The following is a 57671-nucleotide window of genomic DNA, read 5'->3' on the forward strand; positions in this document are numbered from 1 at the left end:
TTTTGACTAACTCATGACTCCCCTTCGCCAAAACCCCTTTTTCGAGATAGATGTTATCCTCGAGTCCCACTCGGACATTTCCACCTAATTTAATTGCCAGTTCCGCCATCGGAAATTCATTGCGGCCAATACCAGCGACCGTCCAGCTTGACCCTGCCGGCAAACGAGAAACAAAGAGGCGCAGATTTTCCTCCGTCGCCGCAATTCCACCTTTAACCCCCATCACCAACTGAAATTGGGCCGGTTTCTTAATGAACCCTTTCTCAATGAGTTGGATAGCGGTCTCAATGTGTGAGAGATCGTAGACCTCGATCTCTGGCTTGATCCCTTTCTCCAATTCCCGCTTCGCGAGGAATTCAATAAACGGAAGCGGGTTGGAAAAAACCTCATCCCCGAAGTTCACCGATCCGGCATTGAGTGAGGCGATCTCAGGACCGGCCTCGAGAGGTTCCGCGCGACTCTGAAACGAATCTCCAACCGCCCCACCGGTCGAAACCATCAAAAGCGGACACGGGCGGCATTTCTCACGAATCTCCCGCAAGACTTCTTGAAACCGACCCGCACTGTTCGTGGGTCTCCCCTGATCATCCCTAACATGGATATGAAGGACAGCCGCACCCGCCTCTGCAGAAAGTCTCGCCGCCTCGGCGATTTCGTCGGGGGTCAGTGGCAAATAAGGGGTTTGTTCGCGTGTGAGCTCGGCCCCAACCAACGCTGCTGTGATAATAACCTTTTCCACCGCCTCCCCATAACACTCTTAACGAAAGGGGCACAACTATTTCTCGATCAATTCGATAGCCTTTGCAGATGGTATTTGATCCGATCTCGAGTGTCAGTCGAGCCCTTCTTATCCCTGCACTCTCCCATTTTCTTGGCAACAAAAGCGCCCTCTCTCTTAAAAAAGAACGCGAGATCGAGGAGATTCTCTTCCGATTCTCTCCAAAAAGATATGGATTCTATAAACTCTGCACCGCAACCCCTTTTCTGAAAGGTATCTTTGGATTGACATTCGGTGGACTCGCCGCCTGGGGAATTGCCCAGATAAAAAAAGAAGAGGATGCCGTTTGGAAAGGAATTTCCGGAGGTCTGGCGACCCTCACCGGAGCCCTCATCCTTCACCATTCGAAGGCGCTACCTGCTGGACGGTATCTCGGTTTTGTCTTGTCCTTTATTTCCAGCACCGCTGTTGATCTTGCCAGCTCGGCGACCGTCACCCACTTCAAAAATAAGATGACGGAACTCGATCTCTTCGTTGTCATTCAGCAAATCATAGATGACCCTACAAGAAAACAGGTTCCACTTCGGAAAAAAACTTATTCAATCGATGAAGAAGACTTAAGCAGCCTTATCAATAACAGGGTCGCAAAGGTCGGCTCACCACACCGGATTCTGATTATTCATGGGCTTGATGGGCAGAAGGGGCTTCTCAGTGGTGAATTGATTGAAGAAAGGGAGGTCTTGATTGGTCAAAGACCCCATCGCTTCCTCTTCCTGAAAACCCCTCATTCACTGATCAATGCATCCAAGGAATTGGTTTACAGAGATCCGTTCCGGACGGTTGTTGTCACCCTTGACAATATTACAGAGGCGCTTCAAAAGCTGGGTGAACCTCCATCGAGCGCAGAAATTTTCGCGGAGCTTTTACTCACTCGAGAGATCGGCCGCGCAAGGCTCGCGGAGAAATTCGGTTTTGAATATCGCGCCCTCGAGGCGGCGTTGTATTCCAAGGGGGATCCAACGTTGGCCCATCTCGAAGAGATCTATCTCAATCTGTATCTCCTTCAGCAAATCGCCGGATGGTCACGAAGCGATCCCAAGCGTGCCGAGACCGCCTTTCGAATCTGGGCGAAGTATCGTCCTGCGACCGCCATGCGTGATCCTGAGACCGTACGCTCTCTCCAACAAACGCTTGATCAAATTTTTTGGGAGATTCAACATCATCTGATGGCCAATTTTCTCGGTATCGATCCCTCGACATCCCCTGGCGAATTAGAATTCGCCTATCATTTCGAAAAAATGAAGGTCGAGGCTGCTCTTCAAGCAGAATCACCGAAACTCGACGAAATCCAGTTGAGAGAAAAAGCAGCCCTCCAGATGGTCCAAAAGATTCTTTCGGAAAAAACGATTTTAGATGAGCCGCCTTTGACCCTCTACGCAAAGGAGATGGCCCGCTATCGATCCCAGATCGAAAAATTATTTCCGCTGGCCGATTAGTTCTTCAAAGACGGGATCACGACAGTCCCCACCGCCTTCGTCACCCATTGTCTGCGAGGTCTCAACTTTTTGGCAACAAACCGCATCGTGCGGGAGGTATTCCCTACCTTAATGATCTTCGCAGTGACCTCGACCGTGTCTCCGGCATAGACCGGCTTCAGGAATTCAACTGAGGAATAGGCACAAAAAAGCCCCTCGTCTTTTCCCCGGGTCTCACGGAGACAGAGTTCTGTCGCCGCATCACCGAACAGTTCAAGTATTGTCGCCCCCGCCACCAAGCCACCCGAGTAGTGAGCGTCCTTTTGAGCTAGTTTCTTGCGAATTGTTGCTTTCCAACCGATTCGTGATTTGGGCATAAACTCTCCCTATCGGAAAAAGTCTCTGGCTCCAAGACTAAAAAATCTACCTGGGACTGTACCTTTCAAGGGTACGAAAAGTGATGGAATGGGGTGATAACTTGGAAACTTTATTTGGTCCCGAACGATAAACAATCCGTCACTTAAAACAAAAAGGAGTTTGTTATGAATATGGCAACAAAAATAACTCTCACTGGAATTGCAGCACTAGGGGCAATTGCTCTTCTGTTACGTCTAGACAAAAACCAGATGAGAGAAAAGCTCCCGGAGAAACACCCCCACCACCCGAGTAATGGGCGTCCTTTAAGAGTCGATCTTTAGACCCCGGAACTCGCACACCCTTTCCATAACTTTCCGATCGCGGGTGTTGACTCTTTCAAAGCGGACCCATTTCTTGAGAAGCTCCTGATCCCATCCCTCCAAGGCGAGCTTCGCAATTCCTTCGTCAAAAAATGAAGTGCTGGCAATCACCACACCCTCAAAGTCAAGACAAACAGATTCCTTATTTTGAACCGATTCGACAATGAGATGACGCAATCTCTCACCAGCAACTCTGGACACGTAATCATCGTGAAATGCCTGTTTGATGCTGATTTTTTTCATAAAGGAAACCTCGTAAAGCACCAGGTTCCGTTCAGCCTGTGTTTGAGCCTGCCTCTCACAATGTGTCGTCTCTTAAAATAACGCCTCATCTGGGCGTCGCGACTTACCATGATAAGTCTCCCTTGGTGCCCTTTCAGCAAATCCAAGGTATGACTGAGCCCTAATCCCCCGAGTCTTTGCCGTCTCGTACTGATACCAACCTCAGGGCAAAGCATCAGATACTCAACGTCATTAGCACAGGAGTATTTTTGTTCCAGTTTCGCGGGAATCGTAATCCCCATGTCGAGAACTCCGATATGAAACTCGGTCTTCCAAGAACCGGCATAGGCATAATAACGCTCCGCTGTGGAGTGGTCGACGCTGTTTTGCATCAGTTCATTAAAAATAAGCCGGCAAGAGAAGGCCAAATCCTCGGAAAGAAGATTCCCAAATTTCGCTTCGACCTGATCCATGAAATTCATATTTAGAGAGGTCTCTCCTCCACTCAAAATGAAATCATCCACTCGAGAGTCATGAATACCAGGCCGAGGAAGACTCTTGAATTGTGAAATATTCATCAAGTTCTGGATCAGGGGGATTTTGTGAAATCTTTTTTTCAAAAAAACATTCTCCAACCGACAGCTGTGCTCTACAGCGGCATCAAAGAGACAAGCGAGAATGGCATAACCAGCAGGCAAAATCTCCGTGACACGGGTCCAGTCAAGATCGATCCTCTTTGTTGTTGAAACCCTGATCTCTGAAAATACCCGCAGCAGTGTGTCCAGCCGACCGTCTCCAATAGCGCTTGGGAGGAGAATCCGAGTCATGTTAATGAATATATAAGCGCAAATGGCCTATTTATCAATATAATCAATAAAAAATACAGGTTTATAACTTGTAACTTATTGTAATTAATTGTCTAATTTATGCGCTTCTATATCCTAAGAACCTTCGCCCCCGCCACCAAGCCACCCGAGTAGTGAGCGTCCTTTTTTCTTAGGTGGAGCCTTATCCTGGCCTTCCACCCTTTCCTTGCCTTCATGGTTCATCCTTTTCACAAGTTCATGGACAATATAACTTGCCACCTCTGATGGTTTTGTCCCCCCACCAAATCCGGCATCGTAGCCAACCTGACGGGCGATCTTATGATCCATGCGCGGCCCGCCAACAATCTTCAGGAGGTACACCGGCAGACGGGTTTCCTCTCTGAGCAAGTCCAATAATTCTTTCAGATCTTTTAAATGCTGATCCTGCTGGGTCACCAGTTTCGAAACCAAAATCGCGTCGGCCTTCGCCGCGACCGCCTTTTCAATCAGAACTGAATTTGAAACCTGGGCCCGAAGGTTGATCACTTTGAAACAGGGATAATACTCCAATCCCTTGTCTCCATGAATCCCCTTCATCGACAAGATCGCATCGATCCCAACGGTATGCGCATCAGAGCCTGTGGTCCCCCCCACCACCACAATCTGGCGTCCGATCTTTTCCCTTGCCAGAGTCAGGAGCTCGTCTCGTGAAAGAAGCGGAAATTCCGGTTTCGGCACCTTGATCGCGGTGAAATCAACCGTCGGTTCGGCGTAACCATAACCGACAAAAAACGAGAACCCCTCCCCCATCGGTTCCATGCAAGCGATCAAGGAATATCGAAGCCCGAGTTTTTCGAGATAACAACGCGCCGCCTCTTTGGCCTCATCCGAGGGAGGGATCGGCAGAGTAAAGGAGATCTGAACCTTCCCATCATCCAGATGATCCCCATAGGGGCGCAACTTTTTAAGATCCTTCTCCATGAGAATCACCTCCTCCCCCGTGTGATTCACGACGGGGCTCACGACCTCCACGACGGCTGGGTCCACGAGGACGACGCCTCCTCTCCGGATGGTGCCCCTCACGTCTATGGGGAGGGCCCCTTCTCCGGCCAGGAATCCTGCCCCTCCTCTCTCCCCCTTCCTGACGACCTCCAAGACGTTCCGTTTCTTCTGGCCTCTCTTCCTCAAGCGCCTCCTGAAGCGGATTCCAGTAGTGAGATCCCTTACGAAGCATCCCATCCAAACCTCGTCCTCCATCGATCTCCCGCTGCATGTTCGCAAAAAGCCCTTCTTGAATCGCCTTGAAGAGCCCCATTCTTTCCACCTTATGAAGCAGTATTTGCGCATCTTCCAGAACACCCCGTGCACGACGCACCAACTTCCCATTCGGAGACCAATCGATCTCATCCGCAAGATTTCGGGCGGCATTGAAGATGTAATTCGCCGACTTGAGACTCATAAATCGATCCTGAAGCAGGGGGTTGTGAATCGCCTCGGTCGCCATGCCGAGGAGCTGGATATCCTGATGCGTCATGACACCGACGAGATTAAACATTGCATCGAGGACATGTCCGAAAAAGATATCTCCGGTCTTGTGTCGGGTCGGTGGCATATACTTGATAGGGGACTTGGGGAATACCTCTCGAACGAGCTCGGCCTGGGCAACTTCATAGAGAAAGCTGTCTGGGATTGAAGGATCCATCTCAAACGCATGTCCGAGTCCCATCTGTTCCGGTATGAGGTGGGCCTGAAGCGCCAATTGTTCGTTGATAAACTGGGAAGCCAGGACCTGAGGGAAGGCGCGGTACGATTCGGCCGTCGTGAGATAATTATCTTCGCCGGTGTTAATTACGATCCCCGCATGCGCAATAATCAGACGGGAAAAATACTGATCGGTCAGCGTCCTCTTCATGTTAATGTCACGAAAGAGGATCCCGTACATGCTGTCGTTCAAGAGATAATCAAGCCGCTCCACCGCCGCCATCGCAGCGATCTCAGCCATACAAAGACCGGAGGAATAATTAACAACGCGTATATAGCGACCCACCTCGTCAGAGACCTCATCCATCGCCTTTCGCATCAATCGGAAATTTTCCTGCGTCGCATAGGTCCCGCCGAACCCTTCTGTCGTCGCCCCCCCCGGCACATAATCAAGCAAGCTCTGAGCGGTACTCCGAATCACGGCGATACAATCAGCCCCTCCCTTGGCAGCCGCCTTCGCCTGATCGATATCTTCATAGATATTCCCGGTCGCCACAATCAGGTACTTCAAGGGACGTGGCGAGGGAGGGAAGGAGGCGAGCCTCTTCTCGCGGTGCTGGCGGGCCTGATCGATCTTACGCAAGGCCGACTGCACCAACGGTGCCAGCGCCTCTTTCGCCTCTTCAGGGGCGACTTCAGGGGAATCCTGAAGACGCAGATGCCCTTCAGCCACCCGAAGACAAAGACTGATCGGGGTGGTTCTCTGAGAAACGAGCGCCCTCCCGAGCCAGTGACAAATCCCCAGTGACAATTCCTCCGGTGTCAGCGTCTCAATCACACGATTCACGAGAGGCTTGTCCTTGTATGCCTCCTCAATACCGAAAAGCCGAAGCACCGTCCGCTCGATAGAAACCGACGTATGACTCTGGATAAAATCCTGGATATTTTTGGCGATCTTTGAGGCAGAGGCACGACACCCCTCGACCTTGTCACGGTCCAGATTAAGCTTTGACACTATACGTCCTTTTTCTGGCGGGGTGGGGATTAAAAATCGTTTAAAAAATCTTCCTCGTCCGTACCCCGTCTCTTTAAGGAGTCACGTCCCTTCCGATTGGTAGCCCGTAACTCCTTCATCTTACTTAATAAAACCTCAGCGACTATCTCATTTTCCCCAATGAGCCGTCAAGGGTTTCCAAACCGTCTTTCAAACCACACTTTAAGTTCTGGGATTTCTCGCACGAGATTCAATGCCAAATCGGCATGCCCCGGATAATAACCATTTCCCATGATGAGTCGCGTCTCGTGACCGATCCCCTCGGCCCCCAACACCGCCGCCTGAAAATTAGTCGCCATATTGAAGAAGAGAACCGTCCCCGATCGCTTCGCAGACAAGATCGAAGAGACCTCCGTCCCACGAACATTCGCACAATTAATCACGAGATCCGCCATTCGCGATCCGGTCCTCTCACTGACCACCTCACGGACAGACTTCGGATCGGTCGCATCGACCACAATCGCATCATTAATAAAAGAAAGCCCTTTCGCCGCCTCGACCGCCTCCGGACTTCGATCGAAAAGAAAAATCTGACCGGCATGACCGATTTTCTTCCGAACAGCCGCGGCAGCCAGGAGCCCAGCCTTCCCCGTTCCGAAGATAACAACCGTCTCTCCGACATGCGTGAGATGCATCGTGAGCGCCGGGGCCCCACAAACATCAAAAACCGCGAGGGCGATCTTTTCAGGAAGATCGGGCGGGATTTTGTGGGCAATCCCACTTTCAAAGAGGATCGCATCCCCTTTCACAGCAATCTGGTCTCCTTCCAGATCAATCTCCTGAATTTCTTCCAACGCGAGAGGGGTCAGGGTCAGAGAAACCAACGTCGCGATCCGATCTCCCACGGAAAACCCCTTGTGTGAAACTTTAGGCCCGATCTCCTTCACAGTCCCAAGCAGCATCCCGCCGGAATTCGTGACCGGATTGTGCATCTTCCCCCGTTTCTGGACGATCTCTAAAATCTGCCGACGGATTTTATCTTCGCTGTCGTGCGCCGCGGTCCGAATCTGATGGAAGCTGGCGGCGTCGATATTGAGGCGTTCGACACTGATCAGAATTTCGTTCTGGTAAATTGGAAGAGAAGAGTCGAGCTTCTCTGCCGCCTGAGGAAAGCCTCCCGCCGGAATCAGGGAACGATGACAACCGTAATGATCACCAGGTCCACGCAAGGTTAATTCCCATTTTTCCGAACCAGCTTAGTTACACTCTCAATATGATACGTCTGCGGGAACATGTCGAGCGGACGTACCATCTCTACTTCGTAATGTCGATTCACAAGAAATTTCAGATCGCGCGCCAGTGTCGAGGGATCACAAGAGACATAAACGATCACGCGTGGTTTGATTACCAGGAGCAGATCGAGGATCTCCTTCGCCCCACGCCGCGGCGGATCGAGGACAAGGATATCGACAGGCATCCCGCGTCGAAGAACCGTCTTGAGCCCCCACTCGGCGGCACTTGCGATAAATTCCAGATGGGTCATCCTCCTCTTCTTCGCCTCCTCCTCCGCCTCCTTAAGCGCCTCTCTGGATTCATCGACGGCGATAACCCTTCCACCCGCCTGAGCAAGCGCAAATGTCAAATTCCCCTTTCCGCAATAAAGCTCGACGATATTCCATTTTTGGGTAAAGGCAGCCTCCGCCCCCCCAAAGGCAAATTGAAAGACTGTCTTGACGAGCTCTTCATTCACGGAAGGGTTTGTCTGTGAAAAGGCCCGATCGTCTTCCGATTTCAAACCGGAAAGAGTGACCTTCGAATCATGGGTCATCGCCAATTCAAAAAGGCGATGTTCCGTGGGCGCCTCTCTGCGCAACCTCTGAACCGCTTCATTCAATTTTGGATCGGCAATAAAACACTCCTCAAACTCCACCACTTCATGCGCCTCACGCGCCAGAAATCCGATCCGGCCTTTCGAGTCCCGATGGAGCTGAAGCCGGTTTCGGTAATTCCAGGGATGCGCAGATGAAATGATCGGAAGAATAGAAATCCCTTTGAGTCCCCCGATTCTTTCCAGCGTCTCACGAAGGATCAGTTCCTTCGAAGAGAGTTGAGAGGGATAATCGATCTGCTGCCACTGGCACCCGCCACAACGACCAAAAACGGGACATGGGGGCTGAACGCGAAGTGGAGACGGTTCGATAATCTCCAGAATCTCACCCCGATTAAACCGCTCCTTGCTCTCGACAATCCTGACTTTAAGCCGATCTCCGGGGACAGAGAAGGGAACAAAAACCACCTTCCCCTCGATCTTGCCGATCCCATCCCCACCGAAGGAGAGTCTTTCGATCGAGATGAATTGATCTTCCGCCATATCTATAACGGCAGCGCAAAGAAAAACCGGGCCCCCGCCCCTTCTTCGCTCTCACACCAGATCCTCCCCTTGTGAAGCTGGATAATATCCTTACAAATAACGAGGCCGAGTCCTGTCCCCTTGTAACCAGTCCCTCCAGAAGGACGGCCTACCTGAACAAACTTTTGGAAAAGATCCCCGATCCGTTCCTTGGGAATTCCCGGACCGTCATCGACTACCGCAACCAAAACCTCATGGGATGAGGGGAGGAGTTTCGCGGATATTTCAACCCGGCTCCTCGCATACCGGAGCGCATTCCCGACAAGATTCACGAAGAGCTGAAGGAGGAGATCCCGATCTCCCCTCACAGGTTTTAAACCGGACTCGAATTCCGAAATGATTTTGATCTCCCTCTCTCGAGCCTCCGCCCCAAAGATGTCGATTAATTCCTGAACAAGATCTTTTAGATCAACCGATCCCGGTGACATCTGAATTTTCCCGGACTCAAGGCGTGCCAGATCAAGCACATCATGGATAATCCTTCCCAATCGGTCCAGATTTCGAAGCCCAAGCCGTAACATCTGCCCCTGCTTTTCAGAGAGAGTCCCGCCAACCCCTTGAAGAAGGTTGTCGATCGTCCCTCTGACCACTGTCAGAGGGGTCCGCACCTCGTGACTGACGGTATGGATAAACTCTTCTTTCAGCTGATCCAGTTTTTTCCTCTCGATGGCGTAACGGATCGCTCGCATCAAGAGAAATCCACTCATTGTATTTTTTGAAAGATAATCCTGGGCCCCTTTCTTGAGAGCTTCAAGGGCAACCTCGTCATCCTCAATCGTCCCTGTCAGGACAATGATCGGGATATGAGGCGTCTTCGCATGAATTTTTTCAAAGGTGACCAACCCAAAGGAATCCGGCAGGGCAAGATCGGTCAAGATAAGGTCATAAGAGCTGTGATCCAGTTTCGAAAGAGTCTCCTTCAGCGAGGAGGCCCACTCCAGTTCGACAGATCCTTTCCCTTCTTCCTGAATCATCTCCTGGACGAGACGTGCCTGGGCCGCTTCGTCCTCTATCAAAAGGATCTTAAGGATCTTTTCTGTCACATTATCCTTTCATTGTGGGAGGGAGGCTCACCACAGTAAACCAGAAATTCTCGATCCTCTTCACCACATCGGTAAATTTTTCAAAATCGGTCGGCTTCGCAATGTAACAATTGGCGTGGCTCATATAGGACTTCACGATATCCTCTTCGGCACGGGATGAAGTCAGGATGATCACAGGGATCATCTTCATTTTTTCATCATTCTTAACCTCTCGAAGGACTTCCCTTCCATCCTTCTTAGGCAGATTCAGATCGAGAATGACGAGATCCGGAAGGACTCGACCGACATGAGAACCACGACCAAAAATATAATCAACCGCCTCTTCACCATCGTTCACAATCTGCATCTTGTTAATAATCTTCTCCTCCCGGAAGGCCTCCTGGATGAGCCTGATATCGCCGGGGTTGTCTTCCACCAAGAGGATCTCGATCGGTTTCGCATTAAATTCCTGCCATTCAGACATCTTGTTCTCCTTCCGAAAGTGGAATCACTGGCAAACTAAAAAAGAATGTCGCTCCGCTTCCTTTTTGGGATTCGACCCAAATTTTACCTCCATGATTTTCAACAATTCTCTTACAAACCGCAAGACCAATTCCTGTCCCCGGATACTTGTCCCTGGGATGGAGACGCTGAAAGATCTGGAAGATTCTCTCAAAATATGCCGGTTCGATCCCGATCCCGTTATCCTTCACAGAAAAGACCCACTGGTCCTCTTTCTTTTCTGAAGAAATATGGATTCGAGCCGGTTCTTTCCCCCTAAATTTCAGGGCATTCCGAATCAGGTTTTGAAGAAGACGGGCCATCTGCATCTCATCTCCCGAAACAGTTGGAAGAGGATCGAATGTCATCTCGGCATTGATCTCCTGAATCGCCATTTTAAGATTGTCGAGAACCAAACGAACAACCTTTCCCATCTCCACAGGTTGAAATGGCTTAGCGTCAGCACTGACCCGAGAATACTCAAGAAGATCATGAATCAGAAGTTGCATCCTCTTCGCCCCATCCACCGCATAACCGATGAAGTCATCGGCATCTTTGTCCAGCTTGAGTTGATATCTCTTGGCCAGAAGCTGGGTGTAACTTGAAACCATCCGAAGCGGCTCCTGAAGGTCATGGGAGGCGACATAGGCAAACTGCTCGAGATCCTGATTTGACCGTGCCAGTTCCTCTGTTTTTCTCTTCTCCGATTCTTCGAGGCGTCTTTTCTCGCTGATATCACGAAGAAAGGCATTGAAGTAGACATGCTCTCCTGCCTTGACGGGCCAAATGGTAATTTCTACCGGAAACTCATGGCCATCACGGTGCAAGGCGGCAAGTTCAATCCTCCTGTTCAGGACCGGTCCTTCACCCGTCTCCAGAAAATGCTTTAACCCTTTCTGATGCGCCTCATGATACTGAGGGGGGATAATCGTTTCTACCAACGTCCGGCCGATCGCCTCTTTAAGAGACCACCCAAAAATGAGCTCCGCCTGCCGGTTCCATTCCGTAATCCTTCCTTCACGATTAATCGCGATAAAGGCATCATAAGCGGTCTGAAGGATGAGTCGGATTTTTTCTTCGCTCTGGCGAAGCACTGCTACCGCCCTCTCCCTCTCAGAAAGGATCCGAATGATAATGAAAGAAAGAAGAAGGCTGAGTACAAAAACAAAAAGATAGACGATAAGAACAAATCGCAACCCCTTATTCCTGTGCAGAAAGGCAAACTTTGTCGGTTCCTGCGCGATAACCCCCCAACCATACCCTTCAACAGGCCTGTAGGCGGATACCCTCTCCTCATTTTCCACCGGATTGAAAAAGACCCCGACTCCACGTTCTCCACGCAAGACCTTTTGAACCACAGGAACCTCTGAATAATCGACCAGATCTTCTTGAGGCGGGTATTGCGGGCTTGCCGCAATTTTCCCCTCTCGGTCGACGAAGTAAATAAAGCCCTTCGGCCCGACCGTCACCGCTTGACTCCACTCCAGCAGTGTTTCAAGCCTGATCTGTATGACCAAAATGCCAACCACTTCCAAATCATCAGTCTTGATAGGAATGGCAACGGCGATGACATTGCGCTGAGGGGCAGCGGTCCGTCGGTACGCATTGGAAAGATACGGTTCCCAGTTCCGACTGACCCCCTGATACCAGTCTCGATGAGAAAAATTTATTCCTCGCACCTCCGGTACGGGCGGTACGTCAGCCATTAAAACCCCTTTGGGATCGGCAAGAAGAATTCGATCGATGTAAGGGAAATTTTTGGGGACCGCCTCCATAATCTTGACCGCCTCTTCCCAATTCCCCTGATTTACCAAGTTTATAAATCGCACACGCGTTGCGAGTGAGAGCCCCAAGGCCTTCAGAGAATCGAAATGCCGCTGCAAGGAGTTTGCTGACAATTGAGCGATCGAATCAAAACGGCCTAACGTCAGATCGGTCAGATCCTCACGAATTTTAATATAGCTAAAAGAGGCGACTAACACCAAAGGGACCAGAGTCAGAATAAGGATCACCTGATGGGCATGCCTCTTCATTACCGGTTACCCCCCGTTGGTTTTATTGACTTTAGCGCAAGAGAGCTGTAAAATTCAAGTAAGTTCGCTAATTTAGAACACTATGGTCCCAAAACTTACTGAAAAAGAGCTCCGGGTCTCCGTCAACGAAAAACTCCTCGAAGAGGCGACCAAGATCCAGGAGGAAAAGAAGGTCCTCCAGGACCGGGCACAAAAACTTGAGACCTCAAGGCAGGGGGTCAGTGAGGCGGTCTACAACAGAGTCAAGAATGACTACTTCAAGAAGTTGGAGGATCTCAAAAACCGGATGGAGGGGCTGAAGAAGGATCTGGATCAGGAGCTTGTCACGATCACGGAGAAAAAGATCCAGGTCGAGGCGAATCTCAAGCTTCATGTGGAAGAGGTGGAAGAGGCAAAACTCCGACATTCGCTCGGAGAGTTTCCAACAGAAGATTATGAAAAGGTCGCTCAAGGCGAGACGGAAGAGATCAAACGGCTCGAAGAGGCGTTAAAAGAGGTCCGTCACCATCTGGAACGTTTTGAAGGATTGCTGGAAACCCCATCGCAAAAGCCTGCTCCGGTACCGATGAAACCACCACCACCCCCTCCGCCAACGCCACCGAAGATCGAACCGAAGACCTCTCCGACGATTACAGAAAAGAAGGCCGCTATTTCTGAATCAACCGCCAAGGTACCGCTCGAGGAAAAGAAGGCGGCCCCCTCTCTCGTCGTTATGGAGAACGGAAAGGTTTCAGAAAAGATTGAGGTCGATCATAACATCGGCATCGGTCGCTCCCCTGCCAATGATGTCGTCCTCAAGGAACCGAAGGTTTCCCGCCAACATGCGCAGATCCAGATCGACGGGGACAACTATTTGCTTGTCGATCTCAATTCCTCAAACGGAACTTATGTCGGTGGCAACAAGATCACAGAACATCTCCTCAAACCGAACGATGAGATCCGGATCGGGAAGACGACGATGGTGTTTAAGGTTTAATCCGCTGTTGCCTCAGATATATAAAAATTCATCATTTTTGTAATATAATCGTTGATATTTTATAGATAATGATATACAAAAGCTACATGGCAAGGGTGATGATATCGATCCCGGATAGGTTACTGAAGGAGGTTGACGCTGCAGCCGAGGCGACCCATCGCAAGCGGAGCGAATTCTTCAAAGAATTGGCTTTGCGTTACCTTGAGAGATTTCGGGGCAAGGACAGATTCCCGGATCTGGAACAGGCAGCGATGACGAGTCTTGATTTTTGGGACAACCCGATTGACGACGAGACCTGGAATCATGTCTAAGCAAGGAGAGATCTACCTTGTTCCGATCCCATTCTCCGATCTAAGCGCTACAAAGAGGAGACCGGTCCTGATTCTCTCCAACGACGAGTACAATCGATCCCATCCCGACTGTCTTGTGATGGCAATTACTTCTCAAATCGACCCTAAAAATCCTTATGGTGTCATCTTTTCCAAAGGGGATGTTTCGGGGAACTTACCTAAAGAAAGCCAACTCCGTGCCGACAAGGTTTATTCCATTCATCAGCGGATCCTGATCAAACGGTTTGGTTCTCTCTCACCCGAAAAACACCAGGCGGCGGTCTCTCTGCTGCAAGGCCTTCTGGAGGGTGTTTAGTCCAAATTTTGATTTCTTTAAAATCTGCCCAAAGTGGGTTTGATGCTGTTTTTTTACGGAGCGCGTAGCATCTCATCCACGACACGGTCGTATTGAGAAATCAAATTGGCGTGTTGGCGGAAGAAATGATCGAGGGAAGCAACGCCTCTGTCGAAACGAGGAAGCGGTGCTGCGGTTATAGGGACTTGGAGATCCCCTTCCTGAACGGATGAACCTGCGACATGATACCCTCCTGTCAACCCCCATCCTGCAAGTGACACAACCGCTCTTTCCAGGCAGCGATCAACAAATCCTCCCGAAAAGGTAAGACGTTTTCCGTCAAGCTTTGTGGCCAAGATCGGCCTATTGTAGCCCACGAGGTCTCCTGAACCAAATTGAGCCGATTCCACAAAATAGAAATTCTGATATCCTCCTAGGACATCCTTCAATAAATGAGTATACCGCTTCATATAGCGATCTCTGTTTAATTCACCACTATCGTAATAGCCGAGGACAAAAAGGATCGGCTTCCCTTCCTTCACCAAGCTGTCAATCCTCTGAAGCTCCTGATACAGGTCCAGCGCTTTAAAAAAATCGCCCTCTGCAGCCAGCTTTTCTATGACTTGCAGCAGCTCACTGCGCGAACGTGGCTTGTAAGTTTCAATGATCGAGAAAAAAGGATGGACATGAATAGAAACTTCATCTGCCTCATCGGGGAGATGATCCACAAAATGTTCGCGACCAAGATCCTGAACGTAACCGGCTTTTTCCACATAATGGTGTTGCGATCGGAGCCGATGCATAAGTTCTGGGTCACGCCGCTCCAACTGAAGAATGTCGGTCTCACTTCCGCGGATCATGATATGATGAAATATCATTTCTTGCTGATTTCGGGAGAGGGGGCTGTCAAGGAGGACCACCGCATTCGCCGGGTGGGAGAATGGCAAGGCATAATCAAATAGCAGATTTTTCCGATCTTCACTCATCTGAGGAAATTGAGTCATCAAGGCCATGAATAGATCTTGTTGATATCCCTCGATGGAGAGCCACGATAAAACCCAGTCGACCCGCTGGTTGCTTTCTTCCTCCGAAAGCTGCGATCGGTCGGCTGGTGAGGGAAGACCATGATTCACAAGAAGATCGTTGAGGCGCTGCTCGGTCTCGGCCAAGTCAACGGCAGAGATCAATCTTGCAATCTCTTCATCCGACGGTTTGCTCGGAATTGGCAGAGGATTTCGTGTCACTGCGGGAGTTGCGAAGTATCTGGCCCCAACCATCCAGGCGTTACCCCCGGCCTCCCGCCGCGCTTCTGCAAATACATCATCCTCTGAAACAATGAGGGTCAGGGGGCGAAGATACCGTTCCACTGTCTCAAAATTTTTTATCAGCAACCCCGTCAGAGGGGCAAGGGCGGAAAAAAGCTCCTTGCCGGAAATCCGGCCATCCTGATCCTGATCAAAGAGGTCGAGCGCCTCCTCATGAGTCAGCGTTCCATCATTATCGATTTTGGTGGGATGTTGATCGGCCAATTCTTGAAAGATGCGAACAGCGGATGGATCGAGGTGGTATTTCACTTCTTCCGGGAAACTCATAAGTTTATTATCGGTTAAAAGGCGGCGTTAAGTTGCCTTTGATGCCTTAGAAAATACAAGGTTATCTATCTGAAATTATTTATTTTTATCAATCGGAAGAGAGGAAGATTCCGGAGATTCGCGTGGCGGCAAGACGGTTGCCCTGATTTTTAACCGACACATTCCTAGTGAACAACGTCCCCTAAATTCCATATCATTCAAATCTTGAAAGATCTCTACCGTGTAATTGAATGATAAAAAAATGTTCATATAGAACAATTATTTGACTTAATTAATAATAAATGTACAATTTCATGGTATTATGAACTATATTCTTAATAAAAAAGTCCTCCAGGAGAGGCTGTTGAAGCTCGGCTTCAGGAGTCTTTCGGAGTTTGCCTCTAAAAACAAAATCCATCGAAATACGCTCCAGAACCTCCTTTCTGGGAAAAGCGTCTTTTGCGCCTCTTTCCAGAAGATCGTCTCAAGCCTTGAACTTGACCCCCTCGAATTGATCGTCCCCTCTTCGACAACTTCACATGCGCCTCTTAAAAAAATGGATGAGTTAAAGACAATCATTGCCCACCTCGTTCAGGCTAACGAAAAGATGGCGATCGTCCTGATCGGCTCCAGGGCGAAGGGAAAAGAAAAAAAATATTCGGATTGGGATCTCGGAATTTTCGGCTATCCAGAACCGATCTTGGACAGGGCTTATTTGAAATTAAAAGGGCTTGTGGATGAGATGAGCGAAAATCTTGTCTGGATCGTTGACCTCGTCAATCTCAATCGTGCCCCCATTTGGTTTTTGGAAAACCTGGACAACAAGGTCATCTTCCTGGATGGAAACCAGGAGGCGTTTGCTTACTTGAAAGGAATACTCGATGGAATCGAAAAAGAAAAAGCTGCTTAAGTCGGCCCAAAATCTTGAAGAGGCGTTAAAGCAGTACCGATCCCATGAAACGGAACTCAATTTTCTGACGCTCACAAAGGCATTTGAAATTCTCATCGAATATCTCTGGCGAGAGCTCAGGATGATGGTCGAAGATCAGGGGCTTGAGGCAGCTTCGCCGAAAATGGCGATTAAACAGGCGGCGAAACTGAATCTTATTTCGAACCCGGAGCTCTGGATGGAATCTCTTGAGGCGCGCAATAACAGCGTCCATGATTATTTTGGCATTTCCGAAGAGAACTACTCCAGTCTTGCAGAGGAACTTCTGAAACTTGTGAAAAAATCGGGAAACTTAATCAGTTAATGCGCCTCGGCCCAGTTTGCGCCTACCCCAACATCAACCTTGAGCGGGACAGAAAGTTGAACGACCCCTTCCATCACCTTTTTAACAAGCTCTGAAAACCGCTTGATCTCTTTATCAGGCACCTCAAAGACCAGTTCATCGTGGACCTGAAGGATCATCTTCACGTTGGGGAAGTCATTCTCGATCTTTTTTTGAATTTCAATCATCGCCTTTTTGATGATGTCGGCCGCCGTCCCCTGAAAGATCGTATTGAAGGCGGTCCGTTCCGCCATCGCCCGGATGTTTTGATTCGGACTGTCGATCTCCGGACAGTGACGGAGTCGACCGAAGAGGGTCCGAACCTTTTTATCGCGTCGCGCCTGAGCGAGCGCCTTCTCCTTAAAGGCAGCGACCGCCTGATACTTTATAAAATAATTATCAATATAATTGTGCGCCTCCGCGAGCTCGATCCCCAACTGCTGTGAAAGCCCGTAAGCGCTCTGCCCATAAAGGACAGCGAAATTGACCGTCTTCCCGACATTCCGCATCTCGTCGGTCACCTCTTTTTCTGGAATACCGAAAATCTCGGCGGCGGTTCGTCGGTGAACATCATCCTCTTTTTCGAAGGCCTGCAGCAGCAGCGGATCCTGAGAGAGATGGGCCAGAATCCGGAGTTCAATCTGGGAGTAATCGGCAGAAAGGAGTTGAAACCCTTTTTCGGCAATGAACGCCTCACGGATCCTCCTCCCCTCTTCCGTCCGGATCGGGATGTTTTGAAGATTCGGATCGGACGATGAGAGTCGACCAGTCGCCGCAACCGCCTGATTAAACGAGGTATGGATCCGACCGGTCTCAGGATTCACAAGCTCTGGAAGGGCATCAAGATAGGTTGATTTTAATTTGTTCATCCCCCGATATTCCAGAAGGAGGCGCGGCACCTCATGCTGTTTGGCGAGTTCCTCCAACACATCGACATCGGTCGAAAAACCGGTCTTCGTCTTCCGAACAACCGGGAGCTTCAGTTTTTGGAAGAGAACTTCCTGAAGTTGCTTTGTGGAATTTAGATTGAAATCCATCCCAGCTTTTTTATGAATCTGCTCTTCGAGTCCCTGCATCCGTTTTTCATAATCTTTCGAGATTTTCTTTAAGAAATCGACATCGACCTTCACCCCATTCATCTCCATGCCGGCAAGCACCTTCAAGAGTGGCATCTCGATCTCGTGAAAAAGAGCCTCAAGTTTCTCCTCTTCTAGTTTTGGGAGCAGAATCTCAACGAGCCGATAACAGACATCAGAATCTTCGCAAGAGTACTCACAGGCGGTCGAGAGATCAGTCTCGGCAAAGCTTTTCTGTTTCTTCCCGGTCCCGACGACCTCTTTAAATGTGGTAATCTTGTGTCCCAAATAGGTCTGGGAAAGCAGGTCGAGGTTGTGATTTCCGTCCGGTGTCAGGAGGTAGGCAGCGAGCATCGTGTCGGCCTGAAGTCCTTGAAGCTCGACCCCATGCTGCCTCAGGATTTCATAGTCGTACTTGGCATTTTGGGCATACTTTGGAATCTTCGGATCCTCGAGGATCGGTTTGAGAACCTTCTTCACCCGTTCCCACTCAAGCTGATGCGTCGCCTGAGTATGGCCTACAGGGATATAATACGCCTCCCCTCTTTTATAAGAGAAAGAGAGACCGACGAGCGACGCCTTCATCGGATCAAGATCGGATGTCTCGGTATCGAGCGCAAAGCCCCCGCTATTTTTCAGTCCCTTGGCCAATTTTTCAATTTCGGAGTCGATGATGACGAGGTGATAACTTTTTGTCGAAAGTGTTTTTTCAGGAGCGAGCTCCGAGAGGAGTCGGTGAAATTCAAGTTCTGTAAAAAGCTCCTTCAACGCGGGCCCGTCAGGTTCCTGAAGTTTGAAATTCTTGAAATCAAAATGAATCGGGGCATCGGTGACGATCGTCGCAAGTTCTCTGAAAAGGAGCGCTTCCTTTTCGTATTGGCGCAGTTTCTCTCCTAATTTTCCAGGGACCTTTTCGGATTGCTTGAGCAGATTCTCGAGCGTCCCATACTCCTGCAGGAGCTTGATCGCTGTTTTTTCCCCGATCCCGGAAACCCCGGGAATATTGTCAGAAGAATCACCGGCAAGCGCCAGAACATCCGGCACCCTCTCCGGATCCACCCCGAATCTCTCTCTGACTTCGGGGATACCGATCCGCTTTTCCTTCATGCTGTCAAAAATAGTGATCTTCTGATTCACAAGCTGCATCATATCCTTGTCGCCAGTGACGATGATGGTCTCCAGATTTTTGTCTTCCATCTTCTTCGCAATCGTTCCGATCACGTCATCCGCTTCAAAGTTCTCGAGCTCGAGAACCGGCAGATTCAAGGCACGCGCAATCTTCCGAAAATAAGGGAACTGCGGAATCAAGTCGGCCGGGGCTTCGGCGCGGTTTGCTTTATAGTCTGGGAATTTATCATTCCGCCAGGTCTTGCGGGAGACATCGAAAACGCAGGCGATATGGTCCGGTTTCTCTTCACGGATCAATTTGAGGAGCATCGACGTAAAACCATACAGCGCATTGGTCGGCAAGCCTTTCGAGGTCGAAAGCGGCCGAATCGCGTAATAGGCGCGGAAGATATAACCCGAGGCATCGATCAAGTAGAGACGGTCCATCGAAGGGGCACTATTGTCAATTTTCGGTCAAAAGTCGACTGTCACTTTTTCTTCCGAACTGAAAAGCCGAAAAGGAGAAGGGCGATTAAAAAAATGCCTACACTGAACCACGCTGGGGAACCGGATTCATCCCAAACAGAAATCGGGAGATTCATCCCGAAGAAGATCATCGCGGCAACAATAATCCCCATCAGTGACTCACCGGCGATCAATCCCGAGGCGATCAGGACCCCACGACTCCCTTCCCCTTCTGAAGAGTTGTTTCTCACAAGAAGTTTACGAAGAAGACCTCCCAGAAAGATCGTCGCTGAAATCTGAAACGGCAGATAAAGCCCCATCGCAACCGCCATGACGTAAAATCTAAAAGAAGAATTCCTCTTCTTCAGATAGTTATCCAAAAGGATAAAAAGGATGGCGAGACCCATACCGATATAGATAAAGGTCATTGGAAGTGTTCCCTCGCCAAGGAAAAGCGCCTCGGAGAGCTTCGCAAAGAGGGTTGCCTGGGGGGCCACAAGAGGCTTCACCCCCGCTCGTACCGCCGTTCCAATTCCATAAGAAGAATGGAGGACCGTCAAAACCGGTGCAATCACAAACGCCGGCACAATCGAACCGATCACCTCACCAATCTGCAATTTCCAGGGTGTCGAGCCGACAATCTGTCCTGTCTTCAGGTCTTGACTAATATCTGCCGCCGACGAACAGGCACCGCAGGCAACACCCGCGATACCCAAAACGGCCAAAACCCCCAATGACCCCTTGATGCCAGCCAAATGAAGCAGGGCCGCAGAAAAAAGCAGGGCACAGATCGTCATTCCAGAAATAGGCAGGTTCGAACTGCCGACCAGTCCCACGAGATAGCTCGCCACCGCGACAAAGAAAAAAGTGGCGATCACAATGAGAACGGTTGCATAAAGACCAACGCCAATGCTCCCCGTGAGATGTCGATAAAGACCAAAAACAAGCGTCATCGTTATCAAAAGGAGTGGAAGCAAATAACGTCGGCTCAGATCCTGATCCGTACGTGCGACAACTTCTTCCAACACCCTTTTGCCAAAAATTCTCTTGATCCCCTTTCTAAGTCCCGCCCGTACAGACCAGATCGTCCAGAGTCCTCCGACCGCCATCGCGCCGACCCCCATGTAACGAATCTGATTCTTCCAGAGGCTCCACGAGGCATCCACCAAATCTCCCGGCGGAATCCCGACCACCGATGAATAGATCGGGATCGCGATAATCCAGGTGATGATCCCTCCCAAAAACTGGAGGATCGCGACATTAGGACCAACGATATAACCGACTGAAATAAGAGCCAGAGAGGATTCGGTCCCGAAATAAAAGAGAGACTGCCCGACACGAAAGGCTGTTTCAATGCCACCTTGTAGAAGGGCGATACCGGAGGCGAAAAATTTGTAGGCAGCAGCAATCAGAATCGCGATGGTGATCGTTTTCCCCCCACTCCCTCCTTCACCCGCCTTTAATACTTCCGCGCAAGCGGTCCCCTCCGGAAAGGTCAACTCCTCTTCTTCGACGATAATCGCACGTCGCAGCGGGATCATAAAAAGAATTCCCAGAAGCCCTCCACACATCGCAATCAATGTGGTTGGCCAGAAATGAAACTGATGCCAGGACTGAGTCAGGACCAACGCCGGTACCGTGAAGATGACGCCGGCCGCAAGCGTCTCCCCGCTCGCCGCAATCGTCTGAACAAGATTGTTTTCGAGCGCCGTACCGGTCTTCAAAAGTCCTCGGAGGATCGCCATTGAAATCACTGCGGCCGGTATCGAGGCAGAGACGGTCAGGCCGGCGTAGAGACCGAGGTAGGCATTCGCAGCGGCAAGGATAATTCCCAAGACAGAACCCAACAGAATCGCGCGAAAGGTCATCTCGCGCGGTGATGGACCGTTAGACATAAAAGATTTCCCCCTTGGGGGATTAACTAATCTATTAACTCAAATTGTCAAAAAAGTTTTCTTTACTTGGCTCTCATTTTTGTCGATGATTCTCTCTAAAAAAAGGGGGGATCTATGAAACCAGTCGCTTATTTCTTTGGCCTTTTTGTTGTCACATTAACACCTGTTCTTTTCGCTCAAGTCGTCGAGGCACCGGTCGAATACAGCGCCGATGTTTTCCAGGTGCAGAAGGGGAAACCGTACGGAGAGGGAAAGATCTGGGTCGGTAAAAAAGGGGCCAAGATCGACCTCGTCACAAAAGGGGTTCAATCGGTCCAGCTGCATCAATTCGATAAAAAGATCTTTTGGATTGAGGTCGGGATGCCGGAGGGGAGTCTGCCACTGTACATGGAGAAGAAGGCGAAGTTTTTTCCATTGATCCACCAGAACTGGTGGGGATTTACCGAGAATTGTGTCGATGATGGGGAATTTGATGGCCATCCCGTCAAAAAATGTCAGACAAAGGGAGAATATCTCGGCAAGAAGGAAGAGGCGACGATCTGGCGGGCCCAAGATCTCAACGGGACTGTGATCCGTTACCTGGATAAAAAGGGAAAGAACGAGATGCATGTCAAAAATATCCAGGTCGCTGCTCAACCTCCAGAATTATTCGCAACCCCCGAGGGGGCGAGTGAAAACCCGGAGGGTGAGACCGGTGAGGTCAAGAAGTCACTGGGTGGGTTAAAAGATCTCTTTAAATAGGAATCAGAGAAGATTTTTCTTCACAAGTTCCTGGGCGGCATAGGTAATAATCAGATCGGCACCGGCGCGGCGAATACCAAGGAGTGATTCCATCAGAACTTTTTCACCATCGATCCATCCCTTCTGGGCCGCCGCCTTGATCATCGCATACTCGCCACTCACTTGATAGGCAGCGATCGGGAGATTCACGGCACAGCGGACCGCAGAGATCACATCGAGATACGGTCCCGCCGGTTTCACCATAATAATGTCGGCCCCCTCCTCCTGATCGGCCCTCGCCTCGCGGATCGCCTCGCGGCTATTGGCCGGATCGATCTGATAACTTTTGCGATCCCCAAACTTCGGCGTAGACTCTGCCGCCTCACGAAACGGACCGTAAAAGGCGCTCGCATACTTCACCGCATAACTCATGAGGATCGTGTTCTGAAAACCGGATTGGTCGAGCCCCTCACGGATCGCCTTCACGCGACCGTCCATCATGTCTGACGGAGCAACAATATCAGCACCCGCCTCGGCGTGGGATAAAGCAGTCCTGGCAAGCAGCTCCAACGACGCATCATTATTGATAACAAAGTGGGTCGGGTCCTGCCTCGGGTTCCGCCCACCCGTGCTCACCCGTTGCGCGCGGGCGGGCACCCGACCCGAGTCACCCGACCCGACAATTACCCCACAATGCCCATGCGACATATACTCACACAAACAGACATCCGTGATGACAATAAGGTCTGGAACTTTTGCTTTCAATGCCTTCACAGCCCTCTGCACAACCCCGTCCGGATCGTACGCCTCTGAGGCCTCTTCGTCTTTCTTCTTCGGGATTCCGAAAAGAATCACCGCCGGTATTCCTAATTTGTAGACCTCCCTCGCCTCTTTGACCAATTGATCGATCGAGAGCTGAAAAATTCCTGGCATCGATCGGATCGGTTTCCTCTGATTTTTCCCATGGACCACAAAAAATGGCTGGATCAGTTGATCGACCGAAAGTCTCGTTTCACGAACCATACGACGCAATACAGGGGTTGATCGAAGCCGTCGCGGACGCATGAGGGGAAATGGCATAACATAGCGATATTGTTTGAAATTAAACTGGCTGTCAATTAGGAAACAACTCCGGTCTGTTTTGAACCGATAACAATCACGTGAGCAATAGCCCATCAACATCTCTTGCCGCTCTCTTTGTCGTCGCTGCCGTTGCCGCCTTCCGGCGTTATTTCCTGGACCATCTTCAAGGCGACCGATCAGGAACTGGCCCAACCCCCCTCACCGATGACCAGGCATCTAGGCTGAGAGATCAATTTACCCAAACGAGTCGACCAACCGGCGAACCGACCCAGCTTAAAATGACCGACCGATTCGAAGACGATTTTGCAGAATTTGTTCGCAGCAGGGGGAGGGACATTAGAGGCCTGACCCCTACGGACCATCTTCAACTGCTTGTCGACTATGACGAAACGCATCCCCTTGGCGAAAGACTACTCGCAGAGGTAACCCCCCTCCTCGGCACCGGGATTTGTTTCAATCTGAGTGAGTTTCATTTCACCATAAAAGACGAACGTCATACCGCTTACACTCGATATGGGAGAGATATCGGCAAAAAATATGTCGAGATCATAAAAAGTTCACTCCCTAACTGCTGGACAGAAACTCAAATCCTGCAGGTCATGGACGACCTGCACCATATCGGCGGAAGTGAGGCAAAAGAGACGTTCAAGGAGGTTGTCGCCAATCACTGGAGCGATTCACCGCAGTTTGCCGAAAAATTCCTGCGACTCGAATCAACCTTTACACATGATCCAGCGTTGAATAATGAGATGCGCGGCGCGATCCTGAATCTGATCCCGGAAGGTCAGGAACCACCCGAAGATCCCTACCGAGACCCGATCCACAGTCTTGTTCTCTCTGCGATCTCACGTGTCTTCATGTACCCGACGACGGATCCAAACCTGAAATCCCCTGAGCAGTTCCTCGACATCCTGGTCCGGGAGAGGCCGAAATACCACCCCCTTTTCTGTCGGTTTAACGGGACCTGTCATTAGGGTTTGATGAAAGTAACCGTTGTTTTACCCCGCCAATTTTTGGGTACGCGGTCATAATAATGCGTGCGCAAAATTACAGATAGCCCGTTTTCGGTCTTCCCTGAAACCGTTTGATACTGAGATGGAGTCGGACCTTTGACATCCTTTTTCTCCGTTGCCATAAAATGAACTCCCTTGCTCATCAAAAGCCGTTTGACCGTTTCAAAACTGGAAGTTGTCGTACAAACACTTGCCTCAGACAGTGAGGATTTTTTAGAAGAAAAAGATTCTCGCTTCCCGATTAAATGAAACCCTTCCATCGTCTCACGACTCAGATTTGCATCATATCTCGCCCCCGAGCCAAAATACTGTCTGCAACGTGCGGCTCCACCCTCTTCCTTTGCAGAGAGTCTCAAGTGTCCAAGAATGGATGCAAATAAAAAAATAGTTATGAAAATCCCCCTCATTTTTCCCCCTAACGTCCGGTGCAATTATCGTCTATATAATTGTCGAACCCTTCATTTCCCTGACCATAAAAGGAAATACACCCAAAACTACAAACCGCCGGAACCAACCATTCCTGATAGGCGAACCTATCGGAACCCAGGTATTGTATCTGAAAATAGCCGGGGATCTCCAAGTCGGGTAATCGGCAACAATCCCAAACTTCTGAACCATCCATAGGCCACCCACAGTATCCACGGAATCCACCGTCCTCACATGCCCGATTGAGTCCAACAGGATTGCAATTGGAATTGGATACCGACCCACAACATTCAGCCGGACCTACAAAGGGATAGCATCCGTCCCACTCGTACCCCAGAAGCAATTCGTCGTAAGGAGTTTCTCCACCCGGACATCCAGCGCTTCCGCCCCCACCCCCTGATGCGGTTTCAACTTCCTCCTCTTCCGGTTCCGGCCTCTCCGACCGTTCCCAACCACATCCTCCCCTCCTCTCACACAGGTCATGACACCAGTCAGGCAAGACAGAGCCTCTATCACGCCATCGTTGACAGGATTCAGAGCAGTAAACGGCATCAACGTCAGAGCTTGTACAACGCTCAGTACAGAAACCCTGTTCGCCATGATCCCGCACACAAATTTCACCGCAGTATGAATGACCAGGGCGATCAAAACATAAGTCGGTACAGTAACTCTCCGAAGGATAGTAGGTCTCGCACGTTCCCCCACAATACTCCCGACCCCTATCCCCCCGGCAGCGTGTGTTGCAGATCGACATCGAAGGGAAATCGTTGCAATAAGCGGCACAATAACCCTGACCGCCCGTAGACTCACAGATCGGTCGACAAAATTCTGGAATCACCCCTGCCCCAGACGCCGATTCCTCCTGACAAAGACCATCACAAAAACTGGCACCTGGGTTTGTGGCACATTCGGTCAATCGTCTCTCTCTTAACGCCGCCTCACAATTCAGATCGAGGTTTGAGAGGGAGCAGTTGTTGTCCAGATCATTGACCCGAAGTGGCTCGCAGAGCTCGAAGCTACGGTTCCAGCAGTATTGGTAGCATTCGGCAGGGATCACCGTCTCACCGGCCGTTCCTGTATGGATCTGATTGTAATAAAAATCGGTGATACAGGCACGTAGTTGTTCCTCATCACCGGACCAGGCGTCGGAGTTTGCCTCGCCCCCGATATTGTCGGGATCGTCCCAATTATAATCCTCCGGAGGCGCCTCTGCCGCGTCACCGGTCGTCCCGACCGGGCCACCGGTATCGGGACTCACCGCGAAGTTATGCGCGACGTGGGGGTGGACCGTCGCAGCCCTCGCGCTTAGCCCATTGTCGCCCGCCGCATAGGGGGACACCCCAGATAATCCAAAAGGACCTCCCATCATATAGAGATCATCTTCGAGGGTCTGGAGTGTGATACCAAGCCTGCTCAGTGACTGTGTAAACGTTTGTGCTACGCAATCCACACAGGTATCACCAGTTGGGCTAGAACTACAGACAGGGCATTCAGCATAAAACTCCTCCTGTTGGACAATTGAAAGACTATCAAAAAAGAACTGAAAGAGATAATTCTCATACATACTTAAGCGCGCCAGCGAGGCGCTTCCATTTTGGAGATATTGAAAAATTAATTCGCCTCGACTATGAGTTCTTCCAAATTGGCCACTCCTTTCTATGAATAGAAGCAAATCGGATTGTTGACGATCGGTTAAGAAGTGTTGAGCAATGGCCCCAATCAATTGTGCTGTTGCCTCGTTTTCATAGTTGATCACCGGATATCTTGAAAGCCTATTGTATCTAATAGGAATGGCATCGAAAAAAACAGGATTGTTGTACATCCCATTAACCCAATGATAGAGGATATGTCCCATCTCATGAGCACCATCAATCATCACGAAACCTCGTGAGAGTGTCTCACGGTCTGTGATCCTTAAATCCTGATTGAATTCGATCATATTAAGTGAATTAACCTGAGCGCCAGTGCAAAGAACACCTGCGGGAAGACCACGACAGGATGGAACAGACCACCTTGGAAAGAAGTGATTTCCAGGATTGACCGTCGGGGGAGAGAGGAGATCGCAAAGCGGACCCCAACCACCGGGGCAAGTGGTCGTCTCGGTCGGATCGACGATAAAGGCGAAAAAAGAAACGGCATCGAGTGTGTCTTCCACGTACATCCGAAATTCAGAACCTGGCTCCCCCACCTGCCGTACATCCCCCACCTCGATCGCCTCACTGATCCGATTCGCGAGCTCCTGGAAATAGGCACTAAAATCGGATCGTCGTGCCTCATCCCACTGGTCTGCCGTCGGTGAATCATCCGTAACAGCGAATGCGGATGGGATCAGAAACTCGATCGGATCGGGCAGATCCAATTGACCGTACGTCCCATCCCCCTCTTCATCAAACATCTGTCTCCAATTTCCACACCCCCCCGTCGGACCACCGGTCTGTATCTTTACCTCGTTCCATACCTCAGGTGAATAAACCTCCTTCGGATGCCTCATATGACAGCGCTTGTAGGTTATTTCCCCATCGACAACAGGCTCCTCTTCACAACAGAGATCGAGTGCCGACTTTCCCCAAAAGTTCGGCCCGCAGATGACACGGTGACACTCCCCACTCAGGACCGGATCGCTTATGTTCCGTGATCGTACCTCTTCGGTGTGGCAGCGTTCATTGGATTCTGAGACCAACCCGAGGCCTTCAGCAACCCGGCTCACCGCATCGCGCATATCGCCCATCGACGGGAGTGAATAGGCAGGAGCTGAAAGACCCAGCATCAACAGAACAAAAATGAGAGAAGCCTTCCTCATCTTATCTCCTCATCCCTCCTCGCCCCGCTGGATCTTGCGGCATTCTCTGCGGGACTGCCGGATTAACAATCGGTGCAGAACGGCCGGGGGTCATCGCCGGTGGTACGGGCTCTATCTCTCGCATCCTCTGCATGAGGTCAGACGGCGTTGTGTCGAGAGACCGGCTATCTCGGGAGGACTCCTGTGGCGTCACAAAGCCTCCACCAGAACCAGCAAGCGGGAGCGCAAACTCCCTCTCGACACCATTCAGTGTCATCAGTCTTGGATGACCCAGTGTCGGCCCCAACGCATGCCATCCGGCGAGCATTCTCGCATAGGTCGGATTTTGCTCCACAGAGAGCGTGCGTGAGATATTGAACATATTCGCACAAAATGAGCCGAGATAGGTCTCGTTATAACCACGACAAACATTGGGATACGAAAACCTCATCCCGGCCGTCATTGCCGTCACCTCACCACCTGTCTCTGTGACCGAACGGATAAACTCCTTCTTCTGCATCGCGAATTCATTGGGGCAATAACCAAGTTCGCAAAGTTGGTCATAAACAAGTGCCTGCGTGATCACAGCGATCTCCTCTTCATCGATAGACTCCGGTGATAGCGGCCAGTCATGCAGTCTGTTTCTGTCGAATTTCTCCAGATAATAGGCATGCACGAGCTGATGCGCGAGCAGTGAAACGATGACCGGGCTGTATCCATTGGAGGGGACCCTACCCCCGGTCCGAGACCTCAAATGCTCCTCAATGATCGGGAAATCCCTTGGACGTTCAATCAGATAACCTGATTTGCCGCCGCCCGATGAACCGGACGTCGGTTCGACGACCTCAGTACTCTCTTCAACTATGATCTCATAACCGCGGTCAGTGCCATAAAGGGATTCGAAGAGACCACCGTCTGTTGAGGCGCCCATGATCCCATAAGAAGGACGACACGCATCGCCCGTTTCCTTGGGCCCAATGTTATAGAAAGGATGGGAGCCCATTGCCCTCTTGCTCTGACAGTCTCCACAAATCTCATGACTGAGACAGATCCTCTCCTCTTCCGGCTGAAATTCAATGAGAGACCCCTCGGCCGTCTGACAACATTTCATCTGAACAACATTCCCTTGAAACGCCTCCGCCCAAAAGCGGAGCTGGCTGCACCCCTGACCCGCTGCGCAATCCCCCGGGATCCGATCGAGCATCGTTCCCAGGATATTCCAGATCGTCACGACGATCTCCCTTGTCTCCTTTTGGTTTGTATCCAGTGAGGCGTTATGAAGATCACCCAAGGCGCCACTCGCAATCTTTTCGGCTAATCCATTTCGCGCGAGGGCGAGCAAGGTCTTGTAGTGATCCTTACGCTCATCCTCCATCGTGTAGGGAGTTGGTGCGGAAGGGAGTCCTTGATGAAAGAGGGGGCTCTTGTAGCCGTTTTGCCCCGCAATCACGCCACAGGTAAAACCCCATTTGAGGTGCTGTTTGCTGTGGGGAATATCGAGGGAGGGATGGCCCGGATTGCGGGCCCCATATTCATGGTTTCTATCGGCAGACTCAACCCTCATGCCGAAACCTATGCCTGGAGATGCAGAGGCACTAGGGCTGTCATAGTCATGTAGCCATGAGGAGCAAGTGATCGGCTGCATCAGATAACGACTGAAGAGAAAGCCATGGTTATCATCGATAAAGTTTCTTCCTTGCCACCCCTCATGCCCCGATTCTCTCGGAGGAGTCGGATCTGAGGTAGAGACGACCGGGTTCTCCTGGTAAATGGTGTCATCCCATACCTTCTTCGCCCCCCACTGATGGCAGTTCGTCGCATGCGTCGGAACACCAACAACATAACAGGTATCGCTCGCGAGGATTTCACCACAGACCCCCTCCGACTGACAGCGATCGTTGATCAGGTAAAATTGATAGGTCCCCTCGTTCGAACCATTGCGATTATTCGGGTTTGCATCACCCAGAGGAAGTCCGGTCAATTGTTTGTACGCAATCGCCTCATCAGTCCCGCTACAAAAATAGGCGTCTGACGTACCGTTACCGATCCCATAGTTCAACGCCGGTCCGTTCGGGGGACCGATCGGCTTGATCTCAAATTGAAGACCCGGACGCTGGTTGTATCTCGTCGATGCCGGGCTTGGCGAATCGACGGTTGTCTCCCGCATTCTCTGCTGCATCCCTCGTGACGGGTTTGAAATGACAGGTGGTGGGGCAGAGGCATCACGCTCCGGGATCAAGAAACCAGAGAAGAGGACCAACAGAAGGATTGGAAGTCGTCTCAACATCAGTGCCTTCTTTTATTTGTGCAATAGCGATGCCAGGCTCACATTAACATATTCGTATAACTATTTGAAATACTTTGCATTAATAAATCCTGTTCGTTGAACCAATTATCAATATGATAATTTTTATCGTATTGAGAAAAGGTGAAATTTTGGAGCAACCTTTTATCAAGCAGGTCGACGCCCCCGATAGAAGGGGGCAAGAATGGGGGTCTGGCTCCGAACCGTTCCTTTTTTGGCACTCGTCGGTTGTGCTGCACACACCTTCTCGCGAACGAGAGATCAAAAGCCTGTTCCTCCTAATCCACCAAGAACACCTGACCCGAAAGAAACAATTAACCACTTAAAACAGCTCCTCCAGACCGATACGACGGCGGGACTCAATCTCCTCCTCTCTGAAGTTCAAAAATTCCCCCGCCCAACACTCCCAGGCGATCTGATGACATTGATTGATGAACATCAGGGAGACCTCGTTTTGTTCAGTATCACACAGGACCCTGATCATCTCCAAAACGTGAAGCCCCGGCTCCGACTCATTCTACTGACACGAAAGGCGATGATTGATTACATGACCACGGCTGAAGCGGAAGCGCTCGAAATTGTGCCGCCGGAGGTCCGTAAAGAAATTGAGAGATCGAGGGTTTTCCTCTCCGAATATTTTGTCACAAACGATCCTCAACTCCTCGAGCGGATGTCCCCATCGGTCAAAGAGGCGATTATCTATGGCGATCTGATCATGAATTATGCCGTGATGGACAATTCTCCCCCTTATGACACGCTCCCTCCTGCCTTGAGGCAGGTGATCGAAGAAAATCGTCAGTCTCTCCTCACCTACATCATGCTGGCCGACAAGATCCCCTTTCCGCCAGACTTTCTGCTCAATCTTTCGCTCCGCATCATGCATCTTTACTCACCTCAGCAACGAAATGATCTCCTCGAATCGTCGGCAAGACATTACCGACATCAACATCAATGTTTCCGCATGGACGATCATCCCGTTCTCCAAACAAGATCTCTTCTCCCTTTTCTCCCTGTTTTTCTGATTGCAGGACTCCAAGGGGGCGGCTGTTCCAGCGAGAATATTGAATCGATACTGACGGACTACACCTTTCGCCGGAGTCGGATCGATGGTCACTTGGTCAATGAAATTGCAAAAAGCAGGGACCGGTGGCCCAACACGCCGGAGTTTGCCACTAAATTCATGAAGGCGGTAAAACTCTCAAAAGACCACACACGGGAGGTCGAGGAGACTGTTCGTTACCTGTTTGAATCAATACCCGATCAGGTCGTCGCCGAAAGGTCTGCGATCCCGATTGGATTTTATGCCTCGGCCCATGCCTTTGTTTGGCTCCTCAACTTGGTCCCTCTGGAAGAGAAGCGGGCGTTCATCGAAAAAAGTCTCGAGGCGAAACCAAACTTCGCACTGGCACTGTATGAATCGGCAAGGCGAACGATCGAAAATCTCCCTGATGCGGATCGTAAGGCACTCGAACAGGTGCGCGAGAGGCTCCTCGAACATGACCGCACCACAGAACCAAAAGGCTCACGCACCAAGCATGCCGAGATGATTCGGGAACTGGATGATGCGGTCCAGAGGGCTCTGGAACCACTTGAACCGCTTATGTATCCTCCAAGAAAACAATGAGTTAAGCCGCAACCTTTCTTCATTCTCATCGATAACCTTAATATGAATATAAACTGGATTCGTGCAGCATTACCGCTCCTGTTGGCATCGACCGGTTGTGCCCTCAATCAATGGGCACAAAAATCTGACGAAAAAAGGCCAACCCCGCCTCCAAAAGGAAAAGATCTCATTAATCAGGAGACGATTCTCCAAGAAGTTGCACCACGTCTCTCCGAACCGCAAAAAGCCCTCGTTGCTGCAACGATGCATGAGCTCTCCCAGACAGCCTGTCAATCTGGGAATAGGCCTGATTGCCTGACAAGCGAGGAAGGTCTCCAGAATTGGAATCGACTGATCCGTGAGGTCCCGGAGGCCGGCATTCCACTCTTTTTAGCGAGACTTGCAAGACCGCAAAATGGCGAAAAAGAATCTCTTCAGGCAGTTCTCTTGCATAACCACGAAGAGATCTACCAATATGCGATCCTCTACGACAGGATCCCCCTCTCCGCACATGCTTTTTTTGACAGCGCCATGGCGATCTCTAATTTCTATAAGGATAGTGAAAAGGACAAATCCCTCTTTATCTCTGCCGCAAGACATTGGGGCCAGAGAAAGGAATGCTTCACAACATATGACATGGGTGAAGTCGCCATGATGATTGGCAGTCGTCGATACATCGCCTATTTTGTCAGTCAGGGGCTTGAAGGGGGTGGTTGCTCGCCCACAGAGACGATCGCTATCCTTTCAAATTATGACTTTAGTGGCAAACCCCATGAATACAATCTTCTCACTGCAGCAATTAAAAACCGTGATCAGTGGCCCGATTCAGCGACGTTCCGGGTAAATATCATGAGGGGCGTTCTTTATGCGGGTATTTATACTTCGGAGGCCCGTGCCGGCGTCACTAAAATCCTGGATGATTCGGGAGAGAATCTCGACTCCCTGGACCCCCAACAAGTCGGATTCGAGGTCTCAACTGGCCTCTTTGCCTTTGCCTGGCTCTTTGGGAGCCTTCCCGAGGAGGAGAAAAAAACATTCCTTGAATCAATGATCACACAAAAGCCGCTCTTCGGTCTCGCCTTTCTGGAAATGGCCAAACCATTTTTGGGAACCTTGTCCGCCCCTGTTCAAGAGAGATTCGAGGCCGATAAAAACAGGCTCGAGACAACGGACACCGATGGCAAACGAGTCGCCATCAGATCCGTGGCTACTCGTTTCGTCAGAGATATGCAAAACCTGCGACAGCTTCTGCAGAGGGGTCCGTAATTTATCCCCTTCCCTTCATGATGAAATAAGTTATAGCGAAACGACATGAGCCCCCTTCTTGGAGCCCACATGAGTATCGCCGGAGGGATCGAGCTCGCCCCGGAGCGGGGGGGGGCGATCGGCTGCGAGATCATCCAGCTCTTTACAAAATCATCGAATCAATGGGCCGCAAAACCTCTGACCGACAAGGAGTGTGAGGCGTTTCGCAAAAATATGGACCGTTACAAGATCCGAACGGCGTTTGCGCATGACTCCTATCTCATTAACCTTGGTTCCCCCGACAAGGCGCTGAACAAGAAATCTTTTGAAGCCTTCCTGCATGAGCATGAAAGGGCGGAGGCGCTCGGACTGATGGCGCTCGTCTTTCATCCCGGATCCCACACCACCAAAGAACATAAGGTCAGTCTTGAGAAGACGGAGGATGATTGTCTCAAGAGGATCGCCGATGCGGTCAACACGATGCACCAAAAAACAAAGGGGTATAAACTGCTCACCTGTTTTGAAAATGCGGCGGGACAAGGAACGAACGTCGGCTATCGATTCGAGCATCTCGCGCGACTGATCGAGTTGACCGAAGATAAAAAACGGGTCGGCATCTGCCTCGACACCCAACATGCGTTTGCCGCCGGTTATGACTTAAGGACCGAAGAGGGGTATAAAAAGGTCTTCGATCAGTTTGACAAGATTGTCGGGATCAGTTGGCTCAAATGCTTTCATTTAAATGATTCGAAAAAAGGTCTCGGCTCCCGTGTCGATCGGCATGAGCATATTGGAAAAGGAGAGATAGGACTGACCGCCTTTCGTTGCCTGATGAACGACCCACGGTTCAAGAATCACCCGATGTCACTGGAGACCCCGAAAGGGCCGAATCTCAAAGAGGACATTGAAAATCTGGCCCTCTTGAGAAAGTTAAGTTGAACTAATACAAATAATGGCTATATTTGTATGCATTTCTCTGACAACTTTTCCAATACAGCTCCGATAATCAGGTTAGAACGTCAGTTCTAAAAGAGGATTTGTTGTTTTCATGAAGTAGAAATACAAGTGAAGGAGTAATGGGAATGAATTTGGCTTTTAGCTATCTTGTTAGAGGTGCAGAATGTCTTCTGAGAGGCAACGCTGTTACTGGAAGTGCAGCGGTCCGCTTGAACGGATTGATTGCCGGCGCCAGGACTGGTTCTATCAGATCTGCAAGGGATTTTGCCGGACAATTAAGCAGATCAGGATATCTTGGAAAACTACCTCCTGGTTCATTGTTGGAGCAAATAGTGGGACCTGTTAGCCAACCCGCTTCGGTTGCCAATGGCGTAAGACGGGCAGAAGCAATCATTGTTGCAAGACGAGCAAGCGACCTGTCGGCTATTCTTGACTCCCAATTTGTCGATGAAAGCGTGGAGACTGTTTTTTTTCGAGGGCTTGTTCGTCATTCAGCTGAACTCCAGGGGTATAGGGGCTCAATTTTTGTAAATGGGGAAAAAGCAGCGCAAAGGCTATTCGAGTTAGAGAATCCTCGAACTTTGCCTCGTCGTCTCCCTTCTATGCGACCTATTTACTCCCATTTTCTCGATCTACGTCGTGAAGAGCAGCAACGCTATCGCGACCGAATTGGTCGATTAGCACTCAAACTAAACGACGCGCTTGAAGAGCGAGGACACACGCGCTTTATTTCTTAATTTTTTTTAGCTAACAGGCTCTTCTTCGCTCAGCTCTTTTCCCTGCCCAACCAATTTTTAATGGAGCTGAAATTTTTCGCGAAACTTATTCTGCCGAACTCACGAATACATAACGTGTCTATTTTCTCGGTCTTCTTGACAGAGCCATTTACCCTCAGCGCATTGGAGCGTGCTACTGAGGATGTCGCCGTGCTTCAGGAGAACATCGGTCCCTTCGCAAGGAAGATGAGGGTAATCGGTGCTGGGATCAACAACGTCACCCTGAGTAGAATCCTTGAAGACTTTAGGGCAAAAGGGGGGCTGGTCACCAAACACCTGGCTAGAGCTGAGGTTTCTGCCTACCTCCCAGACGGGGTTAAGAGACTGTTTTACGAGCTTGATGACTTTATTCTCCAGCAAGGGGGGAATCTCTGGTCCTTCGGCCGTTCGGCAGATCTTATCGAGGCGTCGCTTGGGCAGGCACCAACTGACGAAATCTTGAAAGAGGCCCGATCGCTCTTGAGGGGAGCTGAGGCAGTGGAGAACCGAAGGGTTAATCAATTACTTGAAGGAATCCACGTCGCGATAGCTACTGAAAGAGAAACCCTGGGACGGTCACTCTTCCATGCCAAGCTGGCTGTCGGTGGAATTTGTGCCACACTCCTCGTCGGATTTTCCATCTGCGCCTATTTCCTGAGTCGACCGACCCCTTCTTACAACGATTTTTCCTCGCGATAGATAGCAAAAAAATCTTGCCATTTTTGACCCTTCCATGAAAAGCAATAAGGAAAGGAGATTCTATGATAAAAAAAATTGCCGGTTTTCTTCTGTTTGTCCTTATCCTCCAGACAGGAGGAATGGTCGGATGCGAGAGACTCTTCGACGAGATCAAAAAACTCAAGGATAGAATTCCTCAGAAAGGTACGCTGACCATACGCCCCTACTCAGAAAAATAATTGCGCCTGTAGATAATAAAAATTAGGAATAGCTCCGAACTCCCCAGCGGTGCGTCCGACAGGCAAGAGCGCACCGCCGGTCAGATTAAGCCATGAGAAAAGCTCATAGACCGTCTCGGGATTGATAAAAAGAGAACTCCCACTGAGATCCCAGATATTCATGAGCTGGACAATCCACAGTGGCGTCAGGTCATACTTTGCCTGGGTATTAAAGAAATGTTGGTACTGCGTCTTGATCGGCTGTGCGGAACGCGTTGTCAGGAACAGATTCGGGTTTCTTTGATTCAACGCTTGTCCATTAAAGAAATATTCCCCCAGCAGATAAAGCGAATTTTCAAACCCATGATCGAGCCCCAGCGACGCCTGCAAAAAATTATCGGCCTGATTCGCAAAGTTGTAGTTGAGCTCCCCTCTTAACCCGGACTGCCCCACATCCCCCGAGTAATCGATGCCAAAAATTCCGTCCCTCTGGAATCGTCCACCATAAAGGGAGATATCGAAATGTTCGACCGTCGATGTCCATCGAAGACCGGTCCGAGAGCGATCAAGATCACGATCGGCTGTGTAGATCAGGTTTGCCCGATTCTTCTCTCCCAGCGGCACGACGAGATTCACCGCATCGCTGCCGGTCTTTTCCTCCTTCTCGACATCAAAAATTGAAATCGGGGTGAAGAGATCGGCCGGAGACAAGAGCCTCGCGCTCCCCCAGTCAATCTTTTGCCGACCGACGGTCAGAACGAATGGGCCGGCATCATATTTAAGATGGGCGCGATAAAATGCCTGCCCATAAAAGAAATTTTCCCGCCTCGAAATCTCATAGTCCATATCGAGGTAGGGGCTATTTCGAACAGTCTGACGGGAATTGAACTCCTCCGTTTGAACATAGTCACCCAGGATCAGTTCATTGTCCCAAGCGACCTTTGCAGAGAGTTTTTCGAAAAAGGTCGCCTCCCCTTCGAGGCGAAGTCGATTCAGATCGGCGATATAGGCATTATTTGTCACCATCCGCTTGGAGTTGAAAACGAGATTTTTGAAATAGCCGCTGAGTTTAAGTGAAACATTGTTTTTTTCATAAAGTGAAAAGCCTTGGCTCGTAGATGGAACGAAAAAAAACAGGGCAAGTAGAATTCTTCTGTATTTCATAGCTCCCCTCAAGTTACCCTACTTGTCGCATCGCCTCGACCGGCTGTAGCCGAGATGCCCGCCAAGCCGGATAAAAGGCAATCAGAATATTCGAAACCAACACCACCATCAAAAAAAGCCCGATGTAAGTCCAATCAACGCGAGGAAAAACATGCGACCCGACGAGGAGATTCGAGAAGGTCGAGACAAACCGCGAGAGATCGATACCAACATGCCCAAAATAGAGGATCGCGAGAATTCCCAACGAAATCCCTCCCGATATTCCAGCAAGACTTAAAAGAATCGTTTCAAACACCAGAAGCGAAATGACTTGAAGCGGCTTCGTGCCCAATGCGAGCATGAGACCGAATTCCCTCGTCCTCTCGACAATCGACATCAGGAGGGTATTCAGGATCCCGGCGGTCACCACCGACAGGACAATCAGGAGGACGACAAAAATCATCCCATCCTGAAACCGCATCATCTGAGCCATCATCGGAATCAGTTCATCCCATGTCATCACCATCAGATCAGTACCAGAAAGTTTTCCCCTTAAATCTTTCACGACTCCAGGGATGTGATCCCGATGTGTGGTCTTCACCGCAAATTTCGAGAGCCGATCCCCCATTCCCAGGAGCCTCTTTCCTGCCCCTAAAGAGACAACGACCGTTCCGCTGTCGAGCTGATCATTACCGATCTCCAGGGTTCCTATTAGCGTAAAAGACTCCCCTGTCAGACCCCCACTCTGATCCTGAACTGTCACAACAACTTTTTCACCCAACTCAATCCCGAGGATCTTCCGCATCTTTTCACCCACGATAACACTATGATCATCGTCCGGGGCATAAAGTCGCCCTGAAACGATCGGAAAACGGCTCCCGATCGCGATCTCCTGCTGGGGGTCAATTCCGGAGACAAAGGTCATGATCGAGGCTTGAGGGGACGAAACGATACCGGAGCCAAAGACCTCTTCGGCAAAACCGGCAACTCGTGGATCCCCACGAAGGAGACGGCGGACCGTTTCAGGATCTTCAATAGTTCCGTTCGTATTATAAATATTCTCCATCGATTTATGAACGATCGAGATCTCGCTCGTAATCACCGAGACAATGTTATCCACCATCTGGCGCTGCGCCCCCGACGCAAAACCTCGCAGGAAAACGATCGCCCCAAGACCGATCGTGATCGCAAGAATAATGATGAATGACCTCTTTTTATTCCGCAGAAGATTTCTATAGGCAATGGCAACAATCGCCTTCATATTTGCCTCATCGATTCCAGAGGCGCCAGCCTCCCCGCCTTCCATGCGGGATAAAAAGAGACAACGAGATTGCTTACGAGCACAACCACCAAAAAAATCATGGAATAATAAAGATCAAAACTTGGGAAGACATGCGAACCGATCATCAGGTTGGATAAGGCAGAAACAAACCGCGTCAGATTAATCCCGACATGACCGAAGTAGAAGGCGAGGCCAAAACCCAGAAGGAGCCCACCGAGGGCACCCAAAATACTCAGCAAAAAAGACTCGAAGACAATCATTTGAATGATCTGTGACGGTTTTGTCCCTAACGCCATCATGAGTCCGAATTCCCGGATCCTCTCCACAATCGACATCATCAAGGTATTCAGAATCCCGACTGCAACGACTGAAAGGACAATCGCCATAATGATAAAACTCATCCCGTTCTGAAATTGAATCATCTGGGCGATCATCGGGATCAGGCTTTTCCAGGTCACTACCTTGAGACCGGAATTTCCGATCTTTTCTCGTAAATCCTGAACAACATCCTCGGTGGAATAACGAGGATCAATCTTCAAGGCAAACTTGGAAACACGATGCTCAAAAGACAACAGCCTCTGGGCGGTCGTCTTCAGCAGGATTCCCATGCTGTTGTCGAGCTGATCATTCCCGGTTTGAAACGTCCCGATAAGGGTAAACACCTCTCCCGTCAGGGAACCATAAAAATCCTGAGCGGTCAGGATGATCGGCTCTCCAATCTCGGCCTCCAAAGTCTGGCGCATCTTTTCACCCAGGATAACACCCTGTTCATCGGCTCCCGTCAAAGCGCGACCGAGAATAACTTCACGGCGGGTATCAATTTTTTCCTCCTGCTCCGGATCAAAACCGATGATGAAGGTCGCCATCGATTTCTTCTCCGAGGCGACCATTCCTCCTCCGATAATTCTCTCGGAAAAGGCAACAACGCGCGGATCGGATCGCAAGATCTGGCGGATCGGTTCCGGATCCTCAATCGCACCGTTTGTATTGTAAAAATTCTCCAACGCCTCGGGAACAATCTGGGCATCGCTCGTGAGCGTTCGCGTCACATTCTGAACCATCTGGAGATGGGCCCCATGCATGAAACTGCGCATAAAAATCAGGGCCCCCAAGCCCACAGCGATCGCTGCTATCGTAATGAAAGAGCGCTTCTTGTGACGGAGGATATTGCGGAACGCCAATTTAAGAAGAAGCTTCATGAGACGACTCTGGTCAGGGGGAGATACCACTCTCCCCCTGAAACCCCCATCTGATATGCCGGGATTAGATCGCTCGCTCCGTTTGGCTGGTCGGAACAAGTCCGTTCCAGCCAATACTCGCTCTCTATCAGCAAGTCCCTACGACTCGACACATCCATCCTTTAATCGCACGACACGCCGCGCACGCTCAATCACCATCGGGTCATGCGAGGCGAAGAGAAACGTGACCTTGAATTCTTCGTTCAGTTTTAGGAAGAGGTCGATCAGTTGAGCCCCTGTCTTGGAATCAAGATTGGCGGTCGGTTCGTCGGCGAGCACGATTTCCGGCTGCGAGGCCAATGCCCGTGCGACAGCAACCCTCTGCTGCTGTCCCCCACTCATCTCTGTCGGTCTCTTATCCTTCTGGTCCAGGAGACCAACCTTCTCCAGAAGATTGAGGGCACGATCGGTTCTCTCCTTCTCCTTCACCCCCTGAAGCAGCAACGTAAATTCCACATTTTCAAACCCGGTCAGCACCGGAATCAGATTATACGCCTGAAAAACAAAACCGATCTTCCGAAGCCGAAAACCGGCGAGTTCCTTGGCAGACATCATGGAGAGATCGTTCCCTCCCACGCGCACCGTCCCGGCTGACGGCCTGTCGAGCGCCCCGATCAAATGGAGCAGCGTCGATTTGCCTGATCCCGAAGGGCCGGCCAGAACAGAAAACTCGCCAGAAGAGAAACTCAAAGAAACATTGGTTAGTGCCTTTACCGGCAAACCATTGGTGTTATAAACCTTCTCAACACCCTCAAGTTCAATCTGGTTTTTCATCGAAAATTCCCTTTTGTAATTTTTTTGTTTTGGTAGCATACCCCCCACATTATGTCACGAGAAGCCTTGGCGGCTCTGGAATCCTCGACCCCGAATGACCAAGCTTTAGATTGGGCCAAGGGGCATATTGAACAGAATGTTTTTTCCGGTCTCCAGCGTGATCTTCTCGCCTCCCTGATCGATCACTTCCCGAGAGGAGAAAAATCCCCTTATCTCGAAATCCCTTCTCTTATTCTTAAGGGGTGCGGAGGAGAAACAGAACTTGCCGTTCCCCTCACCGCCTTGGGATCCTTTCTGTTCCTCGGTTTCGACATCATCGATGATATTGCCGACGGCGATGCAAGAGACCACTGGCCAGACCACACCCTCTCAGAACTTCAACTTGGTTCTTCTCTCTTATTATCAGCGCTCCCCTCGATTTTGATTGCCGAGCTTAACGCACCTGAAGCAGTTCGCGTCGAAATACAGAAGAGATTTGCCAACGGACTCTTGGAGACCGCTGCCGGGCAACAGATGGAGCTTGCCATGACAGGAAAAACAGAAATCGACCCACAGAAGGTTGAAGATTCAGTCAAAAAGAAGAGCAGTGGAATCGCGACCCTCGCCTCTATTGCGGTACTGCTTGCCAAAGCAACGGAGAATCAGCGTGTCGCTTACGAAGAAATGGGACGCAATTTGGGATGTGCCATACAGCTCGCTACCGACTTCCATGACCTGTTCCAGGCGCCAGTGAGTCGGGACTTGAGAAACGGCACGAGAACGCTGCCGATCGCACTCTGCCTTGAAAAATGTTCAAAAATGGAGAGGAGAATTTTTCTCAAGCTTCTCGATGATGTTCAATCGAACCCTTCAAAAAAAGAAGAGATTCGATCTTTTCTTTATTCAAAAGGGATCGCCCGGATGACCGCCTTTATTGTCGAGCTCTACTGTGAACGAGCGAGAAAGAGCTTGAATTTGGCTTGTCTCGAAGCTACCTATCAGAAGGAAATTGACACGTTTATCAATCTTGTCTCTTTCTTTAAAGAAAAAGGGGGAAACCATGAGCTACGAATCTATCGGCAAACTGATCGATAAATGGATGAATGACCAGAAATTCAGGGCGGACTTTCGAAAAGATCCGGAAGAGGCGATTCGATTAACGGGGATCAAGCTGAATAGTGAGGAGCTTTCGGCCCTCAAGAAAATAGATTGGAAGAGGTCCGATGAAGAGCTTAAGTCACAAATCTCAAAAGGGATGTGACGAGCCCGCATTTGTTTTCGAGTTTCTCCAACGAGCGACTCCCTTTCAAACCCTCGATCCTGAACATTTAAAAGAGCTTGCCCGTCGGCTCCAAAGGAGAACGGTCCCAAAGGGAGAGGCGATCGTTCGCCAGGGAGAGGTTGGAGACCGCTGTTTTTTTGTCCAGGAAGGGGCTGTTGAAGTCATTCAAAACGATGGACACCAGGAAAGGGCAGTCGCCGTCCTGGAGTCCGGTGCCCTTTTTGGTGAAACCTCTCTGCTGACAGAATCACCCCGCAATGCAACGGTCCGTGCCATAAAACCGACTCAACTCTTGGCCTTGAGTCGATCTGATTTTCTGGAAGCGCTCTCCTGGAATCGGCTGGTTGCCCCTGCCCTCTTTGAACTCCTGAGACTTCGAGATCGGCCAATCCGCTGCGAAGAGATTACCGTGCAAAGCTATACCTCCCAGGACGGCGAAAAAATCACGACCCTGAAAAACTTGTCTCAAGGAACTTATTATAAACTTTCGGATGTCGGCTGTTTTGTCTGGGAAAGACTGGATGGCCATCACAACCTGAAAGACCTGGCGATCGAGTATCTGAAGAGATCCGGCTCCTTTGCACCGCACACGATTGCTGAGGTCGCTGGAGGACTTGTTTCCTCAGGGTTTGCCAAAAGTCAGACCGTAAAGGCCCGAAAATATCTCCCCTCCCTCTCGTTCGGGGAAAAAGTTGTGGCAAAGATCAAAGGGATCATGGAATGGCGTGCCGTTCTCCGCCATGTCGATCCGTTCTTTACACGACTCTATCGAGTCCTGAGACTTCGGCTTCTCTACACAAAAGTGGCGCTGTCCCTGATCGCACTTGTCAGTCTCGCTGGATTGATCGTCTTTATTTTCAGAATTCCTGCGCTCTTGACGATTTCTGTCTCCATCCCTTTTGTTATTTTTTCACTTCTGTTCATTGCCCTTAGCCACGATCTGGGCCATGCCATCACAACAAAATTTTTTGGGCGTGAAATTCTCGGTATCGGGATCGGTTGGAACTGGTTTAGTCCGATCGTTTTTGTCGACACCTCTGACATGTGGCCGACCCCTCCACCACACAGGATCGCCGTTCATCTGGCAGGACTCTACACAAATCTTTTTTTTGCCGGACTTGCATCTCTTTTTGTTTGGCCGTTTGGTCTCGAAAAAAATCTGATTTTCTCTCTACTCTCCTACCTCGTTGTGATCCTGAATGCCCTTCCCTTTTTCAATTCCGATGGTCAGTATGCCTTGAGCGATTTTTTGGAATGGAAGCGCTCTAGGACCTCAAGTTCCTCTCGGTAAACACAGACTCAGGCGTTGGAGGGGCCGGATCAAAATCAATCTTCAGAAGTCGAATGGTCGTCTTCTGCCCCTCCTTCTGTTGGTTTGTCATTTCCCAAACGACCGGATGAAGAACCCCATCCATCACCTTGAAATCTTTAAAAACCAATTTTTTGATCAATCGTCCCCTCTCATCGATAAAATTTTGCTCGATCGGAAGATCGTCTTTTCCCCTGACCCAATAAATCACCTTCCCCCAAACAACCGGGGCATACGGTTTCGGAATCAGTTCAATCTGCACAATCTTCTCCCCCGCACGAACCTCGTGCCCGATGATCTTGTGATCATAGTCATCGATGTAACTCGATTCCTTCACGAGATCGTCATTCGAAAAATCGCTCCCCATCCAGGGTTGAAGCATCATGGAAGGGGGGATCTTCATCACCTTCTCGACCTTCGGCAGATAGTTCCAGAGATTGTAATCGATACGCAAAAATGAAATGCCGGCATCCTTCGGAGGTTCGAGGATCCGTACAAAGGCACGGCTACGGGCGCGATCATCCCAAACCTTGATCCGGATCGTGCGCGTCCACGCAGGACGTGCGATCGTCATCTCGTACTCGGCAATATTGGCATGCCCACGGATTTTTTGGATCATTCGTTCAATGACCGGTTTGCCATCGATTCGCTCGCGCTCCTCCTTGGGAACGGAGGGTTCGCTCGCCCCTAAAACCCCCATCTGAATTAATACGATAAAAAAGATTAATCCCCTTCGCTTAAACATCTCTTCACCTCCCCTACCAGATAAAACGACCCAGTGACTAAAAGAACCTCATTTTTTTGAAGGTTGTTCCTCACGAATTTCCAGGCCTCTTTAACTCCTCGGACAGCATGACATTTGATTCCAAAAGCTCTTCCGATGGGAAGCAATGACTCGGGATCGGCGGCCCTTTTCAGAGCCGGCGCTGTAAAGATAAACCGATCGGTGATCCTAGAAATCTCTAAGAGAACCCCTTTAATATCCTTATCCGCCATCGCACCAAACAGGACTTTTAACCTGCGCCCCGCAAGCCTTGTCTCCAAAAAACGCCGCGCAGCAGCCATCGCCTGCGGGTTGTGCGCCCCATCCAGAATAATCCAGGGTTCTTTCTGCACCGTCTCGAGACGACCGGGGAGTTGGGCCTTCGAGAGACCCGTCTGAATCGCCTCATCGGAGATTGACCAGCCTTGTTTCTTGAGTTCCTCTACAGCACCAACCGCGACAGTGACGTTTTGGAGTTGGTGGGCAGAATTCAAAATCCCCTCACCGTGATCACCACTGGTTCCGATACCCCCCTTTGTCAAAGGGGGGTCACTCGATAAAGTGGTTATATCAGAGAGGGGATTTTTCACCAGTGAGCCGCTCACAGCGGCCATCCTTTCCACCACCCCCATCGCCTCTTCCGACAATTCGCCAACAACGACCGGCACCCCCGGCTTAATAATCCCCGCCTTCTCGAAGGCGATCTTTTCAATTGTGTCCCCTAAAAATTGCGTATGATCCAAGCCGATCGAGGTGATCACCGATACAAGCGGCGTGATCAGATTCGTTGCATCGAGACGACCTCCCATTCCAACCTCCACAACGGCAATGTCGACTTTTTGTTCAGCGAAATACAGAAAGGCGATCGTGGTGGCCAATTCAAAAAAAGTGAGGGGGTCAGAGGGGTTTTCGACTTCGTGAATGATGTGAGCGAAGTGGAGGAGATTGTCAGGAGAAATGAGAGATCCCCCGACCTGTATCCTTTCACAAAAATCAACCAAATGCGGCGAGGTGTAGAGCCCAACGCGATGCCCGGCCTCCCGTAAGACAGAGGCGATCATCGCCGCCGTAGATCCCTTGCCATTGGTCCCGGCAATATGAATCGATGGGAATTTTCGTTCGGGATTTCCTAACCGCTGAAGAACTTGTTCAATTCGCTCAAGCCCCGGTTTCTGATCGAAAAACTCCCGATCACTCAGATCGTGAATGAATGATTCGTAGGTCAAGGCACTTTTATTCCAAACCGCTTAACTTTTCTGTACATCGTCGCCTGACCAATCCCCAATTTCTTCGCCGCCGCCACAACATCTCCACGACACCTCTCCAGAGCCCCTTCAATAGCGTACTGCTCGACCAGACGAAGCGGCAGGACCTTCTGATAACCATCGGCATCCCATGCAGAAGCCCTCTCCTCACCCTTCGCACCAACGTTCAGAATAAATCGCGGGAGATGATTCGGTTTGACACGGGCCTCATTTTGAAGAACGACGATGCGTTCGATGTTATTTTCCAATTCACGAACATTCCCCGGCCAGTCATAGTTCACGAATGAGGTCATCGCCTCCGGAGCGAATCCCTTAAAATTCTTCCGATTCTCCTTTGAATATTTTTCCAGAAAATGTTGGGCCAAGACAGGAATATCGTCTCGTCGCCGACGAAGAGGTGGGAGTGTGATCGGAACGACATTCAAGCGATAATAAAGATCCTCGCGAAAACCCCCTTTTTCTACCTCCTGGCGAAGATCCTTGTTTGTGGCAGCAATAATACGGATATCCACTTCGACCAATTCGGAACCACCAATGCGGCAAAACTTCCTCTCTTGCAGAACCCGCAGCAGCTTGACCTGGAGCGACGCATCCATCTCGCTCACTTCATCGAGGAACAAGGTCCCCCCATGGGCCCGCTCACAACTTCCGATATATTGTTTGTCCGCCCCTGTATAAGACCCCCGCTCATGCCCAAAAAGCTCATTCTCCAGAAGTTCTTTAGGGATAGCGCCGCAATTCAGATCGATGAATTTATTTTTAAACCGTTCCGAATGACGATGGATCGCTCGAGCCACTAATTCCTTTCCGGTACCACTCTCTCCCATGATCAGGACAGTCGCATTGCTCTTTGCCACGGTCTGAACCATCTGAAAAATCTCCTGCATCTGAGAGGAAACACCGACGATATCGTCAAACTTCCCCTCCCACCCCACCTGACTTTCCAAAACCCTCAGTTTTCTTTTGAGTTGGGCATTTTGAGAGGCATGATTAAGCGAAACCAAAAGCTTCTCAAAATCAGGAGGGGACTGAAAATAGTCGAACGCCCCATTCTTCATCGTCTCGACGACCTGATCCACGCTCATCTGGCGGCTCAGACAAATCACCGGCATTTCAAGACCACTGCTCTGAAATTTCTTAAGCAGCTGAAGCGCCCCTTCATATCCCTCACGCCCAAAAAAGAAGAGCGTCAGGTCAACAAGAGGAAGAGGTCGGGCAAGCGTCATATCGGAGGGAGAGAGTTGATGAACCTCCCACCCCTCTTTGGCAAGAAATCCTAAAACTTTTTTATCCGGCTGCTCCCGAAATCCAACGGCAAGGATTTTCCCCATTTAGCGCCCCTTTCGTTTCTTGAATTCCTTCACATTAATGCTGCATCTTTTGATAATCTTTTTAAAATTGCTTCGATCCATCCCCGCCTTCGTGGAGGCGACGGAAACATTCCCCTCGGCAACTTGCAAAAGGTGACTCACATAAGACCGGTTGAAAAGCTGCAGCGTCCTGTCCTTCGCATCCTGATAGGTCAGCCGTGTCAGATCCCCTTCAGGGACCTCGCCTGGACGGTAAAAAACCTCCCCCAGAATTTTTGGGGGCAAATCCCGCGCTGTAATCCGATCCGCTTGAGAAAGCACGAGGGCCCGCTCAATCACATTCTCCAACTCACGCACATTTCCAGGCCAGGCATACTCCTGAAGAGATTGAAGGGTATCGAGAGAAATTTCATTTATCTTCTTTCCGGTCTTCAGAGTAAACCTATTCATAAAATAATAACTCAGCAGAGGGATGTCCTCCTTGCGCTCCCGAAGGGAAGGAAGGCGAACAGTAATGACATTGAGACGGTAAAAAAGATCTTCGCGAAAGGTCCCTTTTCGAACCATATCGTAAAGATCGCGATTCGTTGCCGAAATGATCCGAACATCGACATGGGAGGCCTCAGAACTCCCCACCGGTCTGATTTCGCCGTCCTGCAAGATACGAAGCAGCTTGACCTGGACTGAAAGTGGAATCTCCCCAATCTCGTCGAGAAAGATAGTCCCCTCATGCGCCTCAGCAAAAAGCCCCTTCTTGTCACCGATCGCCCCTGTAAAAGACCCGCGAACATGACCAAAGAGTTCGCTTTCCATGAGGGTCTCAGGGAGGGCAGCGCAATTCACGACAACAAAATGTTTTTGACTCCGGAAACTTTTCTTATGGATTGCATGCGCCACTAACTCTTTCCCTGTGCCGCTCTCCCCCACAACCAAAACACTGGATTCGCTCGGGGCAACATTTTCAATCAAGGAGTAGACCTCGCGCATCTTGGAACTTCGTCCGATCAAACCATCCAACGAGGCCTCGGAGGTATGCTTTTCCTCTAATTCTCGAATTCTTCGAACCAATTGCGCCTTTTCCTGCGCCTTTTTGATCAAGGAAACAACCACCTCGATATCTTCAAATGGTTTCATCAAGTAATCATAAGCCCCCATCTTGAGCGAAGCGATCGCCGTTTCGATCGTCGCACGCCCCGTAATCAGGATCGCCTCGGTGTCTAATTGGTTTTTCTTGATATACTCCAGGACCTGAAGACCTGTAAGGCCTGGAGAATTAAGATCCAGGACAGCGACGTCTATCTTGCGATCCCCCAGAATCCGAAGCGCCTCAAGACCGTCACGGGCGACCTCCATCCCCATTTGATAACGACGGGCAATTTTTTCGAACGCCTTGATTAGAATCTCTTCGTCATCAACAAGCAGCAGATCAACCGCTTTGTTATTCATCGTGCCCCTCCACGACAAGATCCTCAAACCCTCTTTTCTTGATCTTTTCAAGCAAGGTGGTTCGATTGAGGCCCAAAAGATTGGCCGCCTTGTTCTTGTTCCCACCACTCTTTTGCAACGCCTTGCGAATCAGGACCCCTTCAAAATCATTCACAAGATCCCGAAACGAAACACCGGAATCGGGGATATTAATACCGTCCAGAAGTACCTCGGGATTTTTTTGATCAAAAAGGGAGGGGAGGAGATCCTCTTCCGTAATTTGCCCCTTCCCCTTCAGGACAACAAGCCGTTCCACGAGATTCTCCAATTCTCGAATATTCCCCGGCCAGCGATAGCGAACCATCTTCTCCATCGCTCCAGCACTAAAACCCTCAATAGACTTGTGGTTGGCCGTATTCGATTTTTTGAGAAAATGCTCTATGAGAATGGGGATATCATCACTGCGTTCGCGCAGAGGAGGCAGAGTCACGGGAATCACATTGAGCCGATAAAAAAGATCCTCTCGAAATCTCCCCTCCTGGACCTCCTTCGTCAAATCACGATTCGTCGCGGTGATGATCCTGACATCCACCTGATGACTTTTGGCAGAGCCGATCGCCTGAATTTTTTTGTCCTGAAGAACTCGAAGGACCTTGACCTGAAGTCGCGGACTCATGTCGCCAATTTCATCCAGAAAAATTGTCCCCCCCTCCGCCTGTTCAAAACAGCCGATACGATGACTCACCGCCCCCGTAAACGAGCCTTTGGTATGACCAAAAAGCTCGCTCTCCAGCAGAGTTTCCGGAATCGCCGCACAATTGACCGTGACGAGGGAACGTTCCGAACGATTGGATTGATAATGAATCGCCTTGGCCAGAAGCTCCTTGCCCGTCCCACTTTCCCCTAAAATAAGAACCGTGCTGTCACTGACAGCAACCTTTTCGGCAAGGTCCAAAACCTCCTTCATCTTCAGGCTTGTTCCGATAATCGCTTGTTTTTTGAAGCGTGTTTTCAGGGTTTCTTTGAGAACCCGATTTTCCTGTTGAAGCCTCTGATGTTCAAGCCCCTTTGTCACCAAGGCATTAAGATCCTCCAGATCAAAAGGTTTGGTAATATAATGAAAAGCCCCCGCCTTGATCGCCTCCACGGCCGAAGGGATCGTCCCATAACCAGTCATGACAACACAGACGAGCTGCGGTATCGTCTCTTTCGCTTGCCGTATCACCTCAATCCCCGACATGTTAGGAAGCATGAGATCCACAAGAAGCAGATCAACACGACCCGCTTTGAGAAGAGAAAGTCCTTCTTCTCCCGTCGAGGCGAGCATCACTTCAAACGATTTTTTCTTGAAAAACCGCTCAAGCGCCTTTCGAATAGGGTCCTCGTCTTCTATGATCAAGAGAGATGGCTTCATGATATCCTTTCCGTCTCATAAACCGGTAAAACAACCCTGAAGAGAGACCCTTTATTCAGTTCGCTTTGTACCTCGATGTGCCCATGATGATCGTGGATGATTGAATCACAAATCGAAAGCCCCAAACCTGTCCCCTTGTGCCCTTTTGTTGTAAAAAATGGATCAAAAATATGGGGGAGATCCTGGGCTCGAATCCCCGGCCCTGTATCCTGGAATTCAATGAAAAAATCCCCTGGCTGTTCAGAGGAGACACCTGTTCGGATCGTCACGGCCCCCCCACCCTTCATCGCTTCGGAGGCATTTCGAATGAGATTCATAAAAACCTGCTGCAGACGTGAGGCATCCCCTAAAACGGGGGGGAGATTTTTACCGTATTCGGTCTGTATCGTCACCTGGGCTTCCCGCAAGCTGAGTCTCAACATCGGCATGATCCTTTCGACAAGTGCATTGATATCCTGCGGGATCATATCCGCCCCTGGCGAAGGTCTTGAAAACGACAAGAGATCCGAGACGATCTTTTTGCACCTCTTCGCCGCCTCTTCAATTTCTTTTAAATCTTCCTGGACAGAACTCTCAGGAGGAAGTTCTGCCTTCAAAAGCTGTGTAAAAGCAAGAATCCCTCCCAACGGATTATTGATCTCGTGCGCAACACCTCCCGCAAGCATACCGATCGCCGCCATTTTTTCACTCTGGACCAACTGCCTCCGAAGAAGCCTCTCACCGGTAACATCCCGGTAATGATGAACGACACGAGGATTTTCGGCTGATTCTAGCGGAAGAGGATAAGAACTCACCTGAAAATCTGTTTCTTTTCTCAATTTTTCAATCTCGACAGAGTAGGGATGATTGGTTTCAAGGGTTTCTTTCAGCGGGCATCTGGGACAAACAGCATTACGCCCCGCGAAGACTTCATAGCAATGCTGGCCTATCATCTCGACAATTTTCTTTTTGGCACGCTCGCTGGCAGCAAGATTCGCGCGATCAATGCGATAATCACTGCTGATAATTAAGACGGGATCCCGAATCGCATCAAAGGTCGCCTCCCAGGTAAGTTTCCCTCTCTCAACAACCTGGAAGAGTGCCTTTAAGGCATCGAGGTCATTAAAGACCTTCTGGTCGTCCTTCTTTTTGGGCTCCCCCTTCAGATGATTTCCCAAAAAATCTCCTCATTTCAATGTGCTAGACTTAATTGAAAGACGGGTAAAAAAATACCACATCTCTTTCTCATTGGCAAACAATAAGAATTCTCCGGAAACCGATTTTTGTTTGACTTTGACTCTATCCCAACGATAATCCGACCGAAATTTTTACCTTATGACCTATAAGAACTCTGGCGTCGATATCGATGCCGCCGATAGTTTTGTTCAAAAGATCAAACCGCTCATCAAAAAAACAGAGAACCCGCGAGTCTTGGGCTCTATTGGGCACTATGCCGGCCTTTTTTCACTAGCCAATTCTGGTTATAAAGAACCGGTTCTCTGCGCCTCAACAGACGGGGTTGGCACAAAACTCAAACTAGCCCTTCAGTGTGGAGATCTCAGCGGACTCGGCCAGGACCTCGTCGCCATGTCGGCAAACGATATCCTCTGTCTTGGCGCGAAGCCTCTTTTTTTTCTCGATTATTTTGCCACAAGCCGTTTGGATCAACGACAGGCCTCGACGCTTATTCAAGGAATAGCAGAGGCCTGCGCCTCTATCCAATGTCCACTGATCGGCGGGGAAACCGCCGAGATGCCCTCTCTTTACAAGGAAGGAGACTTTGACCTCGCCGGTTTTATTGTCGGTATTGTCGAAAAAAAGAGGATTGTCGACGGTAACCAGATCAAACCAGGTGATGTTGTCATTGGCCTCGCCTCTTCGGGACCACACTCCAATGGTTATTCCCTCATTCGAAAGATCATCGAAGAGAAAAACCTCTCCTTAAAAGAACGTTATGAGGGGCTCTCGCGCCCCCTGGGAGAAACTCTCCTGAAACCTACAAAACTTTATGGGAACATCATCCTCCCGCTGTTGGATGAATTTCCGGTCACAGGGATTGCCCATCTCACTGGAGGAGGATTTCATAACATCCCACGCCTCCTCCCTGAAGGGACACGTGTCGTGATCAAAAGAAGTTCCTGGACCCCTCCCCCTGTCTTTTCCCTGATTCAAAAATGGGGCTCACTTCCGCCGGAAGAGATGGAACTCGTGTTTAACATGGGGATCGGTCTTGTGGTTATTCTGGACGCAAAGAAAAGCGCTTCGTTTCAAAAGAGGCTCGAACAGAGCGGGGAAAAATGTTTTGTCATTGGTGAAATCGAGTGCTGTCAAAAAGGAGAGGAGCCTCTTTTAATCTTATGATTCGGGTGGGAGTCCTCATTTCTGGAGAAGGCACCAACCTCCAGGCTATTATTGACAAGGCAAAAGGATGGGAGGTTGTCCTCGTTATCAGCAACCGTCAGGAGGCCGGCGGGCTCGCAAGGGCCAAGAGACACAACATCCCTACCTTCGTGGTCAAACAGAGCGATTTCCCGTCGCGTGAGGCGTTCGATCACGAATTGATCCGCCTGCTGGATGAAGCTCGGGTAGATCTGGTGGCCCTTGCCGGATTCATGCGCGTCCTGGGACAAAAATTCGTCGCCCATTTCCGAGGAAGAATCATGAATATCCACCCCGCCCTCCTCCCTGCCTTCGCGGGAACAGATGCTATTGAAAAGGCGTTTCGTTACGGGACTAAAGTGACAGGGGTGACTGTTCATTTTGTTGATGAAGGGGTAGACACAGGCCCTATTGTCCTCCAACAAGCGATTCCTGTGGAGGAAGAAGAAACACTTGAAAGTCTCGCGGAAAAGATCCATCAGGTAGAACACAAGCTTTACCCTGAGGCGATTCGATTGTATGCCGAGGGGAGGCTTCGAACCGTGGGGCGTAAGGTTAAAATGAAGGAGCCAAACTTATGAAAAAGAGATTGACGATCCTCCTCTTGTTCTTCTCCCTGTTTTCTCCTTCTCTCTGGGGGCGACAGGGCTTTTCGATCGGCCTCGGACCTGTCGGTAACATCTACCTCGTCGATACCATCCCGATCCTGGATCCAGGTGTTGGTGGTTTTATGTCCTTCCAATATCGATTTCATGAGCAGGTCGCCTTTGAAACGACCTTTTTGATGACGGCCCAGGATGCGAGTCGCCCTACCGATCGAAGCATTATTTTTCTGGGGATGCCGGTCTTTGATATCAAACTCTATTTCTTAAGTGGGGATCCACGATTTGATCCTTATGCAGGTACCGGCGTCGGCCTTTATTGGCTCACTGAGGGATCGGTATCCAATAACACAGGTGGGGCAGGCATGGGGGCTCAGCTCGATGTCGGTTTTGACTACTATCTGGCTGAATTTATCTCGTTGGGATTCGAAGGGGTGTTTCGTTCGATTGCCTTTGTGACTGATTTTGGAACACCCAGCGTCAGTCAAGCTTCGCTCCCTTATAGTTTAATGGGGAAGGCATCATTTCATTTTTAAAAAGGAGAATCTATGATCACCATCACCTACTTTGGCCACTCGTGTTTCCTGATCGAAGGACGAAAAGGAAAGGTCATCATCGACCCTTTCTTAAAAGGAAACCCTCACGTCCGAGTCAACCCGGCTGAGATTATCTGCAATGCCGTTCTTGTCAGCCACGGTCATCAAGATCACCTCGGAGATGCTGTCGAAATCTCCCTGAAAAACCACGCCCCGGTCATCGGGGCGTATGAGCTTGTTCAATCTTGCATGAAACAAGGGACCAACGGGCATGGAATGAATATCGGCGGGAGTTTTCATTTTGAATTCGGTGAAGTCACTCTCACCCCTGCCATTCATAGTTCGGGATGCGCCGATGGAACCTATGCCGGGAGCCCTTGCGGTTTCATTTTAAAAATGGACAACCGGACGATCTACCATGCCGGTGACACCGGCCTCACGCTGGAAATGAAGCTCATTTCAGAATCCCATAACATCGATATCGCACTTCTTCCGATTGGCGATAACTATACCATGGGGCCCGCCGATGCGGCCAAGGCGGTCGAATTTTTGAAGCCGAAACTTGTCATCCCGATGCATTACAATACCTTCCCGGAGATTGAACAGGACCCCGCCGATTTTGAGGACAAGGTCGGAGACTTGGCGCGGGTCAAAGTCATGAAGTTTGGCGAAACTTTTGAGCTGTAAATATGTCCCTTAATTTCTGTGATGTCCTGGTCGTCGGAGGTGACCTCTCTGGGGTCGTCGCAGCAACGCTGCTTGCGAAAAGGGGCATGAACGTCCTCGTCCTGGACGATGATGAGGAGAATGACCGATCTGCCCCACTCGTCACCGGTCTCGAAACACGAATTTTCAAGGGGCTCATGAACAAGCTGATGATCCCCGAATCAAAACTGCAATTCTTCGAGGAAAATGAAGTCAGCTGCCAGATGATCTTGCGCCGTCACCGGATCGATTTCAGACCGAATCAAAATTACTTTCTCAAAGAAATCGGACGTGAATTCCCTGAGGACAAGGAGGTCTTTCAGGACTACCTCGAGGAGCTCAATCTGTTGAGAGAGAAATGGGTGGAGCCTCTCTTTTCGCTTCTTCCCTTAAACAGCCGGCAGGATGTAAAACAATTTACCCAGTGGCTCGAAAACCTCCCGGATGAAAAGGCAGCTTCCTTATGGGCAAAGATGTCCACTGAGTTCCAGAGTGTCCTCAAAATTATCCTAAGATTTCTTTCGCGAAACCCTGTTATTGAGCCGATCCATCTTCAACTCCTCCTCTACCTCTCACCAGAAAATTGTGCGACCTTTTCGCTGAAGGGGGGGATCAGAGGAATCAAAAAGATATTTTATGAGAAGCTTGATTACTTCGGGGGACTTGTGCATCCCCTCGGCTCCAATGAGTTCAAGATCCTTGCCAAAGGACGGGAGATCAAGGGAGTCAAGTTAAGCAGCTTTAACTACCCCACTCGCTGCCGTTTTTTGATCGGCAATCTGGATTTTCAGCGTTTCTACGAAGCGCTCCCCACAACCCTCTGGTCCTATTTCGCCAAGAAAAAGGCGCGGCAACTCCCCACACTCCCCTTTTACTATACGGTCCAGTATGAAATTCGCCGGGATCTCTTGCCGGAACCGATGCGTGAGAATCTGGTGATGGTTGATGATCTGGCACAGCCGCTGGAAAATCTGAACTACCTTGAAATCAACCTGTCTCCGTTGTCACGGGATAATAACGAGATGGTCCTGCTCACGGTCGGCTACCAGCATTCCTCGTCAAACAGTGACGAACCATTTTTTGAAAATCTTCATGGGGAGATTGAACGCCGTCTCCGATATCTGATCCCGTTTGCCGGCTCAGACCTGAGAAGAGTTTTTCCAAAAATCAAAGACCCGGCGGAATCCGGCACCCTTTTCCCGGAAAATGGAGACTTCACGCTGTTTCGTCAACTGGCCGAAAAAAGACGCGACCTTCCCGTCTCTCTCTTCTCACCGAAATGTTCAACTCCGTTTAAGAATGCCCTCTCTTTAGGGCCCAATCTCCTCCCCTGGATGGGGACGGAGGGAAAGATCCTGTCGGGACTGAGGGGAGTGGAGTTGGTCTGGGACAAAGAATCCAAGCTCAAGAAACATTAAATGATCGCCGGTGGAGCGGTGTCAGTCCGAATCTTTGGATCGCTCGGCGATGTCGGAGCGTCCCGTATCCCTTGTGCGCTTCAAAACCAAAATCCGGAAATTGTTTAGCGACCTCACACATCCATCGGTCTCTGAGAACCTTCGCGACAATCGAGGCAGCGGCGATCGACTGGCTTTGTGCATCACCATGAATCACAGGTCGTTGCGGAATTCCGAGATCCAGAGGGAAACGCCCGTCGATCAGAACAAATTCTGGCGGTATCTTTAAATGGTCCACCGCCTTCTTCATCACTTCCAGTGAGGCTTTGTGAATATTAATCTTGTCAATTCTCTCATGATCAACGAAGGCGATGGACCAATCGACCGCAACCTCGAGAATCTTCTCAAAAAGTTTTTCTCTCACGCGGGGGCTTAGTTGTTTGGAATCGTTGACCCCTGAAATCTGGATCTGAGCTGGCAAGATCACAGCGGCGGCAAAAACAGGTCCGGCAAGGCACCCCCTCCCTACCTCATCAACACCAGCGATATGGAGGTATCCTTCACCGTAAAGCGCTGTTTCGATCTCAAGAAGATTTGGTTTGTTCTGTTCCGGCAAGAGACTGATCCTCCCCCTGGATCCTTGCCTTCTTCCCTGAAAGCTCTCTCAAATAATAAAGCTTTGCCCGACGCACCTTCCCCTTTTGGAGCACTTCGATTTTTTGTATTAAGGGGGAATGAAGCGGGAAAATCCTCTCCACCCCAACCCCATAGGAGATCTTGCGAACGATGAAACTTGCCTGCCTCCCTTCGCCCCGACAAGAAAGCACAGCCCCTTCAAAAAGCTGGGTCCTCTCCTTGTCCCCTTCCATAATCCGGCAGTGGATGCGGACCGTGTCACCGGCCCGAAAAGCAGGGATTTTCTCCTTCAGCCCTTCATTACGAATTTTCTGGATCGTGTTCATAATAGGGGCCGGAGAGTTATCAAAGGGTTAAGGAAATGACAAGCTTGTTTTTACGCCTTTTATCCGCGTTTTTTAAGAAGGTCTGGGCGTCGAGAGGCGGTAATTTCATGCGACTCCTTCTCTCGCCACTCCTTGATTTTCTTGTGATCACCCGAAAGCAGGATCGAGGGGACCTTCAATCCACGAAATTCCTCGGGTCGGGTATAATGAGGGTATTCCAGGAGGGGCGAAAATGACTCTTCTTGTAAAGATTCTTCCTTCCCCACAAACCCCGGAATCAATCGTGAAACAGCCTCAAGAAAGACAAGGGCAGCGACCTCTCCCCCACTCAAGACATAATCCCCAATAGAGATCTCCTCATCGATAAAATGATCAATGACCCTCTGATCGACCCCTTCATAGCGACCACAAAGAAGAATCAACTGGTCATACTCGAGATAGGCAGAGAGCCTCTCCTGACGAAGAGGTTCCCCGCGAGGAGAAAAATAGATACGACGGCATTGCTTGAGTTTAGGAATTGACTCCAGGGCCTGAACAACCGGTTCCGGCCGCATCACCATTCCGGCGCCACCACCATATGGGAGATCATCGACCATCCCATGACGATCAACCGCCCAATCACGAATGTTGTGAAGAGTGACCTCGATCTTCCGGCTTTCAATCGCCTTGCCAAGAAGAGAAATTTTTAAGGGTGATTCAAAAAAACCAGGAAAGAGGGTCAGGATATCAAAACGCATCTACTCCAGAATTTCCAGAACCGAGCGTTTTTTCAGTTTTGTAGAGGCTGCTGCCAAAATGGTCCTCATGGAACGAGCGGTTCGACCTTCGCGGCCAATAACCTTGCCGAGGTCCTCTTTCGCAACCTTGAGCTCAAAAACGGTCGTTTGTTCACCATCCACCTCAGCCACTTCAACCACCTCAGGTTTGTCGACCAACGCCTTCGCCATCATTTCAACAAGGATCTTGAGTTCTGACATGCGATTACCCCCCCTCCTACTTTGAGCTGCCCGCTTGAACTTCTTTCATAATGCTTCGGACAGTCGCTGACGGCTTTGCCCCTTTTGAGAGCCAATAAAGAAGTCGCTCTTTTTTCACAGTTGCTGAGGCACGCCCCTTTTTCGGATTATAATAACCAATCACCTCAAGATAACGACCGTCACGAGGAGACTCACTATCCGTCACGACAATCCTGTCAAACGGCTTTTGGTTCGTTCCCTTGCGCGAAAGTCTGATTCTAACTGCCATAGGGAGGGGAACATAAAAATAGATAGAGTGTTTGTCAATAGCTTCAAATGTGGTAAAGTCTCTTAAAATCCTTATGGTTCCGTCTCCCCGTCATAAAAGATTAGCCAAAGTTCGGGTAGCCGGTCCTGATAAAAAAGGGATCATCGCAACCGTCACGACTTATCTTTTTAAAAATAATATCAATATTGAGGACATTGATCAGAGGATCCTGGAGGGGATCCTTGTCATGAATATGGTGGTCGACATTACCGGTCTTGGAAAGCCGGTCTCCGTTTTCAGAGAAGGATTAAAAAAAGTTGGGCAAGAAATTAAAATGGAGATCTCTTGTCAGGAGATAATCCCCAAAAAAATAAAGAATGTCGCCCTGCTGACAACCAAGGAACCCCACTGCCTCATCAGGTTGATCAAGGAGATGAAGGCAAGGAAAATTCGTGGCATTCCACAAATCATTATTTCCAACCGAAACGACCTCCGTCCTGTCGCTCGAAGATTCAGCATCCCATTCTTCTATTATCCATCCAGCAATAGGAAAGAACAGGAACAAAAAATCCTCAAAAAACTCTCGGAGCATGAAATTGATCTCATCGTTCTTGCCCGCTACATGCAGATCCTTTCTCCAGAATTCTGTTTCCGCCATGAAGGAAAGATTGTAAATATCCACCCCTCTTTGCTCCCCTCCTTCCCTGGGGCTCGTGCCTATTCTCAGGCCTTTAATAAAGGAGTCGAGGTGGTCGGAGTCACCGCCCATTTCGTGACGACGGATCTCGACGAAGGACCGATCATCTGTCAGGAGGCATTTAAGATCGACAAAAACAGAGAGACTGCCGAATCAATTGCCCAGCGAGGGAAAGAGATGGAGGCAAAGGTTCTTGCCCGCGCTGTTAAACTCTTTTGTGAGGATCGATTAACACTGCGTCGAGGGAAGGTGATCGATAGTCGAAGAATCCATCAATTTGAAGAACAGGTAAAAAGTTTTTATCAATAAAAAAAGGCGCCCTGAGCGAAGTCGAAGGGCGCCTTTACTCATCATCTCAAGTCATCTGTCTCTTTACATCACATCCCCCCTTGGCAGGTCGTGGCGATACACGTCAGACCTGACATACACTGTCCTGGCGTAGAACAGACATCGCCAGCAATCCCTGCCCCGACGTTCTTGCAAGCCCGCGTTGCAGTCCCTCCACCACAATAGGTGGAACAGCAATTGGCATCACTGGTACAGGTTAAACCGACTGCACTACACGAGAGTCCACCAGCGGTACAGATATTCCCAGTACAAGTCAGCCCAGAGGAACAATG

Annotated in this window: 57 protein-coding genes (2 of these 57 running past the window's edge); 23 read left to right on the forward strand and 34 right to left on the reverse strand. The window is 49.9% G+C overall.

Annotation, left to right across the window (positions count from 1 at the left end; all coding sequences use genetic code 11):
- On the reverse strand, positions 1 to 739 hold the 5' portion of the coding sequence (locus tag HYT76_06325) for a 3-keto-5-aminohexanoate cleavage protein (protein MBI2083168.1). 80 nt of this gene lie to the left of the window's left edge; only the first 739 of its 819 coding nucleotides appear in the window; it begins with the start codon at positions 737 to 739; the stop codon falls past the left edge of the window.
- A 62-nt stretch (positions 740 to 801) separates the two neighbouring features.
- Here HYT76_06325 and HYT76_06330 point away from each other — a divergent pair, with 62 nt between their 5' ends.
- On the forward strand, positions 802 to 2214 hold the full coding sequence (locus HYT76_06330; protein MBI2083169.1) for a hypothetical protein: 1413 nt from the start codon (positions 802 to 804) through the stop codon (positions 2212 to 2214).
- On the opposite strand, the gene HYT76_06335 is transcribed toward HYT76_06330, so the two are convergent.
- From HYT76_06335 to HYT76_06380, 10 genes are all read right to left on the reverse strand, one after another.
- Positions 2211 to 2570 carry a 3-aminobutyryl-CoA ammonia lyase gene (locus HYT76_06335; protein MBI2083170.1) on the reverse strand — a complete coding sequence of 120 codons (360 nt, stop codon included), beginning with the start codon at positions 2568 to 2570 and terminating at the stop codon, positions 2211 to 2213. The genes HYT76_06330 and HYT76_06335 overlap by 4 nt on opposite strands.
- Before the next feature lie 303 nt (positions 2571 to 2873).
- Positions 2874 to 3173: an STAS-like domain-containing protein gene (locus HYT76_06340; protein MBI2083171.1), complete on the reverse strand. Its 300-nt coding sequence runs from the start codon at positions 3171 to 3173 to the stop codon at positions 2874 to 2876.
- Complete coding sequence (locus HYT76_06345) at positions 3170 to 3979, reverse strand: hypothetical protein (protein ID MBI2083172.1); 810 nt, start codon at positions 3977 to 3979, stop codon at positions 3170 to 3172. The genes HYT76_06340 and HYT76_06345 overlap by 4 nt, the downstream gene beginning before the upstream one ends.
- 114 nt (positions 3980 to 4093) lie before the next feature.
- Positions 4094 to 4939 (reverse strand): cobalamin B12-binding domain-containing protein, encoded by an 846-nt coding sequence (locus HYT76_06350; protein ID MBI2083173.1) that lies wholly within the window; start codon positions 4937 to 4939, stop codon positions 4094 to 4096.
- The gene (locus HYT76_06355; protein ID MBI2083174.1) at positions 4923 to 6677 is read right to left on the reverse strand and encodes a D-lysine 5,6-aminomutase subunit alpha; all 1755 of its coding nucleotides are present in this window, start codon (positions 6675 to 6677) and stop codon (positions 4923 to 4925) included. The genes HYT76_06350 and HYT76_06355 overlap by 17 nt, the downstream gene beginning before the upstream one ends.
- 164 nt (positions 6678 to 6841) lie before the next feature.
- Positions 6842 to 7882, reverse strand: a complete 1041-nt coding sequence (locus HYT76_06360) for an L-erythro-3,5-diaminohexanoate dehydrogenase (protein MBI2083175.1) — start codon at positions 7880 to 7882, stop codon at positions 6842 to 6844.
- 2 nt (positions 7883 to 7884) lie between these two features.
- Entirely contained in the window at positions 7885 to 9024 is a 1140-nt protein-coding gene (locus HYT76_06365) for a class I SAM-dependent RNA methyltransferase (protein ID MBI2083176.1), read from the reverse strand.
- Between the two features lie 2 nt (positions 9025 to 9026).
- Positions 9027 to 10106 (reverse strand): response regulator, encoded by a 1080-nt coding sequence (locus HYT76_06370; GenBank protein ID MBI2083177.1) that lies wholly within the window; start codon positions 10104 to 10106, stop codon positions 9027 to 9029.
- Position 10107: 1 nt separating this feature from the next.
- Positions 10108 to 10569, reverse strand: a complete 462-nt coding sequence (locus tag HYT76_06375; GenBank protein MBI2083178.1) for a response regulator — start codon at positions 10567 to 10569, stop codon at positions 10108 to 10110.
- Positions 10562 to 12619 carry a PAS domain S-box protein gene (locus tag HYT76_06380; protein MBI2083179.1) on the reverse strand — a complete coding sequence of 686 codons (2058 nt, stop codon included), beginning with the start codon at positions 12617 to 12619 and terminating at the stop codon, positions 10562 to 10564. Before HYT76_06380 ends, HYT76_06375 begins: the two co-directional genes overlap by 8 nt.
- Before the next feature lie 82 nt (positions 12620 to 12701).
- Here HYT76_06380 and HYT76_06385 point away from each other — a divergent pair, with 82 nt between their 5' ends.
- The 3 genes from HYT76_06385 to HYT76_06395 all read left to right on the forward strand — a co-directional run bounded on the left by HYT76_06385 (position 12702) and on the right by HYT76_06395 (position 14240).
- Positions 12702 to 13595 (forward strand): FHA domain-containing protein, encoded by an 894-nt coding sequence (locus tag HYT76_06385; GenBank protein ID MBI2083180.1) that lies wholly within the window; start codon positions 12702 to 12704, stop codon positions 13593 to 13595.
- A gap of 68 nt (positions 13596 to 13663) precedes the next feature.
- On the forward strand, positions 13664 to 13906 hold the full coding sequence (locus HYT76_06390; GenBank protein MBI2083181.1) for a ribbon-helix-helix protein, CopG family: 243 nt from the start codon (positions 13664 to 13666) through the stop codon (positions 13904 to 13906).
- Complete coding sequence (locus HYT76_06395; GenBank protein MBI2083182.1) at positions 13899 to 14240, forward strand: type II toxin-antitoxin system PemK/MazF family toxin; 342 nt, start codon at positions 13899 to 13901, stop codon at positions 14238 to 14240. The genes HYT76_06390 and HYT76_06395 overlap by 8 nt, the downstream gene beginning before the upstream one ends.
- Before the next feature lie 53 nt (positions 14241 to 14293).
- Here HYT76_06395 and HYT76_06400 read toward each other — a convergent pair whose 3' ends face one another.
- Positions 14294 to 15811, reverse strand: a complete 1518-nt coding sequence (locus HYT76_06400; GenBank protein MBI2083183.1) for a hypothetical protein — start codon at positions 15809 to 15811, stop codon at positions 14294 to 14296.
- A gap of 301 nt (positions 15812 to 16112) precedes the next feature.
- Here HYT76_06400 and HYT76_06405 point away from each other — a divergent pair, with 301 nt between their 5' ends.
- Together HYT76_06405 and HYT76_06410 are read left to right on the forward strand one after the other, a co-directional pair.
- On the forward strand, positions 16113 to 16700 hold the full coding sequence (locus HYT76_06405; GenBank protein MBI2083184.1) for a nucleotidyltransferase domain-containing protein: 588 nt from the start codon (positions 16113 to 16115) through the stop codon (positions 16698 to 16700).
- Positions 16672 to 17043: a nucleotidyltransferase substrate binding protein gene (locus tag HYT76_06410; GenBank protein ID MBI2083185.1), complete on the forward strand. Its 372-nt coding sequence runs from the start codon at positions 16672 to 16674 to the stop codon at positions 17041 to 17043. The genes HYT76_06405 and HYT76_06410 overlap by 29 nt, the downstream gene beginning before the upstream one ends.
- Here HYT76_06410 and polA read toward each other — a convergent pair.
- Positions 17040 to 19691, reverse strand: coding sequence for a DNA polymerase I (gene polA / locus HYT76_06415; GenBank protein MBI2083186.1), 2652 nt, complete (start codon positions 19689 to 19691; stop codon positions 17040 to 17042). The two genes, HYT76_06410 and polA, sit on opposite strands and share 4 nt — an antisense overlap.
- A 41-nt stretch (positions 19692 to 19732) precedes the next feature.
- Positions 19733 to 21604 carry an oligopeptide transporter, OPT family gene (locus HYT76_06420; GenBank protein ID MBI2083187.1) on the reverse strand — a complete coding sequence of 624 codons (1872 nt, stop codon included), beginning with the start codon at positions 21602 to 21604 and terminating at the stop codon, positions 19733 to 19735.
- A gap of 114 nt (positions 21605 to 21718) precedes the next feature.
- Between HYT76_06420 and HYT76_06425 the strand changes: the two genes are divergently transcribed.
- Positions 21719 to 22345, forward strand: a complete 627-nt coding sequence (locus tag HYT76_06425) for a hypothetical protein (protein MBI2083188.1) — start codon at positions 21719 to 21721, stop codon at positions 22343 to 22345.
- Positions 22346 to 22348: 3 nt separating this feature from the next.
- Here HYT76_06425 and hemB read toward each other — a convergent pair whose 3' ends face one another.
- Positions 22349 to 23404, reverse strand: a complete 1056-nt coding sequence (gene hemB, locus HYT76_06430; protein MBI2083189.1) for a porphobilinogen synthase — start codon at positions 23402 to 23404, stop codon at positions 22349 to 22351.
- Between the two features lie 80 nt (positions 23405 to 23484).
- Here hemB and HYT76_06435 point away from each other — a divergent pair, with 80 nt between their 5' ends.
- The gene (locus HYT76_06435; GenBank protein MBI2083190.1) at positions 23485 to 24381 is read left to right on the forward strand and encodes a hypothetical protein; all 897 of its coding nucleotides are present in this window, start codon (positions 23485 to 23487) and stop codon (positions 24379 to 24381) included.
- Here the strand turns inward: HYT76_06435 and HYT76_06440 are convergent.
- The 3 genes from HYT76_06440 to HYT76_06450 are packed head-to-tail and all read right to left on the reverse strand — an operon-like array spanning position 24378 to position 29912.
- The gene (locus HYT76_06440) at positions 24378 to 24827 is read right to left on the reverse strand and encodes a hypothetical protein (GenBank protein MBI2083191.1); all 450 of its coding nucleotides are present in this window, start codon (positions 24825 to 24827) and stop codon (positions 24378 to 24380) included. The two genes, HYT76_06435 and HYT76_06440, sit on opposite strands and share 4 nt — an antisense overlap.
- A gap of 8 nt (positions 24828 to 24835) precedes the next feature.
- Entirely contained in the window at positions 24836 to 27646 is a 2811-nt protein-coding gene (locus HYT76_06445) for a hypothetical protein (protein MBI2083192.1), read from the reverse strand.
- A 1-nt stretch (position 27647) separates the two neighbouring features.
- The gene (locus tag HYT76_06450) at positions 27648 to 29912 is read right to left on the reverse strand and encodes a hypothetical protein (GenBank protein ID MBI2083193.1); all 2265 of its coding nucleotides are present in this window, start codon (positions 29910 to 29912) and stop codon (positions 27648 to 27650) included.
- Between the two features lie 202 nt (positions 29913 to 30114).
- Between HYT76_06450 and HYT76_06455 the strand changes: the two genes are divergently transcribed.
- From HYT76_06455 to HYT76_06480, 6 genes are all read left to right on the forward strand, one after another.
- On the forward strand, positions 30115 to 31554 hold the full coding sequence (locus HYT76_06455) for a hypothetical protein (GenBank protein ID MBI2083194.1): 1440 nt from the start codon (positions 30115 to 30117) through the stop codon (positions 31552 to 31554).
- Between the two features lie 42 nt (positions 31555 to 31596).
- Positions 31597 to 32799, forward strand: coding sequence for a hypothetical protein (locus HYT76_06460; protein MBI2083195.1), 1203 nt, complete (start codon positions 31597 to 31599; stop codon positions 32797 to 32799).
- Positions 32800 to 32844: 45 nt separating this feature from the next.
- Complete coding sequence (gene nfo / locus HYT76_06465) at positions 32845 to 33717, forward strand: deoxyribonuclease IV (protein ID MBI2083196.1); 873 nt, start codon at positions 32845 to 32847, stop codon at positions 33715 to 33717.
- A 143-nt stretch (positions 33718 to 33860) separates the two neighbouring features.
- Complete coding sequence (locus HYT76_06470; GenBank protein ID MBI2083197.1) at positions 33861 to 34472, forward strand: hypothetical protein; 612 nt, start codon at positions 33861 to 33863, stop codon at positions 34470 to 34472.
- Positions 34473 to 34586: 114 nt separating this feature from the next.
- Complete coding sequence (locus HYT76_06475) at positions 34587 to 35189, forward strand: hypothetical protein (protein MBI2083198.1); 603 nt, start codon at positions 34587 to 34589, stop codon at positions 35187 to 35189.
- Between the two features lie 62 nt (positions 35190 to 35251).
- Positions 35252 to 35407, forward strand: a complete 156-nt coding sequence (locus HYT76_06480; protein ID MBI2083199.1) for a hypothetical protein — start codon at positions 35252 to 35254, stop codon at positions 35405 to 35407.
- Here the strand turns inward: HYT76_06480 and HYT76_06485 are convergent.
- The 4 genes from HYT76_06485 to HYT76_06500 all read right to left on the reverse strand — a co-directional run bounded on the left by HYT76_06485 (position 35396) and on the right by HYT76_06500 (position 39823).
- Positions 35396 to 36550 carry a hypothetical protein gene (locus HYT76_06485; GenBank protein ID MBI2083200.1) on the reverse strand — a complete coding sequence of 385 codons (1155 nt, stop codon included), beginning with the start codon at positions 36548 to 36550 and terminating at the stop codon, positions 35396 to 35398. The genes HYT76_06480 and HYT76_06485 overlap by 12 nt on opposite strands.
- A 13-nt stretch (positions 36551 to 36563) precedes the next feature.
- Positions 36564 to 37790 carry an ABC transporter permease gene (locus tag HYT76_06490; protein ID MBI2083201.1) on the reverse strand — a complete coding sequence of 409 codons (1227 nt, stop codon included), beginning with the start codon at positions 37788 to 37790 and terminating at the stop codon, positions 36564 to 36566.
- Complete coding sequence (locus HYT76_06495; protein MBI2083202.1) at positions 37787 to 39010, reverse strand: ABC transporter permease; 1224 nt, start codon at positions 39008 to 39010, stop codon at positions 37787 to 37789. Before HYT76_06495 ends, HYT76_06490 begins: the two co-directional genes overlap by 4 nt.
- A gap of 138 nt (positions 39011 to 39148) precedes the next feature.
- Positions 39149 to 39823 carry an ABC transporter ATP-binding protein gene (locus HYT76_06500; GenBank protein ID MBI2083203.1) on the reverse strand — a complete coding sequence of 225 codons (675 nt, stop codon included), beginning with the start codon at positions 39821 to 39823 and terminating at the stop codon, positions 39149 to 39151.
- A gap of 51 nt (positions 39824 to 39874) precedes the next feature.
- Between HYT76_06500 and HYT76_06505 the strand changes: the two genes are divergently transcribed.
- Genes HYT76_06505 through HYT76_06515 form a run of 3 tightly spaced genes read left to right on the forward strand, consistent with a single transcriptional unit; the run spans position 39875 to position 42375 of the window.
- Entirely contained in the window at positions 39875 to 40897 is a 1023-nt protein-coding gene (locus tag HYT76_06505; GenBank protein MBI2083204.1) for a polyprenyl synthetase family protein, read from the forward strand.
- On the forward strand, positions 40863 to 41063 hold the full coding sequence (locus tag HYT76_06510; GenBank protein MBI2083205.1) for a hypothetical protein: 201 nt from the start codon (positions 40863 to 40865) through the stop codon (positions 41061 to 41063). Before HYT76_06505 ends, HYT76_06510 begins: the two co-directional genes overlap by 35 nt.
- On the forward strand, positions 41026 to 42375 hold the full coding sequence (locus tag HYT76_06515) for a cyclic nucleotide-binding domain-containing protein (GenBank protein ID MBI2083206.1): 1350 nt from the start codon (positions 41026 to 41028) through the stop codon (positions 42373 to 42375). Before HYT76_06510 ends, HYT76_06515 begins: the two co-directional genes overlap by 38 nt.
- Here the strand turns inward: HYT76_06515 and HYT76_06520 are convergent.
- Genes HYT76_06520 through HYT76_06545 form a run of 6 tightly spaced genes read right to left on the reverse strand, consistent with a single transcriptional unit; the run spans position 42350 to position 49727 of the window.
- On the reverse strand, positions 42350 to 43138 hold the full coding sequence (locus tag HYT76_06520) for an outer membrane lipoprotein-sorting protein (GenBank protein MBI2083207.1): 789 nt from the start codon (positions 43136 to 43138) through the stop codon (positions 42350 to 42352). The two genes, HYT76_06515 and HYT76_06520, sit on opposite strands and share 26 nt — an antisense overlap.
- Complete coding sequence (locus tag HYT76_06525; protein MBI2083208.1) at positions 43117 to 44382, reverse strand: bifunctional folylpolyglutamate synthase/dihydrofolate synthase; 1266 nt, start codon at positions 44380 to 44382, stop codon at positions 43117 to 43119. The genes HYT76_06520 and HYT76_06525 overlap by 22 nt, the downstream gene beginning before the upstream one ends.
- Positions 44379 to 45752 carry a sigma-54-dependent Fis family transcriptional regulator gene (locus HYT76_06530; GenBank protein ID MBI2083209.1) on the reverse strand — a complete coding sequence of 458 codons (1374 nt, stop codon included), beginning with the start codon at positions 45750 to 45752 and terminating at the stop codon, positions 44379 to 44381. The genes HYT76_06525 and HYT76_06530 overlap by 4 nt, the downstream gene beginning before the upstream one ends.
- Positions 45753 to 47177, reverse strand: a complete 1425-nt coding sequence (locus HYT76_06535; GenBank protein ID MBI2083210.1) for a sigma-54-dependent Fis family transcriptional regulator — start codon at positions 47175 to 47177, stop codon at positions 45753 to 45755.
- Positions 47170 to 48570 (reverse strand): sigma-54-dependent Fis family transcriptional regulator, encoded by a 1401-nt coding sequence (locus HYT76_06540; protein ID MBI2083211.1) that lies wholly within the window; start codon positions 48568 to 48570, stop codon positions 47170 to 47172. Before HYT76_06540 ends, HYT76_06535 begins: the two co-directional genes overlap by 8 nt.
- Positions 48567 to 49727 (reverse strand): PAS domain-containing protein, encoded by a 1161-nt coding sequence (locus HYT76_06545; GenBank protein MBI2083212.1) that lies wholly within the window; start codon positions 49725 to 49727, stop codon positions 48567 to 48569. The genes HYT76_06540 and HYT76_06545 overlap by 4 nt, the downstream gene beginning before the upstream one ends.
- A 157-nt stretch (positions 49728 to 49884) precedes the next feature.
- Between HYT76_06545 and HYT76_06550 the strand changes: the two genes are divergently transcribed.
- From HYT76_06550 to HYT76_06570, 5 genes are read left to right on the forward strand one after another with little or no spacing between them, the layout of a single operon-like run.
- Entirely contained in the window at positions 49885 to 50910 is a 1026-nt protein-coding gene (locus HYT76_06550; protein ID MBI2083213.1) for a phosphoribosylformylglycinamidine cyclo-ligase, read from the forward strand.
- Positions 50907 to 51509, forward strand: a complete 603-nt coding sequence (gene purN, locus HYT76_06555) for a phosphoribosylglycinamide formyltransferase (GenBank protein ID MBI2083214.1) — start codon at positions 50907 to 50909, stop codon at positions 51507 to 51509. The genes HYT76_06550 and purN overlap by 4 nt, the downstream gene beginning before the upstream one ends.
- Entirely contained in the window at positions 51506 to 52066 is a 561-nt protein-coding gene (locus HYT76_06560) for a hypothetical protein (GenBank protein MBI2083215.1), read from the forward strand. Before purN ends, HYT76_06560 begins: the two co-directional genes overlap by 4 nt.
- Positions 52067 to 52078: 12 nt before the next feature.
- Positions 52079 to 52753, forward strand: a complete 675-nt coding sequence (locus HYT76_06565; GenBank protein ID MBI2083216.1) for a metal-dependent hydrolase — start codon at positions 52079 to 52081, stop codon at positions 52751 to 52753.
- Between the two features lie 2 nt (positions 52754 to 52755).
- Positions 52756 to 54189 carry a hypothetical protein gene (locus HYT76_06570; GenBank protein ID MBI2083217.1) on the forward strand — a complete coding sequence of 478 codons (1434 nt, stop codon included), beginning with the start codon at positions 52756 to 52758 and terminating at the stop codon, positions 54187 to 54189.
- Here HYT76_06570 and HYT76_06575 read toward each other — a convergent pair.
- The 5 genes from HYT76_06575 to rpsP are packed head-to-tail and all read right to left on the reverse strand — an operon-like array spanning position 54176 to position 56375.
- Entirely contained in the window at positions 54176 to 54784 is a 609-nt protein-coding gene (locus HYT76_06575; protein ID MBI2083218.1) for a ribonuclease HII, read from the reverse strand. The genes HYT76_06570 and HYT76_06575 overlap by 14 nt on opposite strands.
- A complete protein-coding gene (rplS, locus tag HYT76_06580) occupies positions 54753 to 55130 on the reverse strand; it encodes a 50S ribosomal protein L19 (protein MBI2083219.1) in 378 nt (125 codons plus the stop codon). Before rplS ends, HYT76_06575 begins: the two co-directional genes overlap by 32 nt.
- Before the next feature lie 59 nt (positions 55131 to 55189).
- A complete protein-coding gene (gene trmD / locus HYT76_06585) occupies positions 55190 to 55867 on the reverse strand; it encodes a tRNA (guanosine(37)-N1)-methyltransferase TrmD (protein ID MBI2083220.1) in 678 nt (225 codons plus the stop codon).
- Complete coding sequence (locus HYT76_06590) at positions 55868 to 56107, reverse strand: KH domain-containing protein (GenBank protein MBI2083221.1); 240 nt, start codon at positions 56105 to 56107, stop codon at positions 55868 to 55870. It abuts the gene before it with no gap.
- A gap of 16 nt (positions 56108 to 56123) precedes the next feature.
- Positions 56124 to 56375: a 30S ribosomal protein S16 gene (gene rpsP, locus HYT76_06595; protein ID MBI2083222.1), complete on the reverse strand. Its 252-nt coding sequence runs from the start codon at positions 56373 to 56375 to the stop codon at positions 56124 to 56126.
- Positions 56376 to 56448: 73 nt separating this feature from the next.
- Between rpsP and HYT76_06600 the strand changes: the two genes are divergently transcribed.
- A complete protein-coding gene (locus HYT76_06600; GenBank protein ID MBI2083223.1) occupies positions 56449 to 57360 on the forward strand; it encodes a formyltetrahydrofolate deformylase in 912 nt (303 codons plus the stop codon).
- A 68-nt stretch (positions 57361 to 57428) separates the two neighbouring features.
- Here the strand turns inward: HYT76_06600 and HYT76_06605 are convergent, their stop codons facing one another.
- Positions 57429 to 57671, reverse strand: the 3' portion of a protein-coding gene (locus tag HYT76_06605) for a hypothetical protein (GenBank protein ID MBI2083224.1). 2406 nt of this gene lie beyond the right edge of the window; 243 of the gene's 2649 nt are visible here — the last part of the coding sequence; its start codon lies off the right edge, out of view; it ends in the stop codon at positions 57429 to 57431.

It is taken from the genome of Deltaproteobacteria bacterium (genome assembly GCA_016180845.1).
In the GTDB taxonomy this organism is placed as follows: Bacteria; UBA10199; UBA10199; order JACPAL01; family JACPAL01; genus JACPAK01.

Coding starts and splice junctions, on each gene's coding strand:
- HYT76_06335 (MBI2083170.1), bottom strand. CDS start 2,570: ATGCCCAAATCACGAATCGGTTGGAAAGCAACAATTCGCAAGAAACTA.
- HYT76_06340 (MBI2083171.1), bottom strand. CDS start 3,173: ATGAAAAAAATCAGCATCAAACAGGCATTTCACGATGATTACGTGTCC.
- HYT76_06345 (MBI2083172.1), bottom strand. CDS start 3,979: ATGACTCGGATTCTCCTCCCAAGCGCTATTGGAGACGGTCGGCTGGAC.
- HYT76_06350 (MBI2083173.1), bottom strand. CDS start 4,939: ATGGAGAAGGATCTTAAAAAGTTGCGCCCCTATGGGGATCATCTGGAT.
- HYT76_06365 (MBI2083176.1), bottom strand. CDS start 9,024: ATGGCGGAAGATCAATTCATCTCGATCGAAAGACTCTCCTTCGGTGGG.
- HYT76_06375 (MBI2083178.1), bottom strand. CDS start 10,569: ATGTCTGAATGGCAGGAATTTAATGCGAAACCGATCGAGATCCTCTTG.
- HYT76_06380 (MBI2083179.1), bottom strand. CDS start 12,619: ATGAAGAGGCATGCCCATCAGGTGATCCTTATTCTGACTCTGGTCCCT.
- HYT76_06385 (MBI2083180.1), top strand. CDS start 12,702: ATGGTCCCAAAACTTACTGAAAAAGAGCTCCGGGTCTCCGTCAACGAA.
- HYT76_06390 (MBI2083181.1), top strand. CDS start 13,664: ATGATATACAAAAGCTACATGGCAAGGGTGATGATATCGATCCCGGAT.
- HYT76_06395 (MBI2083182.1), top strand. CDS start 13,899: ATGTCTAAGCAAGGAGAGATCTACCTTGTTCCGATCCCATTCTCCGAT.
- HYT76_06400 (MBI2083183.1), bottom strand. CDS start 15,811: ATGAGTTTCCCGGAAGAAGTGAAATACCACCTCGATCCATCCGCTGTT.
- HYT76_06405 (MBI2083184.1), top strand. CDS start 16,113: ATGAACTATATTCTTAATAAAAAAGTCCTCCAGGAGAGGCTGTTGAAG.
- HYT76_06410 (MBI2083185.1), top strand. CDS start 16,672: ATGGAATCGAAAAAGAAAAAGCTGCTTAAGTCGGCCCAAAATCTTGAA.
- polA (MBI2083186.1), bottom strand. CDS start 19,691: ATGGACCGTCTCTACTTGATCGATGCCTCGGGTTATATCTTCCGCGCC.
- HYT76_06420 (MBI2083187.1), bottom strand. CDS start 21,604: ATGTCTAACGGTCCATCACCGCGCGAGATGACCTTTCGCGCGATTCTG.
- HYT76_06425 (MBI2083188.1), top strand. CDS start 21,719: ATGAAACCAGTCGCTTATTTCTTTGGCCTTTTTGTTGTCACATTAACA.
- hemB (MBI2083189.1), bottom strand. CDS start 23,404: ATGCCATTTCCCCTCATGCGTCCGCGACGGCTTCGATCAACCCCTGTA.
- HYT76_06440 (MBI2083191.1), bottom strand. CDS start 24,827: ATGAGGGGGATTTTCATAACTATTTTTTTATTTGCATCCATTCTTGGA.
- HYT76_06445 (MBI2083192.1), bottom strand. CDS start 27,646: ATGAGGAAGGCTTCTCTCATTTTTGTTCTGTTGATGCTGGGTCTTTCA.
- HYT76_06450 (MBI2083193.1), bottom strand. CDS start 29,912: ATGTTGAGACGACTTCCAATCCTTCTGTTGGTCCTCTTCTCTGGTTTC.
- HYT76_06455 (MBI2083194.1), top strand. CDS start 30,115: ATGGGGGTCTGGCTCCGAACCGTTCCTTTTTTGGCACTCGTCGGTTGT.
- HYT76_06460 (MBI2083195.1), top strand. CDS start 31,597: ATGAATATAAACTGGATTCGTGCAGCATTACCGCTCCTGTTGGCATCG.
- nfo (MBI2083196.1), top strand. CDS start 32,845: ATGAGCCCCCTTCTTGGAGCCCACATGAGTATCGCCGGAGGGATCGAG.
- HYT76_06470 (MBI2083197.1), top strand. CDS start 33,861: ATGAATTTGGCTTTTAGCTATCTTGTTAGAGGTGCAGAATGTCTTCTG.
- HYT76_06480 (MBI2083199.1), top strand. CDS start 35,252: ATGATAAAAAAAATTGCCGGTTTTCTTCTGTTTGTCCTTATCCTCCAG.
- HYT76_06485 (MBI2083200.1), bottom strand. CDS start 36,550: ATGAAATACAGAAGAATTCTACTTGCCCTGTTTTTTTTCGTTCCATCT.
- HYT76_06490 (MBI2083201.1), bottom strand. CDS start 37,790: ATGAAGGCGATTGTTGCCATTGCCTATAGAAATCTTCTGCGGAATAAA.
- HYT76_06495 (MBI2083202.1), bottom strand. CDS start 39,010: ATGAAGCTTCTTCTTAAATTGGCGTTCCGCAATATCCTCCGTCACAAG.
- HYT76_06500 (MBI2083203.1), bottom strand. CDS start 39,823: ATGAAAAACCAGATTGAACTTGAGGGTGTTGAGAAGGTTTATAACACC.
- HYT76_06505 (MBI2083204.1), top strand. CDS start 39,875: ATGTCACGAGAAGCCTTGGCGGCTCTGGAATCCTCGACCCCGAATGAC.
- HYT76_06510 (MBI2083205.1), top strand. CDS start 40,863: ATGAGCTACGAATCTATCGGCAAACTGATCGATAAATGGATGAATGAC.
- HYT76_06515 (MBI2083206.1), top strand. CDS start 41,026: ATGAAGAGCTTAAGTCACAAATCTCAAAAGGGATGTGACGAGCCCGCA.
- HYT76_06520 (MBI2083207.1), bottom strand. CDS start 43,138: ATGTTTAAGCGAAGGGGATTAATCTTTTTTATCGTATTAATTCAGATG.
- HYT76_06530 (MBI2083209.1), bottom strand. CDS start 45,752: ATGGGGAAAATCCTTGCCGTTGGATTTCGGGAGCAGCCGGATAAAAAA.
- HYT76_06535 (MBI2083210.1), bottom strand. CDS start 47,177: ATGAATAACAAAGCGGTTGATCTGCTGCTTGTTGATGACGAAGAGATT.
- HYT76_06540 (MBI2083211.1), bottom strand. CDS start 48,570: ATGAAGCCATCTCTCTTGATCATAGAAGACGAGGACCCTATTCGAAAG.
- HYT76_06550 (MBI2083213.1), top strand. CDS start 49,885: ATGACCTATAAGAACTCTGGCGTCGATATCGATGCCGCCGATAGTTTT.
- purN (MBI2083214.1), top strand. CDS start 50,907: ATGATTCGGGTGGGAGTCCTCATTTCTGGAGAAGGCACCAACCTCCAG.
- HYT76_06560 (MBI2083215.1), top strand. CDS start 51,506: ATGAAAAAGAGATTGACGATCCTCCTCTTGTTCTTCTCCCTGTTTTCT.
- HYT76_06565 (MBI2083216.1), top strand. CDS start 52,079: ATGATCACCATCACCTACTTTGGCCACTCGTGTTTCCTGATCGAAGGA.
- HYT76_06570 (MBI2083217.1), top strand. CDS start 52,756: ATGTCCCTTAATTTCTGTGATGTCCTGGTCGTCGGAGGTGACCTCTCT.
- rplS (MBI2083219.1), bottom strand. CDS start 55,130: ATGAACACGATCCAGAAAATTCGTAATGAAGGGCTGAAGGAGAAAATC.
- trmD (MBI2083220.1), bottom strand. CDS start 55,867: ATGCGTTTTGATATCCTGACCCTCTTTCCTGGTTTTTTTGAATCACCC.
- HYT76_06590 (MBI2083221.1), bottom strand. CDS start 56,107: ATGTCAGAACTCAAGATCCTTGTTGAAATGATGGCGAAGGCGTTGGTC.
- rpsP (MBI2083222.1), bottom strand. CDS start 56,375: ATGGCAGTTAGAATCAGACTTTCGCGCAAGGGAACGAACCAAAAGCCG.
- HYT76_06600 (MBI2083223.1), top strand. CDS start 56,449: ATGGTTCCGTCTCCCCGTCATAAAAGATTAGCCAAAGTTCGGGTAGCC.